The organism is Bremerella alba, assembly GCF_013618625.1.
Lineage (GTDB): Bacteria > Planctomycetota > Planctomycetia > Pirellulales > Pirellulaceae > Bremerella > Bremerella alba.
On sequence record NZ_JABRWO010000012.1, the window covers coordinates 1 to 57,671 of the forward strand.

Annotated in this window: 53 protein-coding genes, 1 tRNA gene and 1 pseudogene (1 of these 55 running past the window's edge); 16 read left to right on the forward strand and 39 right to left on the reverse strand. The window is 54.7% G+C overall.

Features of this window, described 5'->3' with window-relative positions:
• Positions 1–353 precede the first annotated feature (353 nt).
• Both HOV93_RS19655 and purB read left to right on the forward strand, forming a co-directional pair.
• Entirely contained in the window at positions 354–1,280 is a 927-nt protein-coding gene (locus tag HOV93_RS19655; protein ID WP_207398249.1) for a hypothetical protein, read from the forward strand.
• Positions 1,281–1,961: 681 nt separating this feature from the next.
• Entirely contained in the window at positions 1,962–3,389 is a 1,428-nt protein-coding gene (gene purB, locus HOV93_RS19660) for an adenylosuccinate lyase (RefSeq protein WP_207398250.1), read from the forward strand.
• A 115-nt stretch (positions 3,390–3,504) separates the two neighbouring features.
• On the opposite strand, the gene HOV93_RS19665 is transcribed toward purB, so the two are convergent.
• Together HOV93_RS19665 and HOV93_RS19670 are read right to left on the reverse strand one after the other, a co-directional pair.
• Positions 3,505–4,011: a Fur family transcriptional regulator gene (locus HOV93_RS19665; protein ID WP_235990698.1), complete on the reverse strand. Its 507-nt coding sequence runs from the start codon at positions 4,009–4,011 to the stop codon at positions 3,505–3,507.
• Between the two features lie 267 nt (positions 4,012–4,278).
• The gene (locus HOV93_RS19670; RefSeq protein ID WP_207398251.1) at positions 4,279–4,557 is read right to left on the reverse strand and encodes a flagellar biosynthesis anti-sigma factor FlgM; all 279 of its coding nucleotides are present in this window, start codon (positions 4,555–4,557) and stop codon (positions 4,279–4,281) included.
• A 1,077-nt stretch (positions 4,558–5,634) separates the two neighbouring features.
• Here HOV93_RS19670 and HOV93_RS19675 point away from each other — a divergent pair.
• From HOV93_RS19675 to HOV93_RS19685, 3 genes are all read left to right on the forward strand, one after another.
• Positions 5,635–5,847: a hypothetical protein gene (locus HOV93_RS19675; RefSeq protein WP_207398252.1), complete on the forward strand. Its 213-nt coding sequence runs from the start codon at positions 5,635–5,637 to the stop codon at positions 5,845–5,847.
• Between the two features lie 131 nt (positions 5,848–5,978).
• Complete coding sequence (locus tag HOV93_RS19680; RefSeq protein ID WP_207398253.1) at positions 5,979–6,227, forward strand: ribosomal protein L7/L12; 249 nt, start codon at positions 5,979–5,981, stop codon at positions 6,225–6,227.
• 88 nt (positions 6,228–6,315) lie between these two features.
• Complete coding sequence (locus HOV93_RS19685; protein WP_207398254.1) at positions 6,316–8,607, forward strand: hypothetical protein; 2,292 nt, start codon at positions 6,316–6,318, stop codon at positions 8,605–8,607.
• 20 nt (positions 8,608–8,627) lie between these two features.
• Here HOV93_RS19685 and HOV93_RS19690 read toward each other — a convergent pair whose 3' ends face one another.
• On the reverse strand, positions 8,628–9,413 hold the full coding sequence (locus HOV93_RS19690) for an enoyl-CoA hydratase/isomerase family protein (RefSeq protein ID WP_235990700.1): 786 nt from the start codon (positions 9,411–9,413) through the stop codon (positions 8,628–8,630).
• A 664-nt stretch (positions 9,414–10,077) separates the two neighbouring features.
• On the opposite strand from HOV93_RS19690, the gene HOV93_RS19695 reads away from it, so the two are divergent.
• Entirely contained in the window at positions 10,078–11,607 is a 1,530-nt protein-coding gene (locus HOV93_RS19695) for a sigma-70 family RNA polymerase sigma factor (RefSeq protein WP_235990702.1), read from the forward strand.
• 161 nt (positions 11,608–11,768) lie between these two features.
• Here the strand turns inward: HOV93_RS19695 and HOV93_RS19700 are convergent, their stop codons facing one another.
• The 3 genes from HOV93_RS19700 to HOV93_RS19710 form a co-directional block, all read right to left on the reverse strand.
• Entirely contained in the window at positions 11,769–12,059 is a 291-nt protein-coding gene (locus HOV93_RS19700; RefSeq protein ID WP_207398257.1) for a barstar family protein, read from the reverse strand.
• Positions 12,056–12,616: a ribonuclease domain-containing protein gene (locus HOV93_RS19705; protein ID WP_207398258.1), complete on the reverse strand. Its 561-nt coding sequence runs from the start codon at positions 12,614–12,616 to the stop codon at positions 12,056–12,058. Before HOV93_RS19705 ends, HOV93_RS19700 begins: the two co-directional genes overlap by 4 nt.
• Positions 12,617–12,712: 96 nt before the next feature.
• Entirely contained in the window at positions 12,713–13,039 is a 327-nt protein-coding gene (locus HOV93_RS19710; protein WP_207398259.1) for a hypothetical protein, read from the reverse strand.
• Positions 13,040–13,480: 441 nt separating this feature from the next.
• On the opposite strand from HOV93_RS19710, the gene HOV93_RS19715 reads away from it, so the two are divergent.
• Positions 13,481–14,191 carry a DUF4956 domain-containing protein gene (locus HOV93_RS19715; protein ID WP_207398260.1) on the forward strand — a complete coding sequence of 237 codons (711 nt, stop codon included), beginning with the start codon at positions 13,481–13,483 and terminating at the stop codon, positions 14,189–14,191.
• A gap of 54 nt (positions 14,192–14,245) precedes the next feature.
• A complete protein-coding gene (locus HOV93_RS19720; protein ID WP_207398261.1) occupies positions 14,246–16,063 on the forward strand; it encodes a CotH kinase family protein in 1,818 nt (605 codons plus the stop codon).
• A 67-nt stretch (positions 16,064–16,130) separates the two neighbouring features.
• On the opposite strand, the gene HOV93_RS19725 is transcribed toward HOV93_RS19720, so the two are convergent.
• Complete coding sequence (locus HOV93_RS19725) at positions 16,131–16,529, reverse strand: hypothetical protein (RefSeq protein ID WP_207398262.1); 399 nt, start codon at positions 16,527–16,529, stop codon at positions 16,131–16,133.
• Positions 16,530–16,807: 278 nt separating this feature from the next.
• On the opposite strand from HOV93_RS19725, the gene HOV93_RS19730 reads away from it, so the two are divergent.
• From HOV93_RS19730 to HOV93_RS19740, 3 genes are all read left to right on the forward strand, one after another.
• Positions 16,808–17,146, forward strand: a complete 339-nt coding sequence (locus HOV93_RS19730; protein WP_207398263.1) for a hypothetical protein — start codon at positions 16,808–16,810, stop codon at positions 17,144–17,146.
• Between the two features lie 256 nt (positions 17,147–17,402).
• A complete protein-coding gene (locus tag HOV93_RS19735) occupies positions 17,403–17,984 on the forward strand; it encodes a hypothetical protein (protein ID WP_207398264.1) in 582 nt (193 codons plus the stop codon).
• A gap of 237 nt (positions 17,985–18,221) precedes the next feature.
• Entirely contained in the window at positions 18,222–19,946 is a 1,725-nt protein-coding gene (locus HOV93_RS19740) for an AAA family ATPase (RefSeq protein WP_207398265.1), read from the forward strand.
• A 347-nt stretch (positions 19,947–20,293) separates the two neighbouring features.
• Here the strand turns inward: HOV93_RS19740 and HOV93_RS19745 are convergent.
• Positions 20,294–20,377, reverse strand: a tRNA-Leu gene (locus tag HOV93_RS19745).
• 359 nt (positions 20,378–20,736) lie between these two features.
• On the opposite strand from HOV93_RS19745, the gene HOV93_RS19750 reads away from it, so the two are divergent.
• The gene (locus HOV93_RS19750; protein WP_207398266.1) at positions 20,737–21,981 is read left to right on the forward strand and encodes a DUF6268 family outer membrane beta-barrel protein; all 1,245 of its coding nucleotides are present in this window, start codon (positions 20,737–20,739) and stop codon (positions 21,979–21,981) included.
• 164 nt (positions 21,982–22,145) lie between these two features.
• Here the strand turns inward: HOV93_RS19750 and metF are convergent, their stop codons facing one another.
• Positions 22,146–23,042: a methylenetetrahydrofolate reductase [NAD(P)H] gene (metF, locus tag HOV93_RS19755; RefSeq protein ID WP_207398267.1), complete on the reverse strand. Its 897-nt coding sequence runs from the start codon at positions 23,040–23,042 to the stop codon at positions 22,146–22,148.
• A 9-nt stretch (positions 23,043–23,051) separates the two neighbouring features.
• Complete coding sequence (locus HOV93_RS19760) at positions 23,052–24,302, reverse strand: putative sugar nucleotidyl transferase (RefSeq protein WP_207398268.1); 1,251 nt, start codon at positions 24,300–24,302, stop codon at positions 23,052–23,054.
• Between the two features lie 303 nt (positions 24,303–24,605).
• Here HOV93_RS19760 and HOV93_RS19765 point away from each other — a divergent pair, with 303 nt between their 5' ends.
• Together HOV93_RS19765 and HOV93_RS19770 are read left to right on the forward strand one after the other, a co-directional pair.
• The gene (locus HOV93_RS19765; protein ID WP_207398269.1) at positions 24,606–25,784 is read left to right on the forward strand and encodes a GGDEF domain-containing protein; all 1,179 of its coding nucleotides are present in this window, start codon (positions 24,606–24,608) and stop codon (positions 25,782–25,784) included.
• A 27-nt stretch (positions 25,785–25,811) separates the two neighbouring features.
• A complete protein-coding gene (locus tag HOV93_RS19770; protein WP_207398270.1) occupies positions 25,812–26,801 on the forward strand; it encodes a succinylglutamate desuccinylase/aspartoacylase family protein in 990 nt (329 codons plus the stop codon).
• Positions 26,802–26,825: 24 nt separating this feature from the next.
• Here HOV93_RS19770 and HOV93_RS19775 read toward each other — a convergent pair.
• The 6 genes and pseudogenes from HOV93_RS19775 to flhA form a co-directional block, all read right to left on the reverse strand.
• Positions 26,826–27,128, reverse strand: a pseudogene (locus HOV93_RS19775) (four helix bundle protein); the annotation flags it as partial.
• Positions 27,129–27,283: 155 nt separating this feature from the next.
• On the reverse strand, positions 27,284–28,072 hold the full coding sequence (locus HOV93_RS19780) for a FliA/WhiG family RNA polymerase sigma factor (protein ID WP_207398271.1): 789 nt from the start codon (positions 28,070–28,072) through the stop codon (positions 27,284–27,286).
• A gap of 195 nt (positions 28,073–28,267) precedes the next feature.
• Positions 28,268–28,531, reverse strand: a complete 264-nt coding sequence (locus tag HOV93_RS19785) for a hypothetical protein (RefSeq protein WP_207398272.1) — start codon at positions 28,529–28,531, stop codon at positions 28,268–28,270.
• A 180-nt stretch (positions 28,532–28,711) separates the two neighbouring features.
• Entirely contained in the window at positions 28,712–29,533 is an 822-nt protein-coding gene (locus HOV93_RS19790; protein ID WP_207398273.1) for a MinD/ParA family ATP-binding protein, read from the reverse strand.
• Between the two features lie 88 nt (positions 29,534–29,621).
• The gene (flhF, locus tag HOV93_RS19795) at positions 29,622–30,767 is read right to left on the reverse strand and encodes a flagellar biosynthesis protein FlhF (RefSeq protein ID WP_207398274.1); all 1,146 of its coding nucleotides are present in this window, start codon (positions 30,765–30,767) and stop codon (positions 29,622–29,624) included.
• 9 nt (positions 30,768–30,776) lie between these two features.
• Complete coding sequence (flhA, locus tag HOV93_RS19800) at positions 30,777–32,876, reverse strand: flagellar biosynthesis protein FlhA (RefSeq protein WP_235990703.1); 2,100 nt, start codon at positions 32,874–32,876, stop codon at positions 30,777–30,779.
• Between the two features lie 414 nt (positions 32,877–33,290).
• On the opposite strand from flhA, the gene HOV93_RS19805 reads away from it, so the two are divergent.
• The gene (locus HOV93_RS19805; protein WP_207398276.1) at positions 33,291–34,466 is read left to right on the forward strand and encodes a sulfotransferase family protein; all 1,176 of its coding nucleotides are present in this window, start codon (positions 33,291–33,293) and stop codon (positions 34,464–34,466) included.
• A gap of 125 nt (positions 34,467–34,591) precedes the next feature.
• Positions 34,592–36,427 carry a DUF4332 domain-containing protein gene (locus HOV93_RS19810; protein WP_207398277.1) on the forward strand — a complete coding sequence of 612 codons (1,836 nt, stop codon included), beginning with the start codon at positions 34,592–34,594 and terminating at the stop codon, positions 36,425–36,427.
• Positions 36,428–36,446: 19 nt separating this feature from the next.
• On the opposite strand, the gene flhB is transcribed toward HOV93_RS19810, so the two are convergent.
• The 23 genes from flhB to HOV93_RS19925 all read right to left on the reverse strand — a co-directional run.
• Positions 36,447–37,556 carry a flagellar biosynthesis protein FlhB gene (flhB, locus tag HOV93_RS19815; RefSeq protein ID WP_207398278.1) on the reverse strand — a complete coding sequence of 370 codons (1,110 nt, stop codon included), beginning with the start codon at positions 37,554–37,556 and terminating at the stop codon, positions 36,447–36,449.
• Between the two features lie 3 nt (positions 37,557–37,559).
• Positions 37,560–38,363 (reverse strand): flagellar biosynthetic protein FliR, encoded by an 804-nt coding sequence (locus tag HOV93_RS19820; protein WP_207398279.1) that lies wholly within the window; start codon positions 38,361–38,363, stop codon positions 37,560–37,562.
• Positions 38,364–38,386: 23 nt separating this feature from the next.
• Entirely contained in the window at positions 38,387–38,662 is a 276-nt protein-coding gene (gene fliQ / locus HOV93_RS19825; protein ID WP_207398280.1) for a flagellar biosynthesis protein FliQ, read from the reverse strand.
• A 15-nt stretch (positions 38,663–38,677) separates the two neighbouring features.
• Positions 38,678–39,604, reverse strand: a complete 927-nt coding sequence (locus HOV93_RS19830) for a flagellar type III secretion system pore protein FliP (RefSeq protein WP_207398281.1) — start codon at positions 39,602–39,604, stop codon at positions 38,678–38,680.
• Between the two features lie 2 nt (positions 39,605–39,606).
• Complete coding sequence (locus HOV93_RS19835; RefSeq protein ID WP_207398282.1) at positions 39,607–40,287, reverse strand: FliO/MopB family protein; 681 nt, start codon at positions 40,285–40,287, stop codon at positions 39,607–39,609.
• Between the two features lie 188 nt (positions 40,288–40,475).
• Positions 40,476–41,111 carry a flagellar motor switch protein FliN gene (gene fliN / locus HOV93_RS19840; protein ID WP_207398283.1) on the reverse strand — a complete coding sequence of 212 codons (636 nt, stop codon included), beginning with the start codon at positions 41,109–41,111 and terminating at the stop codon, positions 40,476–40,478.
• A gap of 33 nt (positions 41,112–41,144) precedes the next feature.
• Positions 41,145–41,705: a hypothetical protein gene (locus HOV93_RS19845; RefSeq protein WP_207398284.1), complete on the reverse strand. Its 561-nt coding sequence runs from the start codon at positions 41,703–41,705 to the stop codon at positions 41,145–41,147.
• A gap of 73 nt (positions 41,706–41,778) precedes the next feature.
• Complete coding sequence (locus tag HOV93_RS19850; protein ID WP_207398285.1) at positions 41,779–42,546, reverse strand: OmpA/MotB family protein; 768 nt, start codon at positions 42,544–42,546, stop codon at positions 41,779–41,781.
• A gap of 12 nt (positions 42,547–42,558) precedes the next feature.
• Positions 42,559–43,335: a motility protein A gene (locus HOV93_RS19855; protein WP_207398286.1), complete on the reverse strand. Its 777-nt coding sequence runs from the start codon at positions 43,333–43,335 to the stop codon at positions 42,559–42,561.
• Positions 43,336–43,346: 11 nt separating this feature from the next.
• Positions 43,347–43,568: a flagellar FlbD family protein gene (locus HOV93_RS19860; protein ID WP_207398287.1), complete on the reverse strand. Its 222-nt coding sequence runs from the start codon at positions 43,566–43,568 to the stop codon at positions 43,347–43,349.
• A gap of 99 nt (positions 43,569–43,667) precedes the next feature.
• A complete protein-coding gene (locus HOV93_RS19865; protein ID WP_207398288.1) occupies positions 43,668–46,505 on the reverse strand; it encodes a flagellar hook-basal body complex protein in 2,838 nt (945 codons plus the stop codon).
• Between the two features lie 57 nt (positions 46,506–46,562).
• Positions 46,563–47,135 (reverse strand): flagellar hook assembly protein FlgD, encoded by a 573-nt coding sequence (locus HOV93_RS19870; protein WP_207398289.1) that lies wholly within the window; start codon positions 47,133–47,135, stop codon positions 46,563–46,565.
• A 71-nt stretch (positions 47,136–47,206) separates the two neighbouring features.
• Complete coding sequence (locus HOV93_RS19875) at positions 47,207–48,814, reverse strand: flagellar hook-length control protein FliK (RefSeq protein ID WP_207398290.1); 1,608 nt, start codon at positions 48,812–48,814, stop codon at positions 47,207–47,209.
• A gap of 11 nt (positions 48,815–48,825) precedes the next feature.
• Complete coding sequence (locus HOV93_RS19880) at positions 48,826–49,524, reverse strand: hypothetical protein (RefSeq protein ID WP_207398291.1); 699 nt, start codon at positions 49,522–49,524, stop codon at positions 48,826–48,828.
• A gap of 2 nt (positions 49,525–49,526) precedes the next feature.
• The gene (locus HOV93_RS19885; protein WP_207398292.1) at positions 49,527–49,976 is read right to left on the reverse strand and encodes a flagellar export protein FliJ; all 450 of its coding nucleotides are present in this window, start codon (positions 49,974–49,976) and stop codon (positions 49,527–49,529) included.
• 17 nt (positions 49,977–49,993) lie between these two features.
• Positions 49,994–51,352, reverse strand: a complete 1,359-nt coding sequence (locus tag HOV93_RS19890; RefSeq protein ID WP_207398293.1) for a FliI/YscN family ATPase — start codon at positions 51,350–51,352, stop codon at positions 49,994–49,996.
• The gene (locus HOV93_RS19895) at positions 51,349–52,017 is read right to left on the reverse strand and encodes a FliH/SctL family protein (protein ID WP_207398294.1); all 669 of its coding nucleotides are present in this window, start codon (positions 52,015–52,017) and stop codon (positions 51,349–51,351) included. The genes HOV93_RS19890 and HOV93_RS19895 overlap by 4 nt, the downstream gene beginning before the upstream one ends.
• Before the next feature lie 12 nt (positions 52,018–52,029).
• On the reverse strand, positions 52,030–53,187 hold the full coding sequence (locus HOV93_RS19900) for a FliG C-terminal domain-containing protein (RefSeq protein ID WP_207398295.1): 1,158 nt from the start codon (positions 53,185–53,187) through the stop codon (positions 52,030–52,032).
• 39 nt (positions 53,188–53,226) lie between these two features.
• Complete coding sequence (locus HOV93_RS19905) at positions 53,227–54,906, reverse strand: hypothetical protein (protein ID WP_207398296.1); 1,680 nt, start codon at positions 54,904–54,906, stop codon at positions 53,227–53,229.
• Between the two features lie 82 nt (positions 54,907–54,988).
• A complete protein-coding gene (fliE, locus tag HOV93_RS19910) occupies positions 54,989–55,291 on the reverse strand; it encodes a flagellar hook-basal body complex protein FliE (RefSeq protein ID WP_207398297.1) in 303 nt (100 codons plus the stop codon).
• Positions 55,292–55,310: 19 nt separating this feature from the next.
• Positions 55,311–55,733, reverse strand: a complete 423-nt coding sequence (gene flgC, locus HOV93_RS19915) for a flagellar basal body rod protein FlgC (protein WP_207398298.1) — start codon at positions 55,731–55,733, stop codon at positions 55,311–55,313.
• 41 nt (positions 55,734–55,774) lie between these two features.
• Entirely contained in the window at positions 55,775–56,188 is a 414-nt protein-coding gene (locus HOV93_RS19920; RefSeq protein ID WP_207398299.1) for a flagellar basal body rod protein FlgB, read from the reverse strand.
• 218 nt (positions 56,189–56,406) lie between these two features.
• Positions 56,407–57,671 carry the 3' portion of a sigma-54-dependent transcriptional regulator gene (locus tag HOV93_RS19925; RefSeq protein ID WP_235990705.1) on the reverse strand. 148 nt of this gene lie beyond the right edge of the window, so only the last 1,265 of its 1,413 coding nucleotides appear in the window; its start codon lies beyond the right edge, outside the window — the gene reads right to left on this strand; its stop codon occupies positions 56,407–56,409.

The window sequence follows — 57,671 nt, forward strand, 5'->3', positions numbered from 1 at the left end:
TCCTGATCAATCTGGCGAGCCATCAACTCTTCCCTGCGGCGCGAGACACGGATTTGGAAAAGCGTTATCATCGCAGAAAGAGATTGGACGCGCTACCGCAGATTACCTAAAGTGCGCGCTGGCCGTGTACATATGCTACACCAGGCTGATATATCTAAATCATGCCCAGGGGACGCTTCCCCGGCACCGTGCCTATTTTCTTTTTAGGCATACGAAATCCGTACCCAGTTTCGCTGCTAGACAAGCAGCAAAACGTAGGGCCCGCGTGTCGCGGGTCGGACGCCTGGTACCCGCTTCGCGACCCGCGTTCGCGCGGGGCCCTACTAAACCCAACACCATATAAGAGCACCGTCATGTCCCATCACCACGAAAAACCTGAAAAACACGAACTGGGCGCCTCCGCGCACGGTTCGCAGGTTGCCGTGATCGATGGCAACCGACTCATTTGCCCCTGCTGCGGAGAAGTCCTGGCCATCCTGGCTGATGAGCCTCCTGAGGAGCCAGTCGATAACGAGTCTGTCAATAACGAACCGGCCCAAGAAGAGCCAGCCGACGAGCCACCATGGCAACCGACCGAGTCGAAACACTTCGTCCTACCGCAACCGGACTTATCATCCCCCTGGGATGAAATCGCTCGTCGGCAAGACGCCCTTAAAGAAGCCGCCTGGGAGGCCTACAACCAGTCCGAAAAGGCCAAGCAGGAAGCACTTTACGCCCAATATCTAGAGTCCGATGACCCCGGCTTCCTAGCCGATTATCTGACGGTGCCGATCGATCCTGAGATCGACGCCTACGAGATCCCCGCCGAAGATCCGCCCCCGCTGCCCAGTCGAAAAAAGACAAAGCCAGCGCGGACGGTGACCCGGCCACCACGCGAGCAAAACACAGAGACCTGGCGCCAACGGAAACTCCGTTGGCGAACGCATCTGTTCGAAGAACCTCGCACGCGCGATCGAGAACGTTTCTTGGCGTGGACCTTCTACCACACCAAGATGCTCGACCTGCAACTGCAGGAAGAGATTCGTTTGAAGCAGGCCAAGATCGAAGGCCTGCGATTCGAGCATGGCGTTTCAGAAGAAACACCCTCGTACGAAGCGCACTTGCCTGACGATAACCTGCCAAGGGCACGACCTCACGTTGCAGTCCAAGAGTTCGACCTTCTGTACTGGATCGAACAGGTAAGCCGGTCAGAAGAAAAACACGCCCACAAAGACGTGAGCATGGCACCCGCCGATGTCAAACCGAACCAGTATCTAGCCAACGAACGCGGCCCTCCCTGACTTAACCTCCGGTAGGGTGCGAGCAGAGACGCGAAGCGGAACGTATCGCACCAAATGCGGTCTCCATCAAATGGCAACGCGACAACGTTGTGCATGGTGCGATTCGCTGCGCTGCTCAGCACCCTACATCAAAACAGGGTTCTCATCTCTTGTCCCCTCTCCCTCGAAGGGAGAGGGGTTCCTGAACAAAATTTAACAAAGACCACAAGAACACGTTCCGAATCGTTCGGGAACGTCGTTCGCGCATGCGCTGCCAACAAGCCGGATGCCCCCTCACCCTAACCCTCTCTGTGCGGGTAAGGGGGCGAAGGGACCGGAGATGTGTAGGCATCACGGCAATGTTGATCATGATGCGACTGGCTGCGCTGCTCAGCGTCCTACGTCGATGGGACGCTCGTGTATGCGCCCGTTTGCTCCGCTTTATTTGGGCGCTGTTTCTAGGTAAGGAGACAATCAACCACATGCGACCTCATCACCCTCTTATCCGTGTCCATCCGCGAAATCTGTCGTTTAAACCACTTCCCTCAGTGATCTCGGTGAACTCTGTGGCTAACTCTTTGAATTTCTGCGACGCAGGGTCGCTTCTGAATCACCGTCGGACATACCCTGCCGAATCGTCCCGTTCTTCGTTAAAATCAACCGGTTCAGACGCCAACTCGCATCCAGACAGGGAAACTTCACATGTCGCACGAACAATACGAAAACCCGTTGATCTCTCGGTATGCCTCGCGGGACATGAGTTTTTTGTGGAGTCCGCAGAAGAAGCATTCCACTTGGCGGCGTCTCTGGTTGGCCTTGGCCGAGTCAGAGCAAGAGCTGGGGCTTTCGATTTCTGACGAGCAGCTCGAAGCGATGCGGGCCAACCTGGACAACATCGATTTCGACCTGGCTGCCAAGCATGAAAAGCGTCGCCGGCACGATGTGATGGCCCACGTCGAGACGTTCGCCGAAGCGGCACCGGTCGCCAAGCCGATCATTCACTTGGGTGCAACCAGCTGCTTCGTGACCGATAATACCGACCTCATTCTTCTGCGGGAATCTCTCGAACTCGTCCGCGATCGACTGGTTCGCTGCATTTACCTCTTGGCCGACTTCGCCAAACAATATCGCGACCTCCCCTGCCTCGGTTTCACGCATTTGCAATCGGCCCAACCGACCACCATCGGCAAGCGGGCCACGCTGTGGTGCTACGATCTGGTGCTCGATTTGGAAGAGGTCGAACACCGTTTGGACTTGCTTCGTTTCCGCAGCACCAAGGGAACCACCGGAACCCAGGCCAGCTTCCTGGAACTACTGCACGGCGATCACGACCAAGTGAAGAAGCTCGAAAAGCGGGTCGCCGAAAAGATGGGCTTCGATCAGCTGTACGCCGTCACCGGGCAGACTTACTCGCGTAAGGTCGATACCCAGGTGCTGGACTGCCTGAGCGGCATCGCCCAGTCGGCCCATAAGATAGCGACCGACGTGCGAATTCTGTCCCATCGCCGCGAAATAGAAGAACCGATTGAAGAAAACCAAATCGGTTCGTCCGCGATGCCATACAAGCGCAACCCGATGCGAAGCGAACGTATTTGCGGGCTGGCTCGCTATGTGATCAGCAACCAGGCCAACGGTGCCAACACCCTGGCAACCCAGTGGATGGAACGCACCCTAGACGATAGTGCCAACCGCCGACTGAGCCTGCCCCTGTCGTTTTTAGGGATCGATGCGATTTTGATCATTCTGGCCAACGTGTGCGACGGGCTGGTGGTCTATCCTGCGTTGATCAAACGTCACCTGGCCGAAGAATTGCCATTTATGGCAACCGAGAACTTGATGATGGCCGCCGTCAAAGCTGGCGGCGATCGGCAGGATCTGCACGAAAAAATTCGCGTCTACTCGCGCGAAGCAGGAGCACGCATCAAGCAGGAAGGGCTCGATAACGATCTGCTGGCCCGAATTAAAGCGGACCCAGCGTTCCCCGAGTTCGACGCGGAAGCCATTTTGCAACCGTTACAATACGTCGGCCGGGCCCCAGAACAGGTCGACGACTTCCTCGCCGATATCATTCAACCCATCCGCGATCGCTACGCGAATGTTTCGCTTGAGAACGAAGAGTTGAAAGTTTAAATGTACGGCCCCACGAATCTTATCCCCTCTCCACCGTCCTCGGGAGAGAGGGTTAGGGCGAGGGGGCCTGGCTGCTGCATGAGAGGCATCCGACCCGCAGCACGCGGGCTCTACCTCAGATTAAGTCGACCCGGCGTTTTTTGCGGCGCGACTTTTTCTGGCACTCTTCGCAGACGCCGTTGACGATGAAACGATGGCCAGTGGCGCGGAATTGATGCTTGCGGGCCACTTCGTCGCGAAGCTCTTTGAGTTCCGCACTTTGAAATTCGATCAATTGCTGACACTGAGTGCAGTAAAGGTGATCGTGATCGGGGTAGCCATAGTCGTGTTCGTACACGGCTCGGCCGCCGATTTCCATCTTCCTGAGCAGGCCTGATTCGACCAATTCATTCAGCGTTCGATAAACGGTCGGGCGGCTGACACGATCGGAACCTTTGCTGTGGTGCGAAAGTTCGTCGATCAATTGATCGGCATCGAAATGCTCGTGGTGGCTAAAAACGTGCTCGATGAGGATACGGCGCGGCTGCGTGATTCGCTTTCCCTTACTTTTAAGGTACTCCTCGAACCGCTCCATCGGGGTTAGAGCAACGTCGACGGCTTCCAAAGCAAACGGATCAGACATGGGAATCTCAATAAGGACAACAAGGGCTTCTGCTTTGTTGAGACTGAGTTGCTTTATCTATCTAATTGCTGTTTAAGAAGATACGAAGATGCAACGCTCATCAGTCTCAATACGGAATTCTAGGCCAAAGTTGCCCAGCTACAAGCCCAGGTTTGGCCTGAATTTGACAACCGCACGCAAGCGAGCCGTACAATGAAAAAACGGGCAGCACCCATTGAGAATGCTGCCCGTGTTTACGGGTTTTCTAAGTTGTTTGTTTTTGGCAACTTAGCCGATTTCATCGAGCAGGCGTTCCATAGCCAGATCGAGCTTTTCGTCGGTTAGGTAGCTTCCGTCGGCGATTTGGGCCTTAATCTGGGCGACTCGATCCGCACGAATGTCCGGGATGTCCTTCACCTGGCTGGCAAAGTCGGCTTCGTGAGAAATATCGAGTTCGTCGACGGTGTCGAATTGGCTACGGCTGTCTACGGTCGGGGCCTGCGGTGCGTGATGCGGACCTCGGATGGACTGTGCCGGGTGAACTGCGGTTGGGCCATTAATATGCATGGTAAATCCTAACTCCCTTTGACGTCTTTATGCTTGAGTTTTGGGTTGATTGGGTCCACTCAAACGTAACGTCCTTAAAATCATGACCGGAACGGAGGTCTGGGCTTTCCCTAAGTTGGTTTGCCCGGCTTCTTCAGGCAACCCGTGGGAGGCAGTTTCCCAACCTCGCAAATATAGTTCATTGGCGTCTTCCATGGTGCCGTATTCCGTGTCAGTTATAGCCATCCGTGTGAAGCAAGTGACTCACGGCGAAGAGTTCGTCAGGAAGTACCCTTCTTATCGACTTGCTAGCACTCGAGATTCAACCATCCTTGACTCGGTCTCGTTATGCAGTCCCTGGCAACGTCGCCGACCAGGCTGTCTCTTTCGGACCGGCAAATTAAACCGATTAAACGGCTTATTCAGGGCCCCAGAGAACCGTCGGCGGCGAGTACCTGCCTTGCGTATCGCACAATCGTTACGACTGCACTATGCAAATGGTTTGCCAAAAATTACGGCGATTGTTGCTCTAGCGACATTTTTCCCATGCCGCCCGGCAAACGAGCCCGAGAGTACGGCAATTGTCAGATTGGCTCAATCGCAATTGCGACCGACGCAGCCTGAATCTTGAGAAATTCCGGCCCCATCCGAGGATTTCCTCGAATTATTTCGACATAGGAGGAAACCAACACGTCAATTCGTACGTTAACCTAACTATAGGGAAGCGGTTCTTTCCTTGGTAATTCTCATTATTTGCCTTCAGATCAGCACACACGAAGCGAATAATAAACAGGAGAGGCCCCAGATCGGCGTGGAAGACAAGCAAAGATCGGAGCCCATGGCCCACAAGGGGTGCAACCAAGCCCCTCCGAAGGCCTTGATTGCAATTTTACCCCCCTTTAAATTCACCTAACGCCTTGGGATACCACGTTAGTCCTATTGCAAGGGTGAGCCTTTTTTACTAAATCTAAGAAAGACGTGAACCAGAGGAGTCTATTTCACGTCTAAAACTTAGAGTAGAGCACGCGTCAGTGCAGCGCAGGATTCGCTGCTGTCAGCTACAGGGACTGTAGCGAACTTTCCCTTGGGAGTTCGCTCATGAACGACTCGCTTTTCGATACCATGCAAATCAAGCTGGAAGACGCCCGAGACCGGGAAGAAGCCCGGATCATGGTAGGCCTAGCGCCTTACATGGAGCTATCCGATTGGATGGACCAACAGTTGATCAAACTGCGCCTCGAATTCCACGATTTTGAAACCACCAAGTCCCAGCGTCAGAGCGATTGGGCCAAAGTGGCTCCTCAATCGTAACTTGTTCGCTGGTGCCGGTATCCATTCATTCTTTATCTCTTTCGGCGTCCACAAAGCTTTCAGAATGACCTAAACTAAGAGTGTCCTAATTTTTTGGGACACTCTTTTCGTTTCTTGACCGAGAGGCAGCCATGTCGCAAGACCCATCGAATCTAGACACCATCAAGCAACAGATTCGCCAAGGTAACAAGCTCGAAGCAATTAAAACGCTGCGAGAAGAATCCGGCATAGGCCTGAAAGAAGCCAAAGATCAAGTCGACGCGATCCAGGCCAAGATGATCGCCGACGGTGAAACCCTACCCAAAGCTGGCGGCTGTGCCGGCGTGCTGATCCTGATCGCCGCAGGCCTGGGTAGCTTGGGTGCTTGGATGCTAACTTAAAGCAGCCAGCGAAACGGTTGACAGCCAGTCGACGACAGGACAGGATGAGCTTCCCGCCTCAATCCCACCTCTCTTGAAAGTCGCAGCTTTGTCCCTGCTTCGTTGCCTATTGCCGTTGATCGTTGTTTTTCTTGCTTGCCCTGCGTTACCTGCTAGCGAACTGCCAGCTGTCTCGAGCAAGGCTCCTGTTCCCGTCCATCATTTTCCCGATACGTTGCATGCCGTGGTTTGGCGCAATTGGGGCTTGGTGCCGGTTGAAATTCTCTCCGATGTCCTAGAGGCCACGCCCGAGCAAATCACCGCACTCGCCGCTTCGATGGGCCTGCCAGACAACGTAGACGTTCCGCGGCAGATGGCTACCCGCGGGTACATCACACTGGTCCGCCGCAACTGGCACCTATTGCCGTACGAGCAACTGCTGAAGCTGTTGCAAATCGACGAAAAAGAGTTTGCTCATCGTCTGCGGGAAGACGACTTTCTGTTGATCAAGCTGGGCAACCTGAAGCCAAATTGCCCAAAGGTTGTTTACCACTCCCCTGCCCCGGCAGCCCAAGCACGGGCAGCCGAAATCAAATCACTGGTCGAAACCAAATTCGGTAAGCAACTCTCTCTTCCGCCTGAACCTCGATTTGCTTTCATCCAGGAACTAAGCCAGGTCGATCCCACGTTGACGGCGCCGGCGATTGTTCAGAACGACGACGAGCATCCTAGATTCATTTACTCTTACTTCGCGATGTTCGGCGACCCCTTGAGCGACCCTTCGCTCGATCCATTCCCTGCAGGTTTACTCGCCCGACTGCAACAGCGCGGGGTGAATGGTGTGTGGCTGCACGTTGTCCTGCGTGACCTGTCGCCCCCCTCGAAGCAATTTCCAGAATTCGGCGAAGGACACCAAGAGCGACTCAAGAACCTGGCGCAATTGGTTCAACGCGCCAAGAAGTACAACATCGATGTCTACCTCTATATGAATGAACCTCGGGCCATGCCAGAGAGTTTCTTCGAGCATCGGCCGAACCTGAAAGGCGTGCCTGATCCTAGCTCACCGGTGCCTTACTTTGCGATGTGTACCAGCTCGCCGGAAGTGCGAGCATGGGTTAGCGATAGTCTGGCGTATGTCTTCGATCGCGTTCCTGGCCTGGGCGGGGTCTTTACGATTACCGCTTCCGAGAACCTCACCAACTGCTCGTCGAAGTTCACCCACGACAAGTGCCCTCGCTGCCAAAACCGGGATGCGTCGGATATTCTCGTCGAGATCAACACAGCAATCGCCCAAGGCGTCCATCGATCCGCACCCGAGGCGAAGGTGATCGCCTGGGATTGGGGTTGGGCTCGGCATGGAGATGCCAGCGATACGGTCGCGAAGTTGCCGGAAGACATCTGGCTGATGTCGGTCAGCGAATGGAAACTTCCCATTGAACGAGGTGGCGTGAAGGCTACGATCGGCGAGTACTCGATCTCGGCTGTCGGCCCCGGCCCACGTGCCCTCAAGCATTGGCAGGTCGCCCAGAGCAAAGGCCTGCCAACGCTGGCCAAGGTTCAGTTCAATGTCACATGGGAAATGGCCGCCGTACCGTACGTTCCCGTGATGAACCTGATCGCTCAGCACAATGCGAATTTGGCATCGGCCAAGCTGGACGGGCAAATGCTTAGTTGGTCGCTGGGTGGTTATCCATCGCCCAACCTGGAGTTGGCTAAATACTTCGCAGAGGACTCTGAACTGACCGTCGACCAGGCCCTCGACAAGCTGGCCCAGTCGACTTACGGCGAGGCCTCGGCGGCGAATGCCAAAGCAGCCTGGAAGCACTTCAGCGAAGGCTATGCCGAATATCCTTATGCGGGAATGTACACCGGTCCACAACATATCGGCCCGGCAAACCTTCTGTATGCCGAGCCAACCGGCTATTCCCCAGGCATGGTGTGCTTTCCCTATGACAATCTAAAACGCTGGAGTGCCCCTTTCCCGCCGGAGGTTTACGCCAGTCAATTTCAAAAAATCGCAGACGGGTTCGCCGAAGGTTTAACCTATCTGGAAGCCGCCGCGAAATCGGTTCCGGCCGATAAAAAGCAGTTCGCCGAGGACGATCTTTCGGTCGCCAAAGCATCGCATCTACACTTTCAAACAGTCCCGCAGCAAGTGCGTTTCATTCTGGCTCGTGACCGTCTTGCGGCAGCGCAGGGCCTCGAAGAGAAAGCGGCTGCCCGGCAAGAGATTCAAGAAACGCTGGCACAGGAAATGAAGACCGCCATGGGTCTCTATCCTGTTGTCGCGAATGACTCTCGGATTGGCTACGAGGCTTCCAATCACTACTTCTATGTACCGCACGACTTGATCGAGAAAGTTATCAACTGCGACTATCTACAGCGGCACTTTGCGAAGTAGGTCCGCAGCCAACTTCTCTCTTAGCGCCACTCCGGATCGCGTTTCTCGACAAACGCTGCGAGGCCTTCCTTGGCGGCGTCGGTTGTGCGGCTGGTGGCGCTGGCAGCGGCACCTAGCGAGATCAACATTTCCAGTTGTTCGCCGACCGTTTCGTTCAGATGCTTCTTGGTAAGCTGAATGGCCTGAGGTGCCGCCTCGGCGATGTGCTTGGTCAGTTCGGCCGCATACGCCCAAAGGTTGTTCGTGGGGACGATCTCGTCGTAGGCTCCGATCTGGACGGCTCTTTCGGCGCTGATCGTTTCACCGGTGAGCAGCAGCCGAGCCGCGTGTCGTCCGCCGGTGCGGAAGTGAAGCAGCGGCGTACAAAGCCCACTCACTATTCCGCGTTTGGGTTCCGGAAAGCCGAGCGCCGCGTCGGGTCCGGCGATGGCGATATCGGACGCCAAGACCAAGCCCGCCCCGAACCCCATCGCCGGTCCATTGACGGCCGAGATGATTGGCTTGGGGAACAGCAGCATCAGGTGAATCAGTTCGGCAAGGCTGCTGGTGTCTTGATGCCAGCGATCGAAGTTGTCGTCTTCCTGGGCAATCTCGTTCATCTCTTCCAGGCACAAGCCTGAGCAAAACGCCGAACCACCGCCGGTCAGCACGACTGCCCGAACTTTCCGCTCGCCATGCAAGTCGCGAAAGGCCTGGATCAAATCGAAGACCATCGCTCGCGTCAACGCGTTGCGTTTCTCATCTCGGTGAATCGAGATCGTGCCTAGGTTTTGATGAACTTTGACCTGAATGAGGGGCTGAGACATCTTGATCACGAGACCGCACGGGAAAAGGGATTTGAGTGATAGACGAGTCCTTTTATCGTAACAGTTCTGCCCGATTCCGGGGACACGAGGCCACCGCCTTGACCGCGTTTCCTTCCCAAGGGCGATGGCTAGGGTGAGGGTTGAGCAGTGGGTACCAACTTCCCCTCAACTCTAAACGCGTTCCTTCGATGGCGCTGGGTCTAGCGAGTAAGGGCAATCGTGGCGGGTACGCTGGTCTCCCCCTCATCCTGACCCTCTTCCCGTGGGGGAGCGGGGGACAAAAAAAGGAAGGGTTGGGCGTGTTGATTTATTGCCACAGTTCGCTGGAAAACCGTGCTCGAAATAAGCATTTAAGCCTTCCGATGGAACGTTTTCCCGGTTTTCCCCGTCTAAGCATATTGCCAGAGTCTTGGTTGGAGGCAGCGAATCCAGGTGAGTTGATGGGTTTTAACCACAGATTTTAAGCCCCATTTGTTGCATCTCGACAACATGGGCATGTTCACCTTCGCTAACCAAGATCATTGCAAACAGCTACCACAACTACACTTAGGGCAATACCTTGACGCGGGATTCTGCTTTCGGCATAGGTGCTGCGATTAACGGTGGGGTCGCCCGATCGTGCTTGTCACGGTCGTTTAAGTACCCACCGATGGAGAACGCACCCATGACTCGCTCGCACGAAGCTTTCCATGAAGACGAAGATTTCGATTCGGTCTCGATCAACAACATCACAGTGATCAACGACAGCTCGGACGAAGAAGAAACCGTCGAGGAAGTGAGCCAGGTCGATGACCCGGTCCGGATGTATCTGATGCAGATGGGCGAGATCCCCATGCTGACCCGTCCCGAAGAAATCGACGCCGCCACGCAGATCGACAAATGGCGTGGACGTTTCCGTCATGCGGTCATTGCCAACGACCTGATCCTGCGTCATTCGTTTGACCTTCTTTCTAAAGTTCGCGATGGTCAACTTCGCTTGGATCGCACCGTGGAAGTCTCGGTGACCAACGCCAAGGAAAAGAAGCTGATCATGAAGCGGATCGTGCCGAACCTGATCACCCTGGAAGGCATGCTCGAAGCCAACAACGCCGATTACCGTGTGGCGATCTCGAAGAAGGCCAATCCGGCCGATCGTCAGGCAGCCTGGAAACGCTTGACCCGTCGCCGTGCGAAAGCGGTTCAACTGATCGAAGAATTGAATCTGCGAACCAACAAAGTCACACCGCAGCTGCCTAAGCTTCGCGAGATCTCGCAGCGGATGGACACGCTGGTCGAAAACATGGAACTGGCCCGCGAGTATGGCGGCCACCTCAACGGTCAATCGCTAGAAGAGATGCAACGCGAACTGCACGGCCTGATGCGAGTCACATTAGAAAGCCCTGCCACGCTGCGTCGTCGAGTGCAACAGATCGCCGAGTTCCAGGAAGAATACGATGCGGCCAAGCGTCGTCTTTCAGCCGGCAACCTGCGTTTGGTCGTGTCGATCGCCAAGAAGTATCGTAACCGTGGCCTCAGCTTTTTAGACCTCATCCAAGAAGGCAACACCGGCCTGATGCGTGCGGTCGACAAGTTCGAGCACGAACGTGGTTACAAGTTCAGCACCTACGCGACCTGGTGGATTCGTCAGGCCATTACCCGAGCGATCGCCGATCAAAGCCGCACGATTCGCGTTCCGGTTCACATGATCGACACCATGGGCAAGGTTCGTACCGTGACCCGCGAGTTAGTTCAGGAACTGGGCCGCGAGCCTTCGCCGGAGGAAGTCGCTCAGCGGATGGGCATCTCGAACGAAGATGCCAAGGTCATCTGCAAGATGAACCGTAACCCGCTCTCGCTCGACCAACCGGTCGGCGATCACGACGACAGTTTCTTTGGCGAGTTCCTGGAAGATCATCGGGATGTCGATCCGCTGTACGAAACCCATCAGCAGGCCCTCAAAGAACGATTGGGCGAGGTGATGCAACACTTGAACCACCGCGAACGCGAGATCATTCGCCTGCGTTACGGCCTGACCGATGGCTACTCGTATACGCTGGAAGAAGTGGGCAAGATCTTCAGCGTGACTCGCGAACGTGTTCGCCAAATCGAATCGAAGGCCGTCCGCAAGCTGCAACAGCCGTACCGCTCGCGTGGGCTGGCCAGCTTCCTGGAAGGGGCCGAAGACCTACTTGCCGACACGGCGGAAACCGCCTAGGCATCAACCGCTCTCCGAATTGGGTGTGTGAAAGGACGGACGGCTCGGCGACACTAAGCCACCGTCCTTTCGCCTTTTCTTGGCCTGCGTTTTCTGGAGCATGAAGAGAGAAGATTAGCCACAGAGGGCACAAGAGTTGAGGGAGAGGGGACAAGATTGCCTCAGTCTGCCAACTCTAGCTTCAGGTTGGGATTCTCTTGGGCGGCGTCCATCAGCACGCCCAGCAGCCGCATCGCGCTGAGGTACAGATAAGGATTTCCGCATTCCCAGTTTCTGGGCCATACCAGGCACACCGGCTGAGAGATGTCGCTGGTCGCGCAGTCGTACAACGCATCGAGGTTGCAGCCGAAGTAACTGGGGAACGCAAGATGCTGGCCCAGAAAAGCATAGATTTCTTCGACCGATTGTAGACTCTTGGGCACCACCACCCGCCGTTGCTCTGGTTCACTCATGGTTTGGTTTGAACCTCTTCGAAGGTGCGGTAATGGTCGCGGGTCACGAAGATCAATCCATCGCTTGAGTAAACCAACCGCTCGGCGCCGCGATGTCCTCCGTGGTAATTCAAGTCGGCTTCAAAGTAATTGCGGCCAGACGCACTGGGCAGTTCCCGTTCTCGGTTCATGAAACGGTCGCCGCCGATACTTTTGCCAGGGGCCACGTCGCGAAGATTTCCGTCGGATGCCTCCCAGCCCAGATCGCGGGCCTTGTTCTTCGTGATGAACGAATCAGGAAGCGTGCCGTGCTCGACCAGATGCTCGACAATCGCGACCTCTTCTGGTCCCTCAAGCACCCCTTGGTTCCACTGGGCAATGTCCGAGCCCTTTTCAGATGCCGTCGCCGGGGGCGCTGCACTCGGAGTGATGTCGACCACTTCCCCTTGCGGATCGGCGGTGGTAGTCGCATCGACTTGCGGAGTCTTCTCGCCTCCAAAGCGTTCCATCAGCGCATTGACGCCGAAAACCAGCAAGGCGATCCCGAAAACGATCAGCCGAAGTTTCATGCGGGACATCCCAGACTCCTTCATGGGTTGGGGAAGATTTTAAATAATGGGGAAAGCAGGCCTCATCAAACCATCCCAGGCCGCACTGCTCAAGTCCTGCAACGGTCAATCGTCGCCGCCGGCCGGATCGACCGGGTCGACTTTTCCTTCCAGCACGTCGTCGGACTCGCGCTGCTTGCGTGACTCACGAATCGATTTCCCCTTCCCTTCCATAAACGGCAGGCTGATCCCCAACTGTGCCAGCGAAGCGAAAAAGATGCCTGAGAAAAAGACTTCGTCCAGGTTGCCAATGCCAGGAATGTTGTCCGGGATTTCGATGAACCCGCCAGAGAGATTGGCCAGGTAGGTCATAGAGATAAGCAGACCAAAGACGGCCAGGCAGCCACGTTTCTTACTCGATGATTTTTCGTCGGCCATGAGGGAGGTTTTCACACGATGAGGAAGTCCATTAGTCCGTAACTCTTATTGTAGGCACTCTCGATCTTTAAAAGCGATCAATTTACCGATTGCTCGGCGACCGGAAGCCATCTCCTGGGACCTCCAGAAGAAGCTAGGCTCGATCCAAAACCATCTGCACAATACGAAATCGAAACGCCTGAAAAGCGTTTTGCATGTCACCCTCAGACGAGGTGGTCCAAGCCGTTGACGGGTGATCCTCGCTTGAATTTTTGATTTTCTGACGACGCGACCGGTACTTCTTTTCTTAACACGGGTTTAACAATAGATAGCCCCGAAGCCATTGCCAGCGAAACTGCGGGTGGCCGTATTTCAAGTCGCCAAGCTATGCACTGCACCGTGACCATCATTCATTCGACCTGAGAGAGATTCATTCGGTTAACCGAAACCGAATGAGCATGAGAGATCAACACGCTTATGGAATTTCTGGAAGTCCCTCTCTTTGATACGGACGTTTACAAGTTACTGGTCCGCTTTGGCGTTAATTTGTTTTTTCTGTCCTTGATCGTCGTGTTTGGGATTTATCCCAGCCAACGTCAGCGCGAGTTTGCTTTTACGGCGGTGATGCTGAACATCGTGGTCTTCTTTATCTGCTTCACGATGAAGAAACTCGAACTCGATTTAGGATTGGCGTTAGGTCTGTTTGCCGTGTTCGGCGTGCTTCGCTATCGCACCGATTCGATTCGTCCCAAGGAAATGACCTATCTGTTTATCGTTATCGGAATCGCCGTCATCAATTCGTTGGCCAACAAAAAGACGAGCTACACCGAAGTGCTTCTAGTCAATTCGGTCATCTTCGCCAGCACGATGCTGAAAGAACGGGTGCTCGGATCGACTTCTAAAAACGGCAAGTCCAACGGCGACAACGCCAAAGAAGATCCCGGCACAAGCGAGAATGGGAATGGCAAGTCCTCGAAGAAGGAAAAACGTTCAAAGTACACGATTGAATACGACCGTTTGGAATGGCTCGGCGAGGCACACCGCGAAACCTTGCTGGCCGATCTTCGCACGCGAACCGGCTTAGATGTCGAGCAGTTCGAGATCAAAACGATCGACCTTCCCAACAACAAAGCCACGCTGACCATCTGGGTTCCAGCGGTAGATTCACCTCCTGAAAACGAAACGTAACCCCAACTGCGGTCCTCGTTTCCCTTGAGTTACTACGATACGAAAGCTTCCGATATGATCCACTTATCCCGCTGCTGCGGACTTATTCTGACGATCGCACTCTCTGCGGCGGTGGCCAGTGCCCAACCGCCCGAAGGCTTTCGCGGCCCTCCAGGAGGCCCCGGCGGCTTTGGTCCGGGTGGCCCACGTGGCCCCGGCGGACCTGGTGGTCCTGGCGGAAATCAAGAAGACCGCAAGCTGGTCAAAGAATTCGACCACGACGAAAACGGTTGGCTCGATCAAAAGGAACGCGCCCAAGCACGTGTGGCTGCGAAATCAGATACCGGCCAGCGCCGTGGCTTCGGGCCTCCGGGGGGTCGCCGAGGTCGTGGTGAACGTCCGGCACCCAAGCCAGGTCCTCAGGTGACGGCGGATCAAGTCCCACAGTTTGACGACGCCGACATGTACGCCCCCAATGTGCTGAGGACCTTCTTTCTCGAGTTCGAGAACGACGACTGGGAAAAAGAGCTAGAAGACTTTCACGGCACCGATGTTGAAGTCCCGGCAACGCTAACCGTCGACGGGCAGACCTTTCCCAACGTGGGCATTCGCTTCCGCGGGGCTTCTTCGTATGGCATGGTCTCGGCCGGCCATAAGCGGTCGTTCAACGTTTCCCTTGATCTGGCCGACGACGATCAGAACCTGCACGGCTATCAGACCTTTAATCTTTTGAACTGTGCCGGCGATGCTTCGCTCATGAGCACGGTGCTTTATTCGCATATCGCCAGCGACTACCTCCCGGTCCCTAAGGCCAACCATGTCCGCGTGGTGATCAATGGCGAGAGCTGGGGCGTCTATGCCAACGTGCAGCAGTACGACAAGACGTTCATCGCCGAGCACTTCAAACCCACCAAAGGTACCCGCTGGAAGGTAAGTGGCAGTCCCCACGCCGACGGCGGCCTGCGGTACCTGGGCGAAGACCTCGAAGAGTACAAACGCCGCTACGATATGAAGTCGAACGACGGCGCCAAGGCCTGGGCTGCGTTGATCAAGCTTTGCCGGACGCTTAACGAAACCCCGCTCGACCAACTGGAAAGCGAACTCGAGCCGATGCTCGACATCGACGAGACCCTACGTTTTCTGGCCTTGGACGTGGCGTTGGTCAACAGCGATGGCTATTGGACACGTGCCAGCGATTACTACTTGTTTCTCGACAGCGAAAAGCAGTTCCACGTGATCCCGCACGATATGAACGAAGGCTTCGAAGGAGGACGTGGCGGCAGCCGTGGTCCTGGCGGTCCCGGTGGTCCACCACCTGGCATGGGTCCACGTGGCCCTGGCGATCAGGGACCTCCGCGCGAGGACGATCGCAATCGACGACCGATGCGTGGTGGCCCCCCTGAAGATCGCGCGGATTTTGGGCGTGGACGCCCCGACGATTTCGGACCTGGTGGCTTCCCACCTCCCGGCTTTGGCCCTGGTGGCGGACCTCCTAACGAACAAGGACCGCCACGCGGTCGGCGTGGTCCCGGCGGACCTGGGGGCCCCGGGCATGGCGGCCCCGACCTCGATCCGCTGGTCAATGTCGACAACCCACGCATGCCGCTGCGTAGCCGATTGTTGGCCGTGCCTGGCCTTCGCGAAAAGTACTTGAACTATGTTCGCGAGATCGCCGAAAAATCGATGGCCCCAGATGCGATCGAACCGGTCATCCAGCAGCACGCCCAGTTGATTGCCGAGGTCGTCGCCACCGATACCCGTAAGCTGGAATCAACCGAGGCGTTTCAATCGGCCACGTCGCTCGACCCGAACGAGCCAAGCCCTTCGTTGAAGAAGTTCTTTGATGAACGTCGCAAGTTCCTCTTGAACTATCAGGCCCCGCCGATGAAGTAACAGGGGACGTCGTTTCCGCAGTGGTTACCCAGGGCTCAACGGTCGGTGGTAACCACGGCGGCTAACGCTAAGAAATTTCGATCCCGTTTTCTTTCAACCAGGCGACCGCTTCTTCGCGGTTGTCGACTAGCTTCGTCACCAAAGCCGGATCGCTGGTGCTGGTATCTTGAGCCCAGACTTCCCACACGATACTGTTGGAACGTCCCTGCGTCGGGGCAATCACGGCAATCACTTGCCGACCGTGGGTCTGAGAGTACTCGCGATCTTTCTCTCCCAGATAACGCATCGTCTTGTGCGAGGCTCGAAAGTCGCGGACTTCGGTCAAGTCGACCAGTTGAAATTGAAGCCCGTCGGGGTAGACGTGACCGTACAACTGTTCATCCGATTCCAGCAGATGTTCATCGGTCACCACCTCAGCAAATGTGAGAAAGACGCCGTTGTTCTGAAACTCCAAAGCAAATGGCATGCAGGCTGGCTTTCTGGGCCGACAGGGCATTTTTAGGCGGCCTGTCAGGCTACTTCTCGTTGATTAAACCTCGTCTGCCATTAAACAGGATGACCCACAACAACTCAATGCAAGGCTTGAAACTCGTCCCCAAGAATTGGCCCTGTCAGCCCACGAGGCAGCTTTTACTAGACGCGTGCTTACCCTACCGGTATATTCCGAATCTCGGCCGCAGCCAGCCTGGCGGGCAACCGGTTTTCTGTGGCCTGAAACTCACGCACCAAGGGGGGAGATGAACGATGAGCGGAATGATTGCCAAGTCGCAAGTCCCGGTGGCCCGTCGTAGCCAATTGCCGGCCGACGTGCAGATGGGGATTGTGCAACTGAAAAACCTGGTCAGCAGTGGGCGGGGAAAGACGTTCGGCAACATCAAGGACAACAAACGTCTGACCGGACAGCCGTTACCCAAACTCGACCAAGGCTGCGTCTACATCGAAGGGGATGTCGGCCAAGGCCGAGTAGACCGAGGCAAACGCCGCCTGGTCTTCGAGATCGTCGAATCAACCCGACAGGTGCGTGAAATTTACTTCTCGGACGAGCACTACCTGAAAGGAAGCTTCGTACGGGTTTCTGGATGAGGGCGGGTGAAGGCTTGCCTACCAAGCAGACCGACGGGGTGGCACACAAAAAGCGCACCCCGTCCTTCAAGTTTCTTCCGGTGTGCCCGTGTCACGCGACCGACTGCGATTAACCAGTCTGGCCTGCGGCAACTCTATCTAAGGCCTGAACACGTGCCATAAGAAGGAAGTCTTTTCCGCCACCTCTTGGGGATTTTCATAATATAGTTGTTTTAGTATCGGAGTTACGGAACCTCCACCCCAGCCAGGAACGACTATGCCGATCGAAGCCACGGTAACGTTGAACGCGCGCATCCAGCCCCTTGATCGCGATCGTTACGAAGACCCTCTGCTCGATGCCCTTGCTGGGCGCGAGCTTTACGACATTGTCGGCGGAGGCTCGCAGCTTCTGCCGGGCGGAAACGAGATCGAGTTCTGCTGCATCGATCTCGACATTCACGAAGCTGAACCGGCCATCCCTCTGATCGTTGACACCCTGACCCAAGCAGGAGCCCCCCAAGGCTCGCACCTGAGGTACACCGATCGCTCGGAAAATGCGCATACCATTGCGTTTGGCAAAACGGTCGGCCTGGCCATCTATCTCAACGGCACCGATCTTCCGGACGAGGTATACGCCGAGTGCGATGTCAATCACATCGTCGCCACCATCGACGAGCTGCTAGAAGGTTTCGGTTCGTATCAAAGCTACTGGGAAGGCCCCACCGAAACGGCCCTCTACCTCTACGGCTCGTCCCACACCGAAATGCGCCAAGCACTAAGCGGATTTCTCGCCGACTACCCGCTATGCCAAAAAGCCCGGCTGGTTGATCTACCGACGGCTATTGAAGTTGTAAGTTAACGCCAGCTATAAAAAGAAAACAGCTGCGATCCATCGAAGCAATCGCCTGAGCCCGGCTGGAAACGCAGCTACAGAGTCAAGCCTCTTAAGGTGTGCCCCTGAGCGTCTCGCCAGTGCGAAGCGGGGAATTGCTAGAGTTTTTCTTGTCGACAGTGCTGCTCAGCCATTTGTTTGTAGGTATTGTACAGTCAATGGTCAATGCTTAATCTCCATGGTGTAATAAATGGAGAACTTACAATGACCGATTTCTCACGATACTCACTAAAACTTGAAAACCTGAAATGCTTCGGGGTTGGATCTGAAGGCTTTGAATCAATAAAGCCTATAAACATTATCATTGGCAGAAATAACGCAGGCAAGTCTACCCTACTTGATATCATTCCTTCTCTTACAAATGATAGATATGAGTGCCCCTCAATCTTAAGAAGGAACAACAACAAAGACCCATGCGTTTATTTAGGTGTTCGCCTTACACCAGATCTACTGGCCAGACAATTCAAAGAAACTGAGCGGGGTGGAGCATATGTGAACTTTCGTAATTTGCAACACTTTTCCCAAAGGCTTCATGACCTAAATGCAATTCTAAAATTCTCCCCGCGAGGTCTAACTTGCCAGACCGTGGAGAAAACCGAAGAGTGGAGTCGTAATCTCCTTGGAAATGGAATAGCAGATTGCCTGAACCGTGTTGGTCTTTGTATAACGAATCCATTTTTAGGCCTTCGCTTCCACCGACTTCATCCTGACCGCAGTCTTAAACCAGAGGAAGATCGTCCGTTAGACGTCATAGGTGACGGCACCGGTGCAACGACTGCGATTCAGAGATACCTGACAAAAGATCATCTACCACCAGAATTGATTCAGAAAACACTCCTAAATCAATTAAATGAAATAGTACAGCCTGACGCAGAGTTTTCCGAAATTGTCGTCCGACAAGATGAGGACTCTAAAAAATGGGAAGTCTTCCTCAACGAAGTATCTAAGGGGCGAATCCGACTTTCCCAATCTGGACATGGACTTCAGAGCATCATTCTTGTCTTAGTCCATACGATAGTGCTTACACATGGTGACGGTGATGGTGATCTGTCAGGACACCTCTTCGGATTCGAGGAACTTGAAAACAACCTTCATCCCGCGTTGTTGCGACGGTTGCTGAAATATCTCAGTCGGATAGCGAGAAACCACGGCGGAACATTTTTTTTAACAACTCATTCCCATGTTGCAATTGACATGTTCCGAAGAGACTCAGAGGCTCAAATACTTCATGTCACGCACGATGGCGACAATGCCAAAGCAAGAACTCTCACAACCTATATTCATCACAATGGCGTTCTAGATGACTTAGACATCCGAGCGAGTGACATCCTTCAGGCTAATTGTGTTATTTGGGTTGAAGGTCCTTCCGATCGCATTTATGTCAATCGATGGATTGAAATCGCATCGAACGGTGAACTTGAGGAAGGAATTCACTATCAATGCGTATTCTACGGCGGACGCCTACTGGCACATCTCAATGGAAGTGATCCAGATGAATTGGACGATGAAGGAGTCAAGATTTTACGGCTAAACCGTAAAGCGTGTATCATCATCGATAGTGACAAACGCGCTCAGCAAACTCCAATTAATCTAACTAAGCGACGGATTGAGCAAGAGGTGAACGAAATGGGAGGCGAAGTGTGGATAACAAAAGGAAAAGAGGTAGAAAACTATGTGCCCGCTTTGATTTTTCAAAACGCCCTCGAATTGACAGTCGAACCCCAAGTCGGTCTGTACGATGATGCTTTCACTAAAATTGAGTGTGTTGCTGAAGGAGTTGGTGAAAGGTACCGCAAGAAGAAACCATTGCTTGCAGAGAAGGTGACAACTCTAATCAATGAACACAATTGGGTTATCCACGATCTCGACCAGCAAGTTATGAAGATTTGTGACAGAATCCGTGTGTGGAATAACGTCCGGGAAAACTGACCAATAGTGTTTTCTATCAAATCCAAATCGGTCGTAATGCACTACAAATCAACATTTCTCAGAAGTATACAGCTGCGGCCCTCGGCAGTGTGAAAAATGAGTACACTCGGGACTAAGGGCTACCGGCACCCACACAAGTTGACGTTCTTAACCTCCGGTATGCCGACTAATACGATAGGCCCACGTAAAAACGTCTCACCAGCCAGTTCGCCGCTTCACACTGCCGAGGGCGGCAGTGCCACACATTGATGGATTAAAAAGGTTGGAGAGGTCGCGAGTGATTCAGCCGTTGAGAATCTCAGGGAATCGAGCTATCTAAACTCGATAACAGCTAAAAAAAGAAAAAGTACCAGAGGGGGGAATCGAACCCCCACTCCCATAAGGGAACTGGATTTTGAATCCAGCGCGTCTGCCAATTCCGCCACTCTGGCACAATCGGGATGCCTTGGCAAAAGAGCTGATCCGGGGAGCAGCACGACATCCGGCGGCATATTAAGGTTTGCCGCAGCTGTGGAAAGGTCGAATTTTAGCCGGAAAGGGCCACCGCGGCAATGACGGGGTGGGCGATTCCTGAGCAGATCTCGGCCTGGATACCCCTCTGGGACACGCATTTTCGGCCTAAGTTCCCTCGCTTGAGGCAAATTGCCTGAAAATGGCCGCTGGATAGGCTTTGCGTTGACTTGGTTTGGGGATTCATCTATACGTTCCCTTCCCTTTTTGGCCGGCCTGAGACGGGGCTCTATTTCGGCCAACTCAGGGGTTCAGGCCAGACAGGAACTGGGCGGAAACAATGCGACCGACGTGGGTTTTGCTACTGCTGACGCTGGTGCTTAGCGGAAGATCGCTGGGCCAGTCGCCGTACGCGCCTAGCCAGTACGAGCCCAGTCAGTATCAACCCCGTCAATACGAACCCAGCCAAACCGCGCCGAGCCCGTATACGCCCTCTGTATATGAGCCGAGCCGGTACACGTCCCCCTTGCCTGCCCCGCCGGCCGATCCGGCCTATGGCGAGCCGCAGCTGGGCCAGGTCGATTGGACGGTACCGCCCCCTTGGGCTGACTCTCCGGCGGAAGAAGTGATTAACGATGTGACGCTGACCGAAGTGCCGCCGGTCGCGGACAAACGTCCGAAACGGGCGGCCGGCAGTGGAGGTCCGTTCGGTGGATCAGGCGGGCCTGGCTATGGCGTCGAGTGGTTCCCGGTGCAGCCGGTCAAAGGGCAAGACGTCGACTTTCAACTGGTCAGCCAAAAGGCCTCGGCAGGCCTGCCTGTTTATCGCGGCGACCTGGGCATGGCCGTGCTGACGGTGGGTGTCGAGAACATGCACACGTTCACCGATGCCGTGCTGCCTGATACAGGCCGGGCTTTTCCGGAAGACCTGTGGAACATCAAGTTTGGGCTGACTTACATTCGTCAATTCGAGAGCGGCTCGACGTTGGGCATTATCACCAGCGTGGGCTCGGCGAGCGATCAACCTTTTCATAGCGTCGACGAAATCAACTTGAACCTGATCTCGTTTCTGCGAAGGCCGGCCCGCAATGAACGCGATGCGTGGATGTTCGGCGTGATGTATTCGCCTTCGGGCTCGCTGAACTTTCCGGTCCCGATTATCGCTTATGAATGGAATAAGTCAGAGACGTTCCAGATGAACCTGGGCATCCCGCTTTCGATGACGTGGCGACCGCGGGAGAACTGGACGTTGAAGGCCGCTTACGTTCCGCTGACCAACGGAAGCGTGATGCTGACGTACGATCTCTCCGACGATTGGCACGCATACGGCGGCTATCGCTCGCTGGCCGATTCGTACTTTTTAAGTGATCGGGTGAATAAGGAAGACCGTTTCTTTGCGATCCAGCAGCGGCTGGTGACAGGCATTCGCTGGGACGTCGGCGATCACGGAGCCCTCGACCTGAGCGCAGGCTATGCGTTCGATCGACGCTACGGCGAAGGGGAAAACCAAGGTTCGACCCTTCACGATGAGATTGAGGTCGAACCGGGGGCGTTTCTCGGGCTCGATTTCCGCCTAGTGTTTTAAACGGTTGGGGATCTGCCTGAGAGGAATGGACAGGTGGCCGCATTCTCCCGACTGGAATCAGGATGGATGCCTGATCGCTGCGGTTACGCTGTGGCATTAGCCGCTGCCGACCCAAAGATGAATCTCTGAGCTACCCCGGGGCGTTGCTTGCGGTTAGTGCGTTACTAAGCGGGCGAGCCGGTTTTCTTCTTGGCCATGTGCTCTCGCATGGAGGTTAGAATTTGGCCTGTTGCGTCGGCTTGATTCAGCACATAGAAGTGAAAGCCAGGGACGTTGTTGTCGACCAGGTCGTTCACTTGCTGCGATGCGTAGGCCGTGCCGACACGTTTATGCCAGTCGGGATCGTCTGGTTTCTGGTTCAGCTTTTCGTACAGCTTCTTGGGAATGCCGGCGCCGCACATTTTGGCGATCTTCGAGATCTGGGCGAGGCTGTTGATCGGGAAGATGCCTGGCACGATAGGAATCTTGATGCCGGCCTTCTCGCAGCGTTCGCGCCAACTGTAGAAGTCGCTGTTGCGAAAGAACATTTGCGAGACGATGACCTGGGCTCCGGCGTCGACCTTTCGCTTGAGGTTCTCCATGTCGACATCGGGACTGGGCGCTTCCTGGTGCGTTTCCGGATAGCCGGCAACCAGAACGCCGAGGTCGTTGAACTCGTCGTTGATCAGTTCGACCAGTTCGTTGGCGTATCGAAGCCCCTTGGGATTGGGCTTGAATTTGGTTTCCCCTTGCGGCGGGTCCCCTCGCAGGGCCACGATGTAATCGACGCCGCGTCGTTCGGCTTCGGCCAGGAAGCTACGCAGGTCGGCCACGCTCGAGCCCACCACCGTCAGGTGAGCCGCGACCGGCACCTGGAACAAGGTTTTGACCTTCTCGACGATCTCGAGGGTTTTCCCGCGCGTCGAGCCACCGGCTCCGTAGGTACAAGTAATGTACGACGGCTTGTGCTTCATCAGCCGCTCGACTTGCAGCATGAGCGACCGGACTCCCTTGTCGGTCTTGGGAGGATACAACTCGAACGAGATCGGCAGTTCGCCGGGCTTGTAAAATTCGGAAAGCATGGGGCAGTTCTAAAAAACGAGGGGCTCACCCGTCAGTTGACGTTCTTCTTGAGTGAGCAGGTACATATCGTGTATTAGTTGGATGTCGCATGGCGTCTGGGTTACGTTACGCCGCTGGAACATTCTTTGTTGAGTCGAAATCATCACCTCAGGCGGAAGTTCCGTAACCTGACCAAACAGGCGGGCATAATTCACGAAGCTCGGCACGTTGGTCGTGACGAATCCGTACAACATGCTGCACACGCCGATGGTCTTTCCCGTAAATATACCCGTATTGATGGCCGTCTTTGAGTAGTCCCCAAAAATCGATCCCACGAATTGCATTTTCGTGGCGACGCGGCCAAACGGATAGTCCATGTTGACGGTTCCGTAGGTATTCTTCAGGTCGCTATTCGAGGTGCCGGCACCCAGGTTTATCCAGCTTCCCAAATAACTATGTCCTAGGAAACCGTGGTGCTGCTTGTTAGAAAACGGCTCTATCACGGTTGCTTCTACTTCTCCGCCAATTTTGGTCGTGTGACCTAGCGAAACGGCATCTTTAATGGCCGAATGCTCGATGACCTTAACGTTGCGGCCCAGATAGGCAGGCCCCCGTAAAAAGCAAAAAGGACCGATACTGACCCCTTCTTCTACCACGATAGGGCCTTTCGACGCATCGACCGAAACGTTCTCGGCCAGGCTAATCTCGCCGGCGGCATAAAAGCCTGTTTGGATTTCGCGGTAATCACCGGTCTTCAGGCGATACTCTAAATTTTCGTGAATGATTTCTTCGTTAAAATGGACCACATCGTGGGCGAACTCGAACAGGTCGAACGTTTCGTCACGCTGCGGAAGCTCTGCCGTGGGGGATAATGCCTCGACAAACGCGAGAAACTCTTCGTAGGTGCTGTTGCTGTTCGGGATTCGATGCCCCGGAGGCAACACAGCGGCGATGACACGGCCGTTGTGCAGCACAATCCCAGGCTTCTGAGACTCTACCCAGCGGGTCAACTTTTCGAGCGTCTGAATCCGCGGAACCAAACTAGCGCACAGCAGCAGGGTGGGTTGCCCTTCTACAAGAGGCGTTTCGTGAAGTTGTGGGTAGTAGTGGGCCTGCAAGGCGGCGATATGGTACCGCACGACCCCGCGGCATGAGTTGAATTTTTCGGCGACGAGTTCGGCCAGGCGAAAACCACCGCACGTAATTCCATAGGCCGGTCGCGCGAGCACGATCGGGTAGAGTTTGGCTACCGAGCGGTCTTCAAAAAGGATGCAATTCATGCCTTGGCGATGTCCTGCCCGGCTTCCTGCCGGACAACTCAAAAGGTACCGGTAATAACGACTTTAACACCACAATGTGGTTAAATCGTCTTTCAGGCAACACGTCTGCTGCCTAATGGGTGCCATGAACGATTTCGCACCCGATATTTTTGTAATCTTTGCTTACAATTTAATGAAACACCGTTGTACCTGAACTTTTAATACTGCGATTCCCCAGGAAACACTGTTGCCGTGTCTCATGAAGCAAGCTGTAACCTATGATTTCCCAGCGGTTTTGGCATCCACTGGGTAGAATCGCGCAGCATGAACCAGCTTTTAGGTTCTCGGCGTTTCCCCTGCATCTTTTTGTTTGACCGAACTATGGCAGAGCTTTTTACTTTCGTTCTGGGCGACATTTTCGGCGTGGTAACGCTCGCCGTGGGGATCACGATCGGTTTCTGGCTGGGGAAGTTGTGGGCCCGATACACTCAGCCGCAGCAAGCCCCAGCGGTTGAGGCAGCTTCTGATGCCGATCCAGAGGGAGAGTCGACCGTTTATCGCAATCAATTGGCCGGCATGATTCAATTCACCAGCCACTTTACCGGCGACCTGAACAAACATATCGAATTGCTAGAGCACCTAGAGCAAAAACTGGCTCATCCTGACAGCGACACAGCAACGACAGATGATGGCCCCTCGGCGAAGGCCGTTGAGTTGATCGCCCAGATTACCGCAGCCAATCAGAAACTCAAGCAGCGCCTGGAATCGGCAGAAGCAACGCTCAAAACACAATCCCAAGCATTGGAAGATACCCTGTCCGAAGCACGGACCGATGTCTTGACGCAGTTGCTCAACCGCCGCGCATTCGAGGAAGAACGCGAACGACGCTGGGCGTTATGGGATCGCAAAGAACAACCGTTCAGCCTTTTGATTCTCGACATCGATCATTTCAAACGGGTTAACGATACCTATGGGCACGATGCGGGCGACCTGGTTCTGCGTGAGGTTGCGGCTCGGCTGACCAGTGTGATGCGAAAGACCGACTACCTGGCTCGGATTGGTGGAGAAGAGTTAGCCATCCTGATTCCTGAGTCCGATTGGGCGTCTGTCTCCACGGTCTCTAAAAAGGTCCTTAATATCGTGCGTACGTTGCCGGTCAAATATGACGAGACGACGATCGACATCACGCTCAGTTGTGGAGTCATGCCGGTTGTCTATGCCGATGGACTCGAAACGCTGACCAAAGGGGCCGACGAAGCACTGTACGCAGCAAAGACGGCCGGCCGGAATTGCGGCTTCCTGAACAACGGCGAGTCGCTGATTCCGATTGAAGACAATTCGTCGCCGCCCATCTCGCAAGCCGAACCGCCAAGCGACGAGCATCCATCTTCGCCGGAAAACGAGGACGAACCGACAGCCCAAATTCCAATCAATGAACTTGATTCGGCGGCGAATGAACTCAAAAACCGACTGTTTCAGATCTCTCAAAGTATCTTGCCATAAAGAAATAAGAGAAGGATCTTTCGACGTATGGACGCGCGACACCCCAAAGAACCAAGCCACCAACCGAGTCGCTCGTTTGTCATCGATGGACAGTACGTCGGCCCAGGCAATCGACTCCGTCTAGAAATCCCGGTGGCCAAGCTTCCCACCGGCACCTATATCACCCTTCCGATCGAAGTCTTGCATGGCCCGGTCGAAGGCCCCACCGCTTGGGTTTCCGCTGCGGTGCATGGCGACGAACTCAACGGTGTCGAAATTGCGAGGTTGCTGCTAGAGAAGCTCAAGCCGAGCAAGTTGATGGGAACCTTGATCGTGGTCCCGATGGTCAATGGTTTCGGCGTGATCAATCAAAGCCGTTACCTGCCTGACCGACGCGACTTGAACCGTTCGTTCCCAGGCTCGAAGAGTGGTTCGCTCGCTTCGCGACTGGCCAAGTTGATGATGACCGAGGTGGTAGAGCGTTGTCAGTACGGCATCGACCTGCACACCGGATCTAATCTCCGTACGAATCTTCCGCAAATCCGCGGCGACATGGACGACCAAGAGACCTACGAATGTGCCTTGGCATTTGGCCCGCCAGCGGTTGTGCACTCGGACCTCCGCGACGGTTCGTTACGAGCCGCCGCGAGCGCCAAAGGTATCAAGGTTCTCCTCTACGAAGCAGGCGAACCGAACCGCTTCAATCACGACTCGATTCGGGTCGGTGTCAACGGCGTGATGCGAGTTCTCTCTCATCTGAAGATGCTGAAGACGCCGGTCAAACTTCCCAAACGAACACCCAAGATGATCCGCGAGTCGACCTGGGTCCGGGCCCGACGGAGCGGTATCGTGCGGCTGCTGATCGAACTGGGCGACGAAGTCGAAGCGGGCCAGGAAATCGGCCTTATCGCCGATGTCTTCGGCACCGAGCCAAAATACTTGAAGTCCCCCTACAACGGCATCATCATCGGCCTCTCGCACAACCCAATCGCGCATCAAGGAGATGGATTGGTGCACGTGGGGAAGATTGGGGGGTAGGAGGTAGTTTTCAGTTTTCAGTTTTCAGTTTTCAGGAAGAGAGTGGGCGAGGCCGGTTAGCATTTTGGCAATTTGCTTAAGTTCTTCGACCAGATGCTGCATTTGTTCCGTGTCGATCGTTCCAATTCTTGCTGCGATATAACATTGAGTGCGAAGCTCGGCACTTGAACCACGGGCAATACGAAGGAAGCGTTTAAAATCCTTTCCTCCGCGTTCTGCCCCCTCGGCAATGTTAGAGGCGATTGAAATAGCAGATCGCTGCATCTGGTCTTTTAACGCGTAATCGCGGCTATCTCGAAGTATCTCATAGACATCTACGGCGAGTTTGCACGCGCGTTTCTAGACTTCGAGATCCTCAAATGAACGGTACACGCCGTTTCCCCTCTTTACTGAAAACTGAACACTAAAAACTTCCCCACTAACAACAAAAAACGACCCATCCAAAGATGGGTCGTTTTTTGTTTTAAATTTTCGGGGGAACGTTATACGGTCCCGAATTCTGGCTTTCGGCGTCCGAGCTGACTTTGCAGTCGCGAGACGATGCTACTGTGCATTTGGCTGACTCGGCTTTCGCTCAGATCGAGCGTGGCACCGATTTCTTTCATGGTCAGCTCTTCGTAGTAGTAAAGAATGATGATCAGACGCTCGTTGCGATTGAGCCCCTTGGTCACCAGACGCATCAGGTCATTCTTTTGAATGCGACGCGTGGGGTCTTCCCCCTTCTTATCTTCCAGAATATCGATCTCACGGACATCTTTGTAGCTGTCCGTTTCGTACCACTTTTTATTGAGGCTGATGAGCCCGACGGCGTTGGCGTCGGAGACCATCTTTTCAAGTTCTTTGAGCGGCAGCTGCATATGCTCGGCCAGCTCTTGGTGGGTGGGATGCCGTCCGAACTTGGCTTCCAATTGCTTGGTCGCTTCGTTTAGCTTGCTCGCTTTCGAGCGTACTAGACGCGGAACCCAGTCCATGGTTCGAAGTTCGTCGAGCATTGCACCGCGAATACGCGGGACGCAATACGTTTCGAACTTCACGCCTCGGCTCATGTCGAACGCATCGATTGCGTCCATCAAGCCAAAGACGCCTGCCGAGATCAGGTCGTCGAGTTCGACCCCTTCTGGCAGCCGAGCCCAGATCCGTTCGCCGTTGTATTTCACAAGCGGCAAATAGCGTTCAATAAGTTGGTTTCGTAGTTCTTTCCGCGACGAGTCTTCTTTGTAGGCTTCCCACAAATGAGACACGTCTTCCCTGGTCGCGGTCGTCGTTGCCATGCGTTCCTCCGTGAATCGCCCATCTTGAGCTAACACGCATTTTCTTATGAAATCGACGGGCCTGAATCCTTCAGGCCACTTCCCCGTTGTTGGCAAAATGCCACTTCGGAAAGGGAATCGATCAGGTGATCCAATCTCGCGTTAGGGACTCGGAGATTCCCGGGGAGGAATATCTTTGTCGGCCTATGCCGCGGGTTAAGCGGTTTTGGAAGTTTGGGAGTCGGCGAGCTGGCCGCCTTGTTCCATCGCTTCCAATTCCGCATTGATTCGCTGCCGCACCGATTCGTCCACAATGCGAGCGGCAGCATTTCCTATCAACCAACCAATTGCTGCGAACAGAAACATTGCTCCGATCGCCGCGAACAGAATCGACTCGATCCCGCCAGACATTAATAGTCCCCGTGTAGTCACGGTGACCATTGCTGTCATAGCCAAGATTCCCGCGTAGTCGCGTCCCATCGATTCCAAGTTGGTTGAGTTGTATCGATCCGCAAACCTCATTCGTCACATGCGCATGTGACGCTACCTCGTTGAATCGACGCTCTGAAAACGAGAATTGAAGTAATTTTACGGATATCATTTGTTTTGCTTGAAAAACTTGTCGCCAGTTCTGAAGTGATTGCAACGATAGCATCATCGTTAAATGGCCTTTCTTGAAGCAGGTGACTGAGAAAGACTTAACGACATCTGCACCAGACGATCAGCAATCCGCTGGATCGACTTGCACGCCGCATGATCGGCGTAGCGTTGAATAAACGGCTCGGCAGCGTGGAATGCAGCTCCGATCTCGGAAGCCATCTCGACGTGCCCTGCCGATTCAATCGCCAGATTTAAGAACTTACCGGCGGTCGAATCCATACCGGCGACCAATTCTAGATGCCCCGAATCACTCGAGGCGCGATTCATAATCACATGCGCAACTTTTCTTGGCGAAAAACCATGCAGCGATCGTATACGTTCGTAGCCCGCCGTGATGGCGTCTGCCGTGGGATTAAGCACAACCAGAAATAGCTGGGCCATTCGCCACAGTTCGCTGGCCAGGGGAGTCAGTTCATTGCCGGCATCAATCAATACGATGTCGGCATGACGTCCCAGTCCCATGAGTTGTTCGATAAAGCGGTCGACCTCGGCCACCGGCCACTGACCGGTCGCGCTGCTCTGGTCGGTTGGCAACAACAGCGACGCTGCTAAGCCTGGGACCAGGTATTCGTGTAAGTCGAGCCGTCCGGTCAATAGTTCGTCGATACCGATCGTGGGTGTGCGACCGGTTAACTCGGCGAGCCCCGGATTGCTGGGATTCAAGTCAATCGTGGCAACACGATGCCCGGCCAGTCCCATCGCACAAGCCAGGTTGTGACAAACGGTCGTTGTCCCCACTCCAGAACTACCCCCAAAGAGCACGAAGGTCTTCGCTTTCGCGAACGCTGGCGTGCCGCCGATCATGGCGCGCTTGGCAAGCATTCGCAGGAGCGTAGCTTGATCGCGGGGAAAAGAAGGTTCAAACGACATAATGGATTAGAAGGCGTCTTTATCTAAGGTTGGTTGGTTTCTACAGGATGCGAGCAACCAGGTCTTCCGCTTCGGCAGCGGCAATGGCCTGGGGAACGTCCTGACCGTTGGTCACGTATGCCAGCGGTAGCTGGGGATCTTGCAGAAAACTCAATGTGTTACCCAACGAGCCAACCTCATCAATTTTGGTTAATACCCAGCTGGAAGGAGCCACGGTGGTGAACTTTGCCACCGCCTCGGCCAAGCTCTTCGAGCTGCTGGGGGCGGAAAGTACCAGATAGGTCTCATCAGGGGAAGCTGCTTTTATCAAAGATCTGAGTTGTTGGACTTGGACTTCATCACGCGGGCTTCGTCCGGCCGTATCAATGAAGATCTGCTCGCAGTCAGACAACTCGTTGATAGCACTCCGAACTTCCATCGGAGTAGAAACGATCTTCATCGGAAGATCCATAATCTCGGCGTAAGTTTGCAGCTGGTCGACCGCCGCGATCCGGTACGTATCGACCGTTACCAGACCGACGCGTCGCTTATGATCGAACTTGGCGCGTGCCGCCAACTTGGCGATCGTGGTTGTCTTGCCTACGCCCGTCGGACCGATCGCCGCGACGATACGTGGATAATCGCGGGGGTCGTCGATATCACGGCCCACGTAGATCGAAGCAGCTAGTTCGGCTCGGATTGCATTCAATAGCACCGCCTCGTCTTGCTGCGACTCTTCGGTATGTGTGGACAGAACTTTCTCGCAGACCGAGTCAGCCAGGAAGCCTGGCACCTCGGCTTCCACCAGTCGTTCCCGTATGCGTAATATCGAGGGGGGCCAACCGGGGCCGCTGCTAAAGAAGCTTTGACTGAAAGACATCGCTTCCAGATCGATACCCGCGTCATCCTTCGCGATGACATCCTCAGGCGGCGAGGCAATTTCCACGACTGGCTCCGGCAGGACCGGCTCCGCTTCCAACTCTGGCTCGTGTTCAGTCTCTGGTTCCGGCTCTTCGATCTCGAAACGGCTTTTCAGGTTCGTTTCCGACGAAGCGGCCAATTCGATTTCTTTGCCGCCAAATAGTCCCTTCAAGCCACGCTGCGGGACTTCTCGCGTGTGAAGCAATGCGGCGTCGGGACCTAGTTCTTTGCGAACTAGCTCTAACGCTTCGTGCATCGATTTGGCGCGGAACGAGCGAATGTTCATGGTGGTTGCTTACTTCTTCGGCGGCGGTTGCTGCGGACCCTTCCCTGGCGGAGGCGGATTGTTGCCAGGCATGGTATCACTGATGATGCCCATCGATTCGATCATCGTGTCGTTGGTAATCTCGTTGTGACTCAGCACGATCAGGTCAGGGATGAAGTTATTGGTGAGTTGTTTCACGGCAGGTCGAATCTGCGGATTGACCAACACAATCGGCGGCTTGCCAATGCCTCGCAGTTTCTCGATACCGGTCGAGATCGACCGGCAAGTCATTTCGATTGCCTGAGGACTCATCCGGGCAAACGCCCCGCGTTCCATTTCAATTCCCGAGGCAATTCGGTCCTGCATGGCCGGGTCGAGCGGCACCACGTAGATGCGGCCTTCTTTGTCGCGATACTTAGTACAGATCGTTCGTGCCAGCTTGTGCCGGACGAACTCGGCCAGCCACACCGGGTCCTTCGTGCGGCCGATATGGTCGCCCAATGTTTCTAAGATACGTGCTAGTTGTCGGATCGATACTTCTTCGCGAAGCAACAGTTGAAGCACCGCTTGAACGTCGCCGATCTTCATTGCCGCTGGAATCAACTCGTCGACAACCGCCGGCGATGTTTCCTTAAGCTCATCCAGCAGGTGCTTCGTGGCATCGCGGGTAAGTAGATCGTCGGCGTGCTTTTTCGAGACGCGTTGTAGATGTGTTGCCAGGACGGAGGTGGGTTCGACAATCGTGTAGCCCATCATTTCGGCTTGCGGACGCATGCCGGGCTCAATCCACACGGCCGGCTGGTTGAATGCCGGGTCACGTGTCTTTTCGCCAGGCAACTCTCCCTTAGCACCACTCATGGCAATCGCCAGCAGGCCTTCGGGATAGATCGTATTTTCGGCGACCACGTTGTTGCTGATCTTGATGCGGTATTGATTCTCTTGCAGACGCATGTTGTCGCGAATGCGGACCTTCGGCAAGATCACCCCAATTTCGCTGGCCACGTTTTGACGGACGCCAGTGATACGCGGCAGTAGGTCGCCACCCCGACTCGGTGCCGCCAGACGCACGAGCCCAACGCCCAGTTCCATCTCCATGGGGTCGACGGTGAGGTAGTCTTCGATTCGGTCGTCTTTTTTGGCGGCCTCTTGTTCCTCTTGCTGCTTCTTCTCGGTCGCGGCGGCTTCGGTTTGTGTCTTTTGGGTTTGCCCCTTCTTGGTCATCACCGCGATGCCAATGCACCCGGCACCGATAATGAGCAAAGGAAGCGGTGGCAGCCCCGAGAAAATCAACAGCCCTAGAAAGCAGCCAGCCACGCCCAATGCTTCAGGACGAGAGAACAACTGTTTGATGAATTCGACCGGCAGGTTCGATTCTTCGGTACTTCGCGTCACCAACAAACCGGCAGCTAGCGAGATCAAAAATGCCGGCACCTGGCTCACCAGACCGTCACCGATGGTTAGCTTGGTGTAAATCTGGGCGGCTTCTAAAACATCTAGTCCAGAGGAAACGCCGATGATCAAGCCGCCAACAATATTGATAAGGGTGATGATAATACCTGCGATCGCATCACCGCGTACAAACTTACTAGCACCGTCCATCGCCCCGAAGAAGTCGGCTTGCTGGGTAATTTCGGCACGTCGCTGCTGGGCTTCAACCTCGTCGATGATACCAGCATTCAGGTCGGCGTCGATCGCCATCTGACGCCCCGGCATCCCATCTAACGCGAAGCGGGCAGCCACTTCACTGATACGCGTGGCACCCTTAGTGATCACCAGAAACTGGATGAGCACGATGATAATAAAGATAATGATCCCGACTTCGACGCGGTCGCCGGCCACGAATTCGCCAAAACTTTGAATCACACCGCCGGCCGCGTCCATTCCTTCCGATGCCGCCCCGGTCAGAATGAGTCGCGTCGTAGCCACGTTTAACACAAGCCGTGCCAGCGTGGTCGCGAGCAATAGCGACGGGAAAATATTGAACTCGAGTGGCGTCTTCACGTAGATGGTCGTCAGCAGAATGATGACCCCAGCCGTGATGTTTGCCGTCAGCAGCAAATTCATCAACGCTGCCGGTAACGGCATCAGAATCACCAGCACGCTGGTGACAATGCCGATCGGCAGGATCAAATCTCTGAGTCTGCTAAGGCTTAAATCCACGAGTATCTGCGAACTTTTTTCAGAATTGTCTAAAGGTTTTTCCCGCCCGATCCGACATCGAGCGGCTGGAAGATTACTGAAACCCCTTTGGGGTGTCCAGAGCGATCGATTGAGTGGAAGTTGTTGCCTCCAGCCGAGTTAAACAAGGTGTCTGGTGCTAGCTAGGGTCATTAGCCACTGCGAAGCCTGGTTCTCTCCTATCCCATCGCCACTTGAGAGAGAGGGGATAGGTCGAGGGGGCGAGGCTGGTACCCGTTCAACGACCCTTTCCCCCTGGGGCAAAGGAACAACCGGCGCACCTTCGCTAGTCGATTTCACGTTTTTGGCGTAAACTTCGGTACCCAATACCTTACAAATGCAGACGTTTTAGGAATCTGAGCGAACTTGAATGCCTCATCGCCCGCCACCGATTCGCAGTCGAAACCGGGGGAAGCCTCGAAACCGAAGAAGCCCAAAGCCAACAATTACCCCTGGTACACACCACGTGTCTGGCATGGGATGCGGACCGGCACGTGGGGTAGTCTGCTAGCAAAGAATGGTTTCAAGGTGCATCCCCTGAAGTTGGGCTTGGCCGCGACTGTCTCTGGCTTCGCGATCAATAACAGCATCTGCCACCAACTGCAGAACATGTTCTTTGGCAAGAAGATCGAAGAAGCGAAAATCGAGAACCCGATCTTCATTCTCGGTCATTGGCGCAGCGGAACGACCCTCTTGCACGAGTTAATGTCGTCCGACGATCGTTATGCCACGCCGAACACCATTCAGTGCTTCGCGCCGAACATTTTCCTGATCTACGGCCGGCTAATCGAGAATTACTTCAATTTCTTCATGCCCAAGAGCCGCCCGATGGACAACATGGGCATGGGCTGGTCGAAGCCGCAGGAAGACGAATTCGGCGTGCTTAGCCTAGGAGGCATGTCCCCTTACGTCCGCATGGCCTTCCCCAACAACCCCAAGCCTGATCCCGACTTCCTCGATCTGGCAGCCGTCTCGCCGGAGCAGAAAGAAGAGTGGCTCGACACGCTTGACCTGTTCATGCGGATGGTCACCGTCCAGGAAAAGAAGCCGCTGATCCTGAAATCTCCCACGCACACTGGTCGCATTGGGGAACTGGCCGAGCGTTACCCCGACGCTAAATTTATTCACATTGCCCGCGATCCGTACGATGTCTTCGCGTCGACGATCCGACTCTGGAACACAATGGACGAAGTTCAAGGATTCCAGGTCTCGAAGGATGACTATCGCGAGTACGTCTTCGGTTGCTTCGAGCGCATGTACGCCGCTTACGACCGCGGGCTGGCATCGGTTCCCAAAGAAAAGGTTTGCCAGACGCGTTACGAAGACCTGATCGCCGACCCGGTGGGCGAAGTTCGCCGCATCTACGATTCGATCAACTTAGACGGCTACGACCGCATCGAACAAGGCGTCCGAGACTACGCCGAGCGCAACAAAGACTATCGCCGCAACAGCCACACCATGGACGATGCCACCCGGCAGGAAATCCAACGCCGCTGGCACGGCTACTTCGAGGCCAACGGATACCCGCTGGACCCAGCATAAGCGTCAAATCCGACTTGGGGTGAATACCTATTTTTCGCTAGAATTCGAAAGGCTCGTATGCGGCGGGCCCAATCATTTAGCGGACCACTCATACGGAAACAATACGATCGGGAAAGGAAGCCCGGATGCATTTGCTGTTCGACATTCTGTACGCCGCCCACGCCGGCGGCACGCACCACAAGTTGGCAATGGATGCGCTGAATTATCTCCCGGCCGAGAACAGCGAGCGTCGACGCAATATCTTCCTGAAGCACTACGAGCCGTACCTACGCGGCTCGAAGGATCCCGATAAGAAGTTCAGAGACTTTCGCAATCACGTCCTGCATCCTTCGCAGAACTTCTGGGGTGGAGCCGATAAAACGGCCAGAAAGTGGTACGACCTACTGGTCGAAGCGATCCGAGCGGAGAAGTGGCAAGAGGTCGCCTACAACGCCGGCGTGCTGAGCCACTACTACACCGACCCGCTAATGCCCTTTCACACCGGAAGTTCCGAGGCAGAAAACAACATCCATCGCGCGGGCGAATGGAGTATCAGTTGTTCGTACGATCGTCTGCGAGCAACGGCCGAACTTCGCGGGCTGCCGTCGGTGCGAATGTCCAGCGGCCAGGACTGGCTTGAACAAATGGTACGCGACGGAGCCACTAAGTCGCACGCCCATTACCAGACATTGATCGACCACTACAATTTCAAGCTGGGTCGCCGCAATCCGCCGCGAGGGCTCGACGTCGCTTGCCGTGACGTCGCGTCGGAAATGATCGGTCACGCAATCGCTGGCTTCGCGAAGATCTTAGGTCGCGCGTTCGATGAAGCGGCTCACGAACCTCCTTACGTGCTTTTGGTCGTCGAGACCGTTTTCGCAACACTGGGAATGCCAGTGCAGTGGGTCACTCAGCGGATGGAAAACGCCGAGCAAGCAGAGCTTGTGCGACAGATGTTTCGCGAGTATCAGAAGACAGGCAAAGTCGAACGCAATCTTCCGGAAGACGTGCGTGTCGTTCGAGACGAGTTGGCAGCCGACATGAATCCAGGTAAGCCTCAGGAAGGTGATCGTCCTCTATACGAGGTGCCAGAACTTCCGGAGGTGAATCTCTCGAGCCTAAAGCTAACCAGCACCCAGAAGACAACCACCATCAAGCCGGAGCCGATTCGCCCGATTGAAAAGGAAAAGCCCAAGCCGCGTGTTTCAATTCCGATTCCTTCCTATGACCAGGATGACCAAGAGAAACCGAAGCCCATCGCCGAGAAGTCGCAGCCAGCCGAACAATTCCAACCCATCAAAGGCGTGACCATTCGCCCCAAGGCTTCTGAAACGGAGGTCGGCGACGAAGAAGATGCCCCTTCGTTCAAGCCCGATAAGCTGACACACCCGACTCCTCAAGCGAGCGCATCCGAGATCGAATTTCCTCCATCGATTGCGATGCCCTCGAAGGCACAAGTGGAGTCGAAAGTTGAGAATGGGCCTGCCGAAGAATCGCCTCGAGAGCGAGCGATCCAAGAGAAGAAGCCTGTTGAAGACAGTCCGCTGAAGTTCTATCTGAACTGGGAAGACCCGGTCGTCGATGCGCCCTCGATCGGTAATAAAACGGCCAAGCGTCTCGGCGGAGTCGGCATCAAGACGGTCGCCCAACTGATATCGGCCGACCCCAACACAGAGGCCCCGAAGCTCAAGGCCAAACATATCACCCCGAAGTTGTTCGCCGAATGGCAAGCTCAGGCGGTACTGGCTTATCGCATTCCCATGCTTCGAGGGCACGATGCCCAGCTACTGACCGCATGTGGCTTTGCAACGCCTGAGGATGTGGCGAAAGCATCCGCGAAAGATGTTCATGCGGAAGTCACAGAGTTCGCGGAGACCTCGAATGGCCAGCGGATCATCCGCAGCAGTGCCCCGCCAGATTTGGCCGAGGTGACCAATTGGATTGCTTGGGCCCGCCAAGCGCGACGTTCCCAGGCCGCGTAGGGACGTCGGTACAACAAGCTTACGCTGCCCTGCCCCGCTCGCGGTCGGCGTTCTCCAAGTCGGCCATCGTCGGCATTTGCTTGCCTTGCAGTTCGTAAACGTAGCGCAAGACTTCAGCAACTGCCGCATACCGATCGGCCGGCACCGGGTAGCCTATCTCGGCTTCCTTATAGAGTGCACGCGCCAGCTCTTTGCGTTCGACCACGGGGATATGGTTTTCCAAGGCCAGTCGTCGAATTCTTTGCGCGACGGTGCCTGCTCCCTTGGCTACTACCACCGGGGCCGACATCTCGTAGGGATCGTATTTCAACGCAATCGCCAGTTCGGTCGGGTTAGTCACGACGACATCAGCCGTGGGTACATCGGTCGACATGCGGTTCATTGCCAGTTGCCGTGCCACCTGGCGACGTTTGGCCACAATCTGCGGGTCACCCTGCATCGTCTTGATTTCTTCGCGAACCTCTTCCTTGGTCATCATCATATCTTGCTCGGCCTTCCATACCTGGTAGGCGTAGTCGAGTATGGCCAGAATGACCAGCGCAGCGGCGATCTTCATCGAGGTCCACAGCGACGTATCGAGCAGGTACCGGGCCACCTCCATGGTGCTCATTGCCGAAAGTCCGAGAATGGTCTCCATCTCAAACCAAAGTGTCACGCCAGCGACGACTGAGATGATAATGACTTTGCCGATGCCAAAAATCAGCTTCATAAAGTTCGTCAGCGAGAACATCCGCTGAATGCCGGACGCCGGATTCACGCGATTCCAATCGAAGCCCAGCTTATCTGGCAGGAACATCACGCCAGACTGCATCAAGTTGATTGCGACGGCCGCGAGAAACAGGACCGCCAAGATCGGTAGCATGACCATGGCCAATCGCCAAAAGGCGGTGGCCGTATGATTGGTGGCCCACATGTCGGTGGGATTAAGCGGTGGAACCGTACCGAGTTCGTCGCGGGTCAATTGCCCCAGAAAGTCGATCAGGTCACGACCGAAGAACATGAGCGCACTCAGCGCAGCGGCCAGCATAACGGCCGACACCAAGTCTTGGCTCTTGGGAACCTGACCCTTCTCGCGCGCTTGCTCGCGGCGATGCTGGGATGCTTCTTCTGTTTTTTCTTGATCGGCCATCGTCTAGTTCTGGGCAGTTTCGACCGTCCGATGAAACATGGATCGAATGTTATCGACGGTCGGTTCGACCGAACCTTGAAAAATCCACACCACGCTACCAATGGTCAACATGACAAAGGCCATCAACAGCATCGTGTTCATGCTGAAACCAATGGCCATTAAGTTCAACTGAGGTAGCGTCCGACTGATCACACCCATCACAAGCACACCGACCAATAATGCGACGGTCCCAGGGGCGGCGGCCTGAACGCCTAAGATCAGCGAGTTTGCCAATGTCTCACGAATTACATGCACTATTTGTACGTCGATTGCAGCCACCCCAGGAGGTATCTCCGCAAAGGTATGCAGCAGCGCCGACATTAAGAAGCGATGCCCCCCAATGACCAGAAACACGGCCAGTACCACAAGATCGAAGACGATCGCCAGCATGGGGACATTGTCGTCGAAGGCTGGGTTGAAGACGTCCGCAATCGAGAGACCGCCAATCTGACCAAGGAGTTGCCCGGTCATTTGCACACCCGCAAACAAGATTTTAATCCCCAGCCCAAGCGAAAGACCGATGATTAATTCAGCCCCCATCATAATCAGCAAGTTCGCTGCGTTGCCCGGCTCAGGAAAATCGTAGTCCCAAAATACAGGGGTCAGCATCAACGAAATGGCGACAGCCAGAAAAGATTTAACTTGGATCGGGGCATAGTTCGCTCCTAGCACAGGAGCCGTAGCCACGAGCCCGCCGATTCGCGTAACGATCGCCGCGAAGATCAGCAGTTGCTCAAGGTTCGGTTCCAAATACCGAAGCAGTTCCATTAGGGGCGTTCCTTGGCTCGTGTTTAACCACCAGCGATTCGGTCGGGAATGTTGCTGAACAACTCGACCGTGTACCCGGCCAGCTTCTGAAAGATCCACGGCAGCGTAAACGCCAACGCGATGGCCATCGCCAAGATCTTCGGAACGAACGAGACCGTTTGATCCTGGACCTGCGTTAAAGCCTGCAGAAAGCCAACCAAGAGCCCCACTACCATACCGACCACAAGCACTGGGGCACCAATGATCAGGCACATCATCATGGCCTGTCTCGTAAGATCAACTGTCGTTTGAGCATTCATTGACGATGCCTAAGGCTAAAGAGTGGGAGCGAAACTTTGCATCAACATGCCGACGATTAACGTCCAACCATCGACCAAGACGAAGAGCAAAATCTTAAACGGCAGCGATATCATCACCGGCGGCAGCATCATCATGCCCATCGAAATCGTCACGCTGGCAATCACGATGTCTAGAATTAGAAACGGAAGATAAATTTGGAAACCAATTAAGAAAGCCGTTTTCAATTCGCTGAGCATAAAAGCAGGGACAAGGGCCTGCAGAGGTACGTCGTCGTACGACTGGGGTTCGCCAATTTCTTCTCGCGTCTTTTTGGGCAGGAACTCGTAGAACATCCAAACATCGTCGCTATTGCCAGCGATATCGATCTGCTTGGCCATGAACTGCCGAATCGGTTTGACGCCCCGTTCCCACGCTTCGTCTGGTCCGGTAACCCCGGTAATTGGATCTTCCTCGGCAAACAGCTTGAACTGTTGTCCCGTTTCGGGATTCACTTCCTGACGCGTGTAAGGCCCGATACTCTCTTCGTATACCTCTTGCCAGTAAGGGTGCATCACCATGAACGTCATAAACATCGCCAAGGCCGTGATTACCTGACTGGGCGGAAGCTGCTGCGTACCGATGGCTTGTCGTAAAAGACCAAGCACGATGGTGATGCGAATGAAACTGGTGGTCATAATCAACAGCGCTGGAGCCAGGCTGATGACCGTCAGCAGCACCATGATCTGGATGGTACTGGAAAGCCCCTGCGGACTGGTCCAATGCTCTGGACCGGCTTTGACGAAGTCGCTCAGGTCTTCCATTTCATTCTGGATCGGTCGATCGAGCGACGACTCGATCAACGTTTCCGGGATAGAAGTTGACTGCTGCGCAATCGCCAACTGTGGCTGAAGTGCGGCTGCCAGGGCAATCAGAATCCAAGCAATGTTTCGCAGTATATGCATGCCTAAGCCTCCAGAAAACCGCGTGCTGGCTGGTGCCCCATTTGGCTCAGCACATCTTGAAACGTGGCCTTCATACTGCCTGGCGAATCTTGCCGAACGATAGCCAACAAACGTTCCACTTCGCCTGGTTCAGTGATCTCAGTCAGCGTTTCGACGCCGTTAGGAGTGACGCACAAGAGAAGCAGCTTGTGCCCGACACGAACCAGTTCCAGTTGCTGTTTGCCACTGAGTTGACTCTTTCCGAGAACTTGGATGATCTCTTTTGATAGGCGGCTACCGCCCGGTTTCATATTCTTCTTGCCGACCCACGCAAAGATCAGGAATAAACCGACCACCACCAGCAAGCTCGCGGCGATGCTGGCGGTTTGATTGCTTTGAAAGTTAAAGACCGGCATAGAGACGCCGGTGTCCTTGGCCTTGCTGGGTGGCGGAAGACGCAGCGGCTCGACGGCTGCCGCAGGCTGAGCGACTGCCGGAATAGGGGCGTTGTGGCCAGCGTCAGGAACGGCTTCTACGTGCAGCGCTTGCGCCAACGGTGGAAAGGCCGGCGGAGCTTCGTTTCGGATCTGCAGCGGTTGGTTAGGCGGTACTTGCGAACCAGGGTAGTCGTTGGCTGTCGCAGCCGGTGCCCCAGCGAACCATGTCAGCGCCAACACGCACGTAGCAAGGATTCCGTTCCGCATGAAAGTCTTCCTGATTTTCACTCAAGTCGCGATAGCGACTGGTCGAAAAAGATAGTAGGGAATTAGCTTCCTGCCGCATCCCATCTCCCACACACAATAGCGGGTGTGGCATCTTAGAAACTGATCCGTCTCGGCTCAATACGAATCCGGCGAAACGTCGGGCAATCTGTGCTAGCAGCCGCGTTTGTCTAGACGACCGAGTCACCCACAATCAACTCGGTAATACGCACGCAAAAGTTGTCGTTGAGGATGAGAACCTCCCCGCGTGCAATCAATCGACCGTTGACGAAGATATCGACCGGATCGCCTGCCAGCTTGTCCAACGGCACAACCGAGCCCTTTTGCATTTGCAGGACTTCTTCCAGATGCATGTCCGCGTTTCCGAGCTCGATCTTAACTTCGAGTTCAACGTCGCGAACCAGGTCGATCGTTGTCTTATCGGTACTCGCTGGGGAACCACCAAAGTCGCGAAGCGTGAAGGGAGAGATGCCTTCGGGCATGTTTTCGTTCGGCGAATTCAACGAGGCGATCGCGGCTTCAGCTTGATTGAGGAGGTACTCCATATCGGAAGCACCTTGGCTGGATCCTGAGTGAGCACCTTGCGGCGGTTGCGTCGCGGCGGCTGTGGCGGCAGGCTGTTGCTGACTAGGTTGGGAACTCGCGGCAGATCCAGGATTTTGAAACAACGCTTCAATATCGTTCTGGTCGAGAGCCTCGAGATCTTCTTCTTTCTTGGGGGCAGGACCGCTAGCACTCATGTCGCCCGACTGGGCTTTCCGGAGCAGCTCTTCGATCTCGTCCTGTCCCATTTGATCGTCAGTCATCGGATTCCATTCCAGATGAAGAGGTCGTCGCAATTATTGTTCGACGAATGAAAACTCGCTAAACACGATGGAATGCACCATCGGCTTGCCCAAGATGTTGTTGGTTTTCTCTAAAATCTTACGCTTGAGCAACCCCAAACTGGGATCGGTAAGCTCGCCTTCGTCGCTGCTGCGGACAGTTACAATCACTTGTTCGCGAAAACGATTCTCGTTCTTTTCCATCGAAGACGAGAAGTTGGCCTCGTCACTAGCTCGAATTGTGGCGAACAGATGGAAGTCGATCCGCATGGTCGATTCGCTTAGAGGACGATAGGCGGTAATGCCAAAGGGTTTGCCTAGATCGATCTCGACGGTCTCTTCATCGACGGACAACGGTTCTAGCTCTTGAGTCGCTGTTGTGCCGTTAGTCTCATCCTCTTGGGCCTGTATTTCCGCGGCCCGAATCACATCCTGCGGGCTGGGAATAATTAGGTAGGCAACCACGCATTCCAAAAGAACCAAGACTAGAATCCCTCCCAGAATTTGCATTTTCGCTTTCATGGGTGGTCCTTTTACTACGTCGGGCGATGCGGTACTGGTTGCTGAATCGGCCATGGGAAACTGCTTCTTGCTAGATTATCTAGAGCATGCTACTGCACAAACGTAGCATGCAATAGCGCGCACGCAGCTAGTTTCCTGGCGCCTCAATCGGCGGGGCACGTCGATTGGCTTGTTCCTGAGCCGTACCGACCAAGTCGTCTATCACTTCATCCAGCAGAAAGACTTCCACACGAGGATTTTGCTTCAACAGCAGTGGGTCGGTCCCGATATGAAAGGGCTCGTTTTTCCCTGCAACCGCGACACGAATACGTCGTTCGTCGATGCCTAAGGACACCAGGTATTGCTTAACGGCCATACAACGGGCGTAGGCGAGGTCCCAGTGCGTTTTGAAGGGGCTATCTGCTGGAAGCGGTTTCAAAGAGGTATGGCCGCGAATCTCGATCTTCTGCGGTTTCCCACCAAATTCCAAGCTTTGCGCCTGAAGCGCTGCGATGGCCGTTTCGTCAAGCTTCGCGCTGTCTTCCGGAAAGTAAACAACCGTTCCGACTGCGGTCTTTGATCCAGGCCGAATAATCCGAACTTGCGGACTATCCCCGACCGGTGCTTTGACTTTGTCACCGCCAGCATGAGTCGAGAATCGCTTGGCTCGTCCCATCGTTGCCAGCTTGGCCAGATTGGAATTACGTGGCTTAGCGTTCCCAGCGAGCACGCTTTCCATCGAGCTATCGTGACCGAACTGTCGGCGAAATGATTCGACGAGTGCCTGGTACTGCTCATCCTTCTTAATTTCGCTCATCGAGACGAGCATAATGAAGAAGGTTAAAAGCAGCGACATCATGTCACCGAAGGTCACAACCCACTCGGGAATGCCAGGTGCTTCATCATCATCGTCCATGGCATGGTTTCCTTATTTCTCGGCGTCCATCTTAGCGCGAACCGCCGGTGGCAGAAACGTGCGCAGCTTTTGTTCGATGACTCGCGGATTCTCGCCTGACTGAATCGCCATAATGCCGCGGATAGCGATTTCCATCCCGAGTAGTTCCTGCTTGTTCAGGAACCCCAACTTCTCGGAAAATGGCAGAAAAAAGACGTTCGAGACAATGGCTCCATAAAGCGTCGTCAATAATGCCACAGCCATCCCGGAACCAATCGAGCTGGGATCGCTCATGTTACCGAGCATGATAATCAGCCCTAGCAGCGTTCCGATCATCCCGTAGGCCGGAGCGAAGCGTCCCATCTGATCGGACACCGCCTTGGCATCACGATGCCGCGTTGCCACGGCATCCATTTCGGTTCGCATGATATCTTCAATCGCGTCGGGCCGAGTGCCGTCGACGGCCATTTGAATGCCGGTGATGATGAACGGATTGTCGATTTCGCTAATGCGACCCTCCAAAGCCAGCAACCCATCGCGACGAGCTGTTTCAGCCAGGCTTACGATTTGCTTGATCAACTCGCCGTAGTCAGGTGCCTTATTCAGAAAGATCACCTTGATGGACATGGGCATGCCGAGCATCGACTTCAGCGGGAACGCGATCATGCATGCCGCAACGGCCCCACCGCAAACCACCAAAAACGATGGCACATCGATGAACGCCATCAGGGAGGAACCTGGTGCGATCAGAATGGCTGTAAGAATCAGTCCGATCGCAGCCAAAAGTCCGACGACGGATGCGATATCCATGGCGTTTTATTCTATTTTTCCCCGGTGTCTGGCCGGGCAAATCCTGGGGGTAACAAATTTTTGCGCTGGTGGTACTCGATTACGCGATCTACGACAACGTCAGTTTTCTCTTGGACAACAATCCGATCCCCGTTTGTCAGAGTGATGAACGTGTCTGGATTGGCTTCCACGTACCGAATCAGCTCGGCATTTAAAACGAACGGTTCGCCACCGAGTCGAGTCAACTTGATCATCCTGGCCGCTCCCATTCGAAGCACGGAATGCCTAGTACGCTCGCTGAGCGCACTAGGCTTTCAACCGTAGGTCAAAGTCTAGAACGTGCTAGCGTTTTATTACCGCAGGTTCAATAGTTCGTCAAATAGCTGCTGAGCGGTCGTGATCACTCGGGAACTACCTCGATATTGTGTCGACGCCAGGATCAAGTCGATCAAGTTTCCACCGATGTCCGTGTTACTCAATTCCACGGCACCTGCGATGACGTCACCCAGACCGTCCGCACCCGGATCGCCGGTCACCGGCAGGCCGGAGTTCACGCCGGTGGCAAATAGGTTTTCGCCACGCTGCTCGAGGCCGGTCGGATTGCCGAAACGAGCCAATTGCAGCATCCCCAGGTCGCGGTCGACACCATTAGAGAACACACCACGGATAACACCATCTTCACCGATAATGAAACTGTTCAGCGTCCCGGTGCCGGAACCATCTTGCCGCGAGGCATTGAGCGTGGGTTCGCTGGCAGCCAAGCCAGACAACTGCGTAAAGTCCAGATCGAACTCCAGCGGCGACTGCGAGGGGATGTCCCGACGCTGGATCGTGACGGTATTGTTATCGGTACCGACGAAGTTACCGTCACCATCAAAGTAGATGAGCCCGGTACCCACGGCGATTTCGGCCTCGCCGATGTCACCCGTGTCCATGGCCGCATCGTTATCCGGCGAGTCGGCGTACCAGCGGTAAACGGTGTTCGTACCATCTCGGCTTTCAAGCGTGGCAGTCACGCGGACATTCACGGGAATACCCAACGTATCGTAGACAACGAAGTCAGAGACCGCACTCTGACCAACGGCCTCTTGTACCGTGCCGAAGTTGAGATTTGGATTCTGCAGCACACCGCTGTTGTTGTCGAGCGTGAACGACGACAGCTTGATATCGACTCCATTGTCGACACCGTTGTTCGAGACGACTCGAATGCGTCCATCGGTAATCGAGATACCTTGCGGCAGTGTTCCCGATTCGCCTGGAATCGAATTCGTCGAACCCGGAATCGGGTTCGCATTGCCGTTGACCGACGGCTGAATACCGGTTGACGACTCGATGAACTCAAGCAGTTCCTGCACGATGGTCGTATCGGTAACGGTGAAGGTCTTTTCGTCGAGCCTGCGTTCTCCCTTGAAGCCGGTGAAGCTGAGTTCGCCAACCTCGAAGACGTTCTCGAAGTTCAGCCCGTCACGCTTCACAACGTCGACCAGCAGCGTATTCGAGTTAATTTTGGGACCGTCCAAGTCGATCGACTTATTCCCCGTCACACTCAAGTCCGAGATCTCGGAGTCGGCCTTGGTATCGATGAAGTCTTCGCCTGGATCAAGCTCTTCCACCAGGTAAAAATTCGACGAATCGGTCGAAAGATTTCGATAGACTCGCACCTTGTCATAAGCCGGGAAACCACCTTCGGGCGGAGGAGTCGGAGGAAGCGGCAAGTTGGAAAGCTCGATTCGTCCGTTCACCACGTTCTGGGGACCGATGGCCAAAGACGGACGCGATTCTTCCTCACCAGCACGAGAAAAGGTGACCAAGTAGGTATAGTTACCATTGATCGTCTGGGCGTCGAGTTGATCGGTCGACAGCGGGGTACTGCCATCGTCGACGTAAGGCATCGCCGCAGCGGCCATCGTCAACGTATCCAACTCGTAGAAGTCTGAACCACCGGCGGCTGTTCGGTAAATTCGCACCGAATCGTAGTCACCACTGGTTGGAAGATCATCCAAAACCACCGAGTAACCATTACCATCAGCCGGACTGCCCGAGACCGTAACCGTATGGGCACTGGACGGAGCCGTCTCATTGCCGGAACCGTCAATGTACGTGTAGCGATACTGGTAGACGTCGCCACCGCTGAGCGTACCGTCGACTCCGGTACCACCAATCATCGCGGCATCTAATTGCGTAGCCGTCGGCGCGGCGGCCGTGTCGGTTACCGGCGAGCCCATCGCGGTCGAACTGACCAGGAAGTAGTTTGCACCGCCATCGTTACTGCGGTACATATTCAGCTGCGAGTGCGAACTCGACTGGGGCGGATCAGTGAACGTAACCGTGTTATCGTTTGCCGAGGCATTGCCGTCGGCCAGAGTCACGGCGTAATCCCCCGAGGCGAGCGTTTCACCCGAAAGACCTGCGTTGGAATAGGTGAAGCGATAGTTGAACGTACCATCGGGAACCGAACCGCCGGCCCCTTCGGTTTGTGCATCGGTCGTGGTCGCAATGCCGGGCGTGATGGCCGATGCGGCGGTGATATCCGTGATCGTCGGCTGGGTCGAGACGCCCACGCTGGAACTCGAAGTATCCGGACGAGGCACGTTAGAGTTACCCAGGATCGCACTCTCAATCACCTGACCTTGCGTTGCCAGATCGCCAGTCGCGGTGAGCGTACCTTCCAGGTAAACGTTTTCGGTTGCCTTGGCGACACTCTTGGCCCCCAGAGGGATCGTAAGCGGAACGAGTTGCGTTCGTTGAATCTGGAAGCTTTCGTCGATACCAAAGCCGAGCACGCGTTGACCGGTAATCGTCACGAGTTCGTTTTGCGAATTCGTTTTGAAAATACCGTTGCGGGTATACAACGTTTCGCCGGCGCCCCCTTCCACAATAAAGAAGCCGTCCCCTTGAATGGCCAGGTCGGAAGGGCTGTTACTAACTTCAATCGTACCTTGGGTGAAGTTCGGCGTGATCTCCGCGACCTTCGTACCAAGTCCCGTTTGACGAGGATTGGTACCACCATTGGAATCGGTCGGCTTGGAGCCGAGACTTTGCGTCTGCAGAAACTGAGTCGCAAAGGTCGCCTCGGATGCTTTAAAACCGACCGTTTGGGCATTGGCCAGGTTATTTCCGGTGACGTCGATTTGTGTTTCGGCCGCCGTCATCCCGGTCAATGCAGTCGAGAGTGCAGATGCTAGACCCATGATTATGCTCCTTGCAATTTAGGAAACGTCTCCAAGTCCTTGGAGAGCGTGGTTGTTTTAGGTGGTCGTTTCTTCGGTTTCGTCAACCGTATCGCCTGAATCGTCGGTACCCTCTGTGCCATCGCCTGTCTCGTCACCAGAGTCGGTATCGTCCGTGCCGTCGGTACCGTCGGTCGGAGGAGTCTGAACTTGTGCCGGCAGGATCGTGAAGATGTCATCCATTTTTACATCCACCGTCTGATCGCCCGTGTTGACCTTCAATGTCATGTCACGGGTTCCATCGTCATTGGGGGCCAACTGGACGCTCTGTACCACGCCAAACAGAACGTATCCGTCGTCGGTCAGGGCCTGGACCTGCTTGCCAATCAGGCCACTAGCGGTCGAAATTCCTTGACTCTGCTGCATCGAGTCCAACGATTCGCGAAGTTGATCGGTCGCCCCGATCTCGCGAATCTGGCTGATCTGTTGCAGCATCTCTGAGTTTTCCATTGGATCGAGGGGATCTTGGTTCTGCATTTCGGCAATCATCAATTGCAGAAAATGATCCATGGTCAACTCACGCAAATCCGTGGGCTGACTTGCAGTTGAACTGGAACTATTGGTCGACGTACTAGAATCTATTCTTGACATGTTTCGCTCACGGGTAAGTGAACTGCGGTTAATTTATTTTGTAGTTGCTCAGGTATGCTTTACGAATTTCTCTAAGCTGTGACATTCAGATTAAGACTGTCTCGCTCGGCATCTTTGTTGACTGATTCATGCGTGCTCGAAGTGGTTTCTTCCTCCGAGCTACTTTGTGCGTCTTGACTACGCGAGCTTTTCGACCCGCCCTCACGGTCTGATTGGTCTGCGAAATTAGAAGCCGAACCATCCTGTGGAGTTTGCTGATCCATCAACTCGACCTCGAATTGCTGGACGTTGATATTCGATTCCGCGAGTCGCTCGCGAAGCTGGGGAAGATTCTCCAACAAGACCTGCCGTGTGGCGGGATTCTCGGCTTCGATTTTGGCGGTCATGTTGCCATTTTCGATCTTGATCTCCACCTTCAGTTGCCCAAGTTCTGATGGGTTCAAGCGAATCTTGATAGACTGTCCCGGCGGTGTTGATTCGACGGCCCTAGCGACACGGTTGATCAATCGGATCTGCTGCTTGGGATCGAGTTGTGGGGTCTGACTTCCCTCTGTTTTCTGAAGCGATCCTCGTTGCAAACCACGCTGCAGGAGCGTCGAGAGGTTGTTTACACCGGCATTGGTATTCGGAGCGTTACTACTGGTCGGACTAGCCGCTGTTGGGGCTGTACCCGAGGCCGCCGCGGCCAATGCTTCACTGGCTTTGGTCACGGCCGTGAGGGTCGACGAATCGGTCGAAACAGTCGCCGTTGTCTCGACAACATCGACCGAACCGGCTTTCTTATTGTCGGCGTTCTGCATCGTCTTATTTTTTTGATGCTGCTCGGAAGATCCGTCTCTTCGGTCATCGCTAGTCTCCAGATTGTCTTCAATCTGGGCCGATTCTTCGGCTGTTTGATCGAGCGATTCTATTTTCAATTTTCCATCATCACCGGAGCGCACCTCACTTGCCGCTTCAGCCTCTTCCACAGGCGATTCTTCTTCGGGCACGGCAAACGACTGAGTATCCTGCTGGTTCGCACTGCTTTGAACTGAATCGTCGGTTGGTGGTGCAAAAGACTCACTTTGCTCACCAGAAGCTTCCTCGGACGAATTTGTCGTATCGAGGGGCTGGTCCGTGTTCACTTCACCCTGAGGAGGCGTTTCCTTCTTCGCACTTGTGGAATTGACCACATCGGCTGGGGCTTGTTCCTCGATATCCGCTTGTTCCACTTTTTCTAATGGATCAGCTGGACCCACTACCTGCTCTTGTTGTCCCGCAGCAGCGGCGGTCTCCAAGGCTGCCTGGTCTGGATCTGTTTCTTCCTTTGCCGAAGATTGCTCTGAAAAGTCCGTATCAGCGGCTGTATCGTCCTGGTCAATCGATGGGGGCTCGGTTTGGTCGACGTCCGATGCTTCACTCGCACGGACTTCACTGCCGACCGAGGATGGCGAATCGTCGTAGCCATCATGAAGGTTTGGGTCGTCTGTTGGGGCAGTGTACGGCTTGCTTGATGGCACTTCGGCTTTGGTTGACGCGACAGGGTCGAACGACTTACTGCCTTGGGTCGTCATAGCCTGAGACGACTTCATAATTAAGTCGAAAAACGCCATCGGATCGGAACTCGACGTAGCATTGGCACGTGTCCCGCCTGACCAGCCTGGTGTTGGATTCACGGAGTTAGGTGATGACGATTCCATGGTATCCCTTGTTAGTTGGACGGTGGCGCGAACTGTTGAAGTTGATCCCGGGCATCTCCCAGAATTTCCGTATCTGGACTGCCGCGTCGAATCTCGTCCAATATGTCGGCCAGTTTTTGCTGCTCTTCTTCCGAGCGAAACTCGCCCATGATTTTCTTGCGTTTATCTGTAGACATCGCCTTGATGATTTTCACAACGTCAATCATGGCTTTGTCATCCCTTTGAAGCATCATCAAGATCTGCTCTTTAGCTTGCCGCGGATCAAGGGCTTCGAGTGTTCGTTGCACTTCGACGATCGCCTCATCCAATACGCCATCTTCCAGGGCCTTCAAGCGTTGATCGAAACCTTGTTTGAGCTGGTCGTAACGTCGACGCTCTTCCATCAGACTCGATTGCATATTGCGGAGATTTTCGATACCGGTATCCAACGCCTGTAGACGAAAATCGAGCGCCAAGTGACGCTGGGCTCTTTCGTCGATGATCTGCTGCATATCCGGCTCTTCGTGATCTTCCTCTGGCTCATCCTTGTCTTGAACATCTTCCCGGATGGCATTCTCGTCGATTCCATACACAATGGCCATCAACGAGTAAAAGCGGTCTTTGGTAAACGTTCCTGAGTTGGCAAACACAGCGACACAGATCATTTGCGCCAACACGGTTGCCACACATAGGTAGGCGAAAAACGCTCCCGCCATTCGTACCAAAGCCACGGCTATTCTCCTTTACGCATGAAACCGCTCAGGGCGATCTCATCCATTTGTTTTGCTTCTATGGCAGCTTCTAACTTTATGTGCTGCTCTTGCTTTTGCTCTTTGAGCTTCTCCAGCGTTCTTACTTCATGGTCCGCATCAATCAGTGCTTGTCGTCGCTGCTGAATGTGCGGTCGAAGCTTAAGCATCAGTTGCTGCTTCTCGATCTGCAGCGATTTCAAAAACATCACCTCTCGCTGCGAAGCGGTAATCAAATCGATATTCAACGCACCGGCCTCGGTTCGCCCGCGAATGAACGCATGTTGATCTCGAATATCGCTTTCGATCCCCGCTTGATGCTCCTTGAGTTGTTCTTCGGCTCGCAGTACTTCGGCCAGTTCCGCGCGACACTGATCCCGAGCGGCGATCTTGAGCCGCAGGTAAGTCTCGAGTCGGAAACGGAACTTGGACATAATCGATTATTCTCTGTCTACTTGGCGGCGATTTTCGGACCACCGGCGGCCTGAAGGTTGGGCTGGGCGATGCTGCACTTGCGAACCAGGGCCATCAGTTGCTCTTGAGCAGACTGAACGCTCGCCTGCTCGTCAACACGCTGACGAAGGAAACGGTCGATCTCGTCTTTCAAGCGAATCGCCATATCGATCCGTGGATTGGAACCTTGGCGATACGCACCAATGTTGATCAGGTCTTCATTCTCGGCATAAGTTGCCATCAGGTCGCGAATCACAATCGACCCGGTGCGGGCTTCCTCACCCACCAAATCGTTCATCAGACGACTGATACTTTGCATGATGTCAATCGCCGGGTAATGACCTTTGCCAGCGAGTTTGCGAGATAGCACGATATGCCCATCTAGCAAACCACGCACCGTATCGGCAACCGGCTCGTTGGTATCATCCCCTTCAACCAACACCGTGTAGAACGCCGTGATGCTCCCTTTTTGCGTGCGTCCCGTCCGCTCAACCAAGCGGGGAAGCATGGCGAACATCGACGGTGGATACCCTTTGGTCGTGGGTGGCTCGCCGGCAGCGAGGCCAATCTCGCGTTGGGCCATGGCAAAACGGGTAACACTATCCATCAGGAAGAGCACGTTCTTGCCGCTTTCGCGAAAGGACTCGGCGATGCTAGTAGCAGCCATCGCCGCTTGCATCCTCTGAATGGCCGGTTGATCACTGGTTGCGACAACCACTACGCTACGTGCCATGCCTTCCGGGCCGAGGTCGCGTTCAATGAAGTCATTCACTTCGCGGCCACGTTCACCGATCAAAGCAATCACGTTCACATCGGCGGAAGTGTAACGGGCCATCATCCCCAGTGTGACGCTCTTACCGACACCACTACCGGCGAAAATCCCCACACGCTGCCCCAGCCCGCAGGTCAACATACCGTCGATGGCACGGACACCGGTCGAGATGGTTTGATCGATACGCGGTCGATTGATTGCGTTAGGCGGATCTCGGTCTAAACGAACCTGATCGGAAGCAGTCGGAGGCGGAAGATTGTCGACACATTTTCCATGAGCATCCAACACCCGACCCAGCAGTTGCTCACCGACACCCACAGTGCGGAACGAGTGGGTCATGCGAACGCGGTTGCCACGTCGAATGCCTTGTACTCCCGTCAATGGATAGATGAGCGTTTGCTCCCCTTTGAAGCCAATGACTTCCGCCGGGATCGGAGGCCCCACTTGCCGCTCGACTTCTACCACTGCACCAATCGGCACGGGGAAGCCTGCGACGGCCGTGGTGGTACCAAAGGTTTCGACGACACTTCCGGTCACCGCCGTCGGCATGACTTGATCGAGTCGACTTTTCAGGGAAGCAATCATGAGGCACCCCCTAGTTCGTCAGCAATTCGAGAAAGCTGTGTCTCGATTCGGTTGTCGATCGAACCAAACTGAGTTTCCACTAGGCAGCCACCACGACTGACGGAAGCGTCGGCGATGATCTGCGTCGCTGCGAGCTTCTTCAACTCGTCGCACAGCATGGCTTCGCCACTTTGCATGCTGCTTAAGTCTTGGGGATTGAGTCGAATGTGTATTTCGCCGCAGCCGGATGCCAATTGCAACGACTCGCGGACAAGGGTGGCTGATACTTGAGGATCGGTCGCAATCTCGCGACGGATAATCTTTTCGGCAATGGCGACGGCTACCTGCAGGCCAACCTTCTCCCACTGATTGAGCCAAGACTGCCGCTCTGTCGTGAGGTCTTGCACCAAAGTCCGCAACGCCGGCAGCAAAGTGGCCGCATGCTGATCGACTTCCGTTTTCAACGCCTGCCGGGCTTTTTGTTCGGCGGACTGACGTCCATCGGCTTCGGCTTTTGCCCGTATTTGCTTGGCTTGTTCCTGAGCCTGTTTGATGATATCGGCGGCCTTGAGTTTGACGTTGTCCAGGTCGCTTTGCGCCTTGTCAGATACGTCACTCAAATTGAAAGCGACGGCCGAAAGCGTGTGCGATTCGTGCTCGAGTTTGCCTGATTTAATGACTGCCATGGTGCTATCTCCTTATGCGGCTGCCTGAAGGTGGCTCGTGGGGCGAGCCTGAGAAGCAACAAGCAGCGCATCCGCTGCCAGGCACATTTGTCGTTTAGCGTGATCGATATCTGCCAGCAATACCGGCTGCATTTCGCGAATCTTGCGCTGGAGCAACTTTACATCCCCTGCGCCGAGGCCACGTGAGATCCGCTTTAGCACCTCAGGGGAAGCACCACACAAAGCGAGCAACACGACCTTGGGGCCGGCTTGATGCAGTACCTTGGCCAAGGAAGCGTCATCCAGTACGGCAAAGCGATCGAACGGAAACGTCGGCTGGGACACTTCTCGCGAGATTGTTTCTTTTTTGGGTACAGGCTTGGGAGCATGAACAACCGGCTCGATCTTAGGCTCCGCTTTCGGTTCAGGCTTCGCAGGTTCGCTTGGCAGTTCCATGGCCTCTGGCTGCGGCATTGGCCGTTTCATGACAGGCCAAACGACCTTGTCACCTTTGAGGGCTTCCAACTCAGCGGGGAGCTGCGAACCACGACTGCGTAGTTCGGTTAGCAACTCTTCGGCTTGCTCACCGGAAGAGGCCTTAAGAATCGCCTGGGCCGCAGCCATCCCCAAACGTCGTCGCTCGAATGCCAATACCTGACGAGAGACAATCTGTTTGATGCGTGATTCAATGTCGGCCACAATTTCCTGCGAAGGCTCGTCAAGCTGTGTGATACGATGAACGATGTCGGCCTGGAGTCGGCTTGGAAGTTGTCGCAAGATCTCCGAGGCTCGCTCGGGTTGAAGATAGCTCATGACGACGGCTGTTACCTGCGGATGCTCTTGCTCGAAAAAAGGTGCAAGCATTTCGCTGGGGGCATCATTTAAAAAGGCGAACGGCGGCGGAGTTGGTACCGACAGCTCAGCGACGGCGGCATTCTCTTCCCCTTGGTAGGTGAATGCCATCTCTACGCCAGGGTCTTCAGTGGGCAGTTGTCGACCAGAGTTACGTAAGAATTCATCGAGAACGACCTGCCGTTCTTCATCCGTTACGCTTTCCAACTCGATCGACATCCAGCGAATCTGGGACGCAACCTCATCCGGCATGCTCTCGAGCAGCCTATCGGCCGAGGCTTCGTCGAGACTGGCAATGACGATGGCGGCTTTACGGATGGTTTCAGGGGACGTGGTCATGGTGTTTCTCTAAAAAGGTATCAAGAACCTTTTGGACAATTAATTGGGGCTTCCGATCCAGGTCTGCAAGATTCCCAAAGCCGTATCAGGATCTTCCCGAACCATGTCAGCCAGTTCGTTTTTCAAGTTAGGACCGCTGCCTTGGGCGAAGCGTTTCTTCAGTAGGCCTTGCATCGATCCGTCAGGCTGGTCTTCCTTCTTGTCGTCTTTGGCTTGATCAGCGGCGGGGTCTTCGAGTTTCACTGCGTCGGACTGTTCGGCAGCACCAGCGCCGCTGCTGAGCATGCTCCGAAGCATCATCAGTCCCACAACCGCGAAACCAATCGTCGCCAAGGTTTGCCAATTGGTCGCCACCCAGGCCATGGCCGAATCAGCAACGACCAACTCCGGCGTTGGTGTTTCCGGAAGTTGAGGAGCCGTCCAGACGTAAACTTGTGGATAGGGATCGTCCCCCAAAGCTTGCTCAGGGAGCAAAGTGACGACGGTCTTTTCCACTGTCTTTTTAGTCTCGTCTTCGATTTTCTTGAGTTCGCCTGGGTCGGGGGCGTTGGCCTGCTGACCCGCTGCAGGCGGATTGCGTGAATTCCAAACGTCGACGTAATACTGACTCGGAATGCTAACCGAAACGGTGACTCGCTTCGGTGTTAGCGATGCGACCTGCTTTTGGGTGTAATCCTGATTGGTAACAGCAAGCGTTTCCTCTCGATTCGATTCCGAGGTCTGCTCGCTCATCCGAGCCCCACTCAGCGCCGTTGCACGATTAGGACCTTGGGGAGCCTGGGCATTCAAACCGGGTTCGCCCGCATTGGTGGGTGTCCGCCTAACCTCCGAGGACTTCTCTGCCATCGAAGCCAGCGGCGTTGGTCGCGGGTCGTACTTGATTCCCTTTTCGATGCGGTTCATTTCTGGGTCGAGTTCGACATTGACCGTTACGTTGTTGCCGCTGATGAACCGCAGGGCGTTGTCGATCGTTTCGGTCCAGTGTTCCTCGAACCATTTCTTCCGCGAGGCGTACGGGTCGTCGTTGACCGACGCCAAATCGTTATCTGAGCCGCTGAAAGTCCTCCGCGTGTTCAAGTCAGTCACCGAAACTTGTTCCGCACTGAGACCAGCGATCGAATGTGCGACGTAGTTCTGGACGCTTTTCACGGTCTTGAAATCGATTTCCTCTGAACCGCTGGGACGCACGACAACCGAGGCCGTATACACCTTTTTGCGTGGAAATCCCCCTTTGTCTTCAATGTCGTACTGGACCGAGGCGTACTCGATGCCGCGCATGTTTCGCAGTACCAACGCCATTTCCTTTTCTCGGGCTACCTTTTGTCGGTCCGAGCGATGGGCTTCCGATTCGAAGGGGCTTGCCTGGCCAATGGCGTCAGACATGCTGTCGTGAAAGTCGGGCGGAATCGCATTGTTTTTCACGAGTGCGGCAATGTAATCGACACGTCGACTCCGCGGCACATAGATTTGACTGCCGATCACTTCATAGTCGTCGAGCGTTTCCGAAGCGAACGCCGCGAGAATCGCCTTTTGATCGGCCGGGGCAATGGGCGAGCCAGAAAGAATCGGCACGTCCTTTTGGAACATATTAGTTTGAAAGAGAAAGGCAACGCTTGTCACAATGGCAACGACCAAGAGGCCTGCGATGATCCGGGAACCGGGTGTCATCGAGACAAACAGGTCTTTGATTTGTTCAAACGCCTTGTTCAAGAAGTCCATCCGTGGACCCTTCAAGCTGCGGAATCGTGTTGATTAATTGGTATCGTAACCGTCGAATCCTTCGGCGGTTATTGTCTTTCTCTTAAACTCGAATGTCTTTCACTTCGGCATAGGCTTGCATCATCTTGTTGCGAACCTGAAGCATCATTTTGAAGGACATGTCGGCTTTTTGGACGGCGGTCAACACCTCGGCCGGGTTAACGTCGCCACCGGTAAACAGGGACTCGACCGCACGGTCGGCGTCCTGTTGCATTTGGTTGACTTCTTGAATTCCTTCGAGCAGGAATTTACCGAACGACTCAGGCCCACTATCCGGCTTGCCTGGCAAGGGATTGGGGGTCTGAGGGATGCTCAGTTGCTGTTGGATTGCGTTAATGGATGCCATCGGGGGGAAGTTCCATCAATTACGCCAAAATACGCAGCGTTTGGCTCGTCATGTTCTTGGTCATTTCAATCACACCCACGTTCGACTCGTAGGCTCGGCTTGCCTCCAAGGCATCGACAAATTGTTCGGTCATATCGACATTCGGATACTCGACATATCCCTTCCACTTTCCATCCTTGATTGCCAAGGGATGGTCAGGTTGCCATCGTCGCTTCGGCTCGACATCGTTCTCACGGACCTCGGCAACCTTCACTCCGGCGGCACCGCTGGACGTTGCCAACTGGTGGTCGGTTTCCAGGATGACGTGCTTGGCCTTGTAAGGCCCAATACGACCATTGGCGTCACGTAGCGAGGACATGTTCGCAATGTTCTGCGAAATCGTGGTCAGGCGTTCGCGCTGGGCGATAAGCCCACTGGTGCTGATATCCAAGGCGGAGATCATGAGGACGTCCTTTCCTGACTTAATAAAATCCGTTAAGGGAGTTAAACGCGTTCACTAATAGCGACGCTTAGCAATCGAAACTGGCTTTCCATGATTGCCAAGGCCGTGTTGTGCATCGTCTGGTTCTTGGACAACTCGGCAACTTGTCTTTCGATGTCGAGGTTACTCTCGTCGTGAAACAAAATGCCGTTGAGCGAGTCTTGGACATCTCGCATCGGGTCGCCCTCTTTGGTGTGGACGAGTCCCTGCGAGATCGGTTCGTTCGGGTTGTTCTTGCGCTCGATCGCTTCGGACAGTACTTCGTGAAAGCGATCGACGTTCAGGTCGCGTCCCTTGTAACCCGGCACGCGTTGATTGGCGATGTTGGTCGCCAGAATGGAGTGTCGCTTCTGCGCGAAGTTAACGACCTGTTCGAGAACAGGAACGGTATTCGCATTGAAGATCGAGTTTTCCATCGTGGGCTTCCTTACGCTAGTCGCCTGATCAATTGCAAAGGGTGTGCCGATCTAAGCACATTAGCGTTAAATCCTGGTCACCTGCCCGCAAAGTTTGCCTGGTTCGGCAAATCTTGCAGCAAGTCGCTTAGCGATTAATCTTTGGGAAGCGAATACCGGCAATTCTTGCCGCAACGTTTCCGGAATGTTTTGCCGATAGCACATCCTGCACGCCCTCTTTAAACATGGGCAAAAGTACGAGCCCGGGGTGCCAAGCCGTAGCTTCGCAGCTTATTACTTAACGTTCGCACACTGATACCAAGAGCCGTTGCGGTCTTTTCGCGATGCCCTTCGTAATGCTCGAGCGTTTGCTCAATTAGTTGTCGCTCCATATCTTCCAGCCGCATTCCGACCACGGAAACGTCGCCGGTCGACTGCAGCGAAATCGGTTCCTGGCTGCTCTCGGTCAACCAAGGGCGAATCTGTTCGGGAGTTAAGTCGTGACCGATCGTCAGCAATGCGGCTCGCGTGACGATGTTCTCCAATTCACGGACGTTGCCTGGCCAAGGATGACTTTGCAACAGGTCCATCGCCGAATCCGCAACGGTCAGCATTTCGCGACCAACACGAATCACTGCCGCGTTCAGGAAGTAATCGACCAACATTGGAATGTCTTCGGTTCGATTGCGAAGTGGCGGCAGTTCAATCGGAACGACGTTCAACCGATAGTAAAGGTCTTGCCGAAACCGATTGGCTGAGACTTCCGCCAGTAGGTCGCGGTTCGAGGTCGCTAACACACGAACGTCTGCTTCCACTGTCGCACTGCTGCCCACTTTCTCGAATCGTCTCTCTTGGAGCACGCGAAGCAGTTTGGCCTGTAGTGGCAGATCGATCTCGGTGATTTCGTCGAGCAAAATGGTTCCTCTGTCGGCCAGTTCAAAGCGACCAATCCGGGAATGATCGGCACTGGTAAACGCGCCACGCTCGTGTCCGAACAATTCGCTCTCCATCAGGTGAGCCGAAAGAACCGGACAATTCAGGCTGATCATCGCTTCGGCACGACGGCGACTGGCTTGATGAATCGATCGAGCAACCAGTTCCTTACCGGTGCCGCTTTCGCCGGTGATTAAGATCGTTTCGTCTGTCGGAGCCACCAGATCGATACGCTGTCGCAATGTCTGCATGGCAGGGCTGCTACCGATCATCACGACACTGTCACTGTCGCCACCAGGCGGAATCGCCGTCGCGCGATCGCCACGACTGGTCGACTCGATGGCCCTTTGAATAGCTGATTCCAAATTTTCGACCTGCACAGGCTTTTCCAGGTAGTCGAGCGCGCCGAACCGCATCGCATCGACCGCTGTGTGAATGCTTCCGTGTGCGGTGACCATAACCAGCTGAGTTTTTTCATGCTTTGCACGTACTTCGCGTACTAGCTGCAAGCCATCCATCCCGGGCATTTGCAAGTCAGTCACCACGACATCGAACGCCTGCTTGGCCAGCC

What these genes read in the sequence shown, in the direction of transcription:
- HOV93_RS19655 (WP_207398249.1), top strand. Translation starts at nt 354, where the DNA reads ATGTCCCATCACCACGAAAAACCTGAAAAACACGAACTGGGCGCCTCC.
- purB (WP_207398250.1), top strand. Translation starts at nt 1,962, where the DNA reads ATGTCGCACGAACAATACGAAAACCCGTTGATCTCTCGGTATGCCTCG.
- HOV93_RS19665 (WP_235990698.1), bottom strand. Translation starts at nt 4,011, where the DNA reads ATGTCTGATCCGTTTGCTTTGGAAGCCGTCGACGTTGCTCTAACCCCG.
- HOV93_RS19670 (WP_207398251.1), bottom strand. Translation starts at nt 4,557, where the DNA reads ATGCATATTAATGGCCCAACCGCAGTTCACCCGGCACAGTCCATCCGA.
- HOV93_RS19675 (WP_207398252.1), top strand. Translation starts at nt 5,635, where the DNA reads ATGAACGACTCGCTTTTCGATACCATGCAAATCAAGCTGGAAGACGCC.
- HOV93_RS19680 (WP_207398253.1), top strand. Translation starts at nt 5,979, where the DNA reads ATGTCGCAAGACCCATCGAATCTAGACACCATCAAGCAACAGATTCGC.
- HOV93_RS19690 (WP_235990700.1), bottom strand. Translation starts at nt 9,413, where the DNA reads ATGTCTCAGCCCCTCATTCAGGTCAAAGTTCATCAAAACCTAGGCACG.
- HOV93_RS19695 (WP_235990702.1), top strand. Translation starts at nt 10,078, where the DNA reads ATGACTCGCTCGCACGAAGCTTTCCATGAAGACGAAGATTTCGATTCG.
- HOV93_RS19700 (WP_207398257.1), bottom strand. Translation starts at nt 12,059, where the DNA reads ATGAGTGAACCAGAGCAACGGCGGGTGGTGGTGCCCAAGAGTCTACAA.
- HOV93_RS19705 (WP_207398258.1), bottom strand. Translation starts at nt 12,616, where the DNA reads ATGTCCCGCATGAAACTTCGGCTGATCGTTTTCGGGATCGCCTTGCTG.
- HOV93_RS19715 (WP_207398260.1), top strand. Translation starts at nt 13,481, where the DNA reads ATGGAATTTCTGGAAGTCCCTCTCTTTGATACGGACGTTTACAAGTTA.
- HOV93_RS19720 (WP_207398261.1), top strand. Translation starts at nt 14,246, where the DNA reads ATGATCCACTTATCCCGCTGCTGCGGACTTATTCTGACGATCGCACTC.
- HOV93_RS19725 (WP_207398262.1), bottom strand. Translation starts at nt 16,529, where the DNA reads ATGCCATTTGCTTTGGAGTTTCAGAACAACGGCGTCTTTCTCACATTT.
- HOV93_RS19730 (WP_207398263.1), top strand. Translation starts at nt 16,808, where the DNA reads ATGAGCGGAATGATTGCCAAGTCGCAAGTCCCGGTGGCCCGTCGTAGC.
- HOV93_RS19735 (WP_207398264.1), top strand. Translation starts at nt 17,403, where the DNA reads ATGCCGATCGAAGCCACGGTAACGTTGAACGCGCGCATCCAGCCCCTT.
- HOV93_RS19740 (WP_207398265.1), top strand. Translation starts at nt 18,222, where the DNA reads ATGACCGATTTCTCACGATACTCACTAAAACTTGAAAACCTGAAATGC.
- HOV93_RS19750 (WP_207398266.1), top strand. Translation starts at nt 20,737, where the DNA reads ATGCGACCGACGTGGGTTTTGCTACTGCTGACGCTGGTGCTTAGCGGA.
- metF (WP_207398267.1), bottom strand. Translation starts at nt 23,042, where the DNA reads ATGCTTTCCGAATTTTACAAGCCCGGCGAACTGCCGATCTCGTTCGAG.
- HOV93_RS19760 (WP_207398268.1), bottom strand. Translation starts at nt 24,302, where the DNA reads ATGAATTGCATCCTTTTTGAAGACCGCTCGGTAGCCAAACTCTACCCG.
- HOV93_RS19765 (WP_207398269.1), top strand. Translation starts at nt 24,606, where the DNA reads ATGAACCAGCTTTTAGGTTCTCGGCGTTTCCCCTGCATCTTTTTGTTT.
- HOV93_RS19770 (WP_207398270.1), top strand. Translation starts at nt 25,812, where the DNA reads ATGGACGCGCGACACCCCAAAGAACCAAGCCACCAACCGAGTCGCTCG.
- HOV93_RS19780 (WP_207398271.1), bottom strand. Translation starts at nt 28,072, where the DNA reads ATGGCAACGACGACCGCGACCAGGGAAGACGTGTCTCATTTGTGGGAA.
- HOV93_RS19785 (WP_207398272.1), bottom strand. Translation starts at nt 28,531, where the DNA reads ATGGGACGCGACTACGCGGGAATCTTGGCTATGACAGCAATGGTCACC.
- HOV93_RS19790 (WP_207398273.1), bottom strand. Translation starts at nt 29,533, where the DNA reads ATGCTTGCCAAGCGCGCCATGATCGGCGGCACGCCAGCGTTCGCGAAA.
- flhF (WP_207398274.1), bottom strand. Translation starts at nt 30,767, where the DNA reads ATGAACATTCGCTCGTTCCGCGCCAAATCGATGCACGAAGCGTTAGAG.
- HOV93_RS19810 (WP_207398277.1), top strand. Translation starts at nt 34,592, where the DNA reads ATGCATTTGCTGTTCGACATTCTGTACGCCGCCCACGCCGGCGGCACG.
- flhB (WP_207398278.1), bottom strand. Translation starts at nt 37,556, where the DNA reads ATGGCCGATCAAGAAAAAACAGAAGAAGCATCCCAGCATCGCCGCGAG.
- HOV93_RS19820 (WP_207398279.1), bottom strand. Translation starts at nt 38,363, where the DNA reads ATGGAACTGCTTCGGTATTTGGAACCGAACCTTGAGCAACTGCTGATC.
- fliQ (WP_207398280.1), bottom strand. Translation starts at nt 38,662, where the DNA reads ATGAATGCTCAAACGACAGTTGATCTTACGAGACAGGCCATGATGATG.
- HOV93_RS19830 (WP_207398281.1), bottom strand. Translation starts at nt 39,604, where the DNA reads ATGCATATACTGCGAAACATTGCTTGGATTCTGATTGCCCTGGCAGCC.
- HOV93_RS19835 (WP_207398282.1), bottom strand. Translation starts at nt 40,287, where the DNA reads ATGCGGAACGGAATCCTTGCTACGTGCGTGTTGGCGCTGACATGGTTC.
- fliN (WP_207398283.1), bottom strand. Translation starts at nt 41,111, where the DNA reads ATGACTGACGATCAAATGGGACAGGACGAGATCGAAGAGCTGCTCCGG.
- HOV93_RS19845 (WP_207398284.1), bottom strand. Translation starts at nt 41,705, where the DNA reads ATGGCCGATTCAGCAACCAGTACCGCATCGCCCGACGTAGTAAAAGGA.
- HOV93_RS19850 (WP_207398285.1), bottom strand. Translation starts at nt 42,546, where the DNA reads ATGGACGATGATGATGAAGCACCTGGCATTCCCGAGTGGGTTGTGACC.
- HOV93_RS19855 (WP_207398286.1), bottom strand. Translation starts at nt 43,335, where the DNA reads ATGGATATCGCATCCGTCGTCGGACTTTTGGCTGCGATCGGACTGATT.
- HOV93_RS19860 (WP_207398287.1), bottom strand. Translation starts at nt 43,568, where the DNA reads ATGATCAAGTTGACTCGACTCGGTGGCGAACCGTTCGTTTTAAATGCC.
- HOV93_RS19865 (WP_207398288.1), bottom strand. Translation starts at nt 46,505, where the DNA reads ATGGGTCTAGCATCTGCACTCTCGACTGCATTGACCGGGATGACGGCG.
- HOV93_RS19870 (WP_207398289.1), bottom strand. Translation starts at nt 47,135, where the DNA reads ATGTCAAGAATAGATTCTAGTACGTCGACCAATAGTTCCAGTTCAACT.
- HOV93_RS19875 (WP_207398290.1), bottom strand. Translation starts at nt 48,814, where the DNA reads ATGGAATCGTCATCACCTAACTCCGTGAATCCAACACCAGGCTGGTCA.
- HOV93_RS19885 (WP_207398292.1), bottom strand. Translation starts at nt 49,976, where the DNA reads ATGTCCAAGTTCCGTTTCCGACTCGAGACTTACCTGCGGCTCAAGATC.
- HOV93_RS19890 (WP_207398293.1), bottom strand. Translation starts at nt 51,352, where the DNA reads ATGATTGCTTCCCTGAAAAGTCGACTCGATCAAGTCATGCCGACGGCG.
- HOV93_RS19895 (WP_207398294.1), bottom strand. Translation starts at nt 52,017, where the DNA reads ATGGCAGTCATTAAATCAGGCAAACTCGAGCACGAATCGCACACGCTT.
- HOV93_RS19900 (WP_207398295.1), bottom strand. Translation starts at nt 53,187, where the DNA reads ATGACCACGTCCCCTGAAACCATCCGTAAAGCCGCCATCGTCATTGCC.
- HOV93_RS19905 (WP_207398296.1), bottom strand. Translation starts at nt 54,906, where the DNA reads ATGGACTTCTTGAACAAGGCGTTTGAACAAATCAAAGACCTGTTTGTC.
- fliE (WP_207398297.1), bottom strand. Translation starts at nt 55,291, where the DNA reads ATGGCATCCATTAACGCAATCCAACAGCAACTGAGCATCCCTCAGACC.
- flgC (WP_207398298.1), bottom strand. Translation starts at nt 55,733, where the DNA reads ATGATCTCCGCCTTGGATATCAGCACCAGTGGGCTTATCGCCCAGCGC.
- HOV93_RS19920 (WP_207398299.1), bottom strand. Translation starts at nt 56,188, where the DNA reads ATGGAAAACTCGATCTTCAATGCGAATACCGTTCCTGTTCTCGAACAG.